This window comes from Rhodobacteraceae bacterium M382, from assembly GCA_025141015.1.
GTDB classification, from domain to species: Bacteria; Pseudomonadota; Alphaproteobacteria; order Rhodobacterales; family Rhodobacteraceae; genus Aliisedimentitalea; species Aliisedimentitalea scapharcae.
Window position 1 is genome coordinate 4,551,785 of record CP081098.1, and the last position, 43,629, is coordinate 4,595,413.

At 60.3% G+C, this 43,629-nt stretch carries 43 protein-coding genes (1 of these 43 running past the window's edge); 25 read left to right on the top strand and 18 right to left on the bottom strand.

Annotation, left to right across the window (positions count from 1 at the left end):
- The 3 genes from purH to K3727_21165 form a co-directional block, all read right to left on the bottom strand.
- On the bottom strand, positions 1–53 hold the beginning of the coding sequence (gene purH, locus K3727_21155) for a bifunctional phosphoribosylaminoimidazolecarboxamide formyltransferase/IMP cyclohydrolase (GenBank protein ID UWQ91208.1). It extends 1,537 nt beyond the left edge of the window; only the first 53 of its 1,590 coding nucleotides appear in the window; it begins with the start codon at positions 51–53; the stop codon falls past the left edge of the window.
- Positions 54–77: 24 nt separating this feature from the next.
- Positions 78–1,820 (bottom strand): heparinase II/III family protein, encoded by a 1,743-nt coding sequence (locus tag K3727_21160; GenBank protein UWQ91209.1) that lies wholly within the window; start codon positions 1,818–1,820, stop codon positions 78–80.
- 90 nt (positions 1,821–1,910) lie between these two features.
- Positions 1,911–3,212: a methyltransferase domain-containing protein gene (locus tag K3727_21165; GenBank protein UWQ91210.1), complete on the bottom strand. Its 1,302-nt coding sequence runs from the start codon at positions 3,210–3,212 to the stop codon at positions 1,911–1,913.
- 74 nt (positions 3,213–3,286) lie between these two features.
- Here K3727_21165 and K3727_21170 point away from each other — a divergent pair, with 74 nt between their 5' ends.
- Complete coding sequence (locus K3727_21170) at positions 3,287–3,478, top strand: DUF1674 domain-containing protein (protein ID UWQ91211.1); 192 nt, start codon at positions 3,287–3,289, stop codon at positions 3,476–3,478.
- Positions 3,479–3,643: 165 nt separating this feature from the next.
- On the opposite strand, the gene dapB is transcribed toward K3727_21170, so the two are convergent.
- Positions 3,644–4,453: a 4-hydroxy-tetrahydrodipicolinate reductase gene (dapB, locus tag K3727_21175; protein UWQ91212.1), complete on the bottom strand. Its 810-nt coding sequence runs from the start codon at positions 4,451–4,453 to the stop codon at positions 3,644–3,646.
- An 87-nt stretch (positions 4,454–4,540) separates the two neighbouring features.
- On the opposite strand from dapB, the gene rbfA reads away from it, so the two are divergent.
- From rbfA to rpsO, 6 genes are all read left to right on the top strand, one after another.
- The gene (gene rbfA, locus K3727_21180) at positions 4,541–4,936 is read left to right on the top strand and encodes a 30S ribosome-binding factor RbfA (protein ID UWQ91213.1); all 396 of its coding nucleotides are present in this window, start codon (positions 4,541–4,543) and stop codon (positions 4,934–4,936) included.
- Positions 4,933–5,667: a phosphodiester glycosidase family protein gene (locus tag K3727_21185; GenBank protein UWQ91214.1), complete on the top strand. Its 735-nt coding sequence runs from the start codon at positions 4,933–4,935 to the stop codon at positions 5,665–5,667. Before rbfA ends, K3727_21185 begins: the two co-directional genes overlap by 4 nt.
- A 121-nt stretch (positions 5,668–5,788) precedes the next feature.
- Positions 5,789–6,703, top strand: a complete 915-nt coding sequence (gene truB / locus K3727_21190; GenBank protein ID UWQ91215.1) for a tRNA pseudouridine(55) synthase TruB — start codon at positions 5,789–5,791, stop codon at positions 6,701–6,703.
- Positions 6,704–6,785: 82 nt separating this feature from the next.
- Positions 6,786–7,319, top strand: a complete 534-nt coding sequence (locus K3727_21195) for a DUF1643 domain-containing protein (GenBank protein ID UWQ91216.1) — start codon at positions 6,786–6,788, stop codon at positions 7,317–7,319.
- A gap of 84 nt (positions 7,320–7,403) precedes the next feature.
- Positions 7,404–8,579, top strand: coding sequence for a calcium-binding protein (locus K3727_21200; GenBank protein ID UWQ91217.1), 1,176 nt, complete (start codon positions 7,404–7,406; stop codon positions 8,577–8,579).
- A 176-nt stretch (positions 8,580–8,755) separates the two neighbouring features.
- Entirely contained in the window at positions 8,756–9,025 is a 270-nt protein-coding gene (gene rpsO / locus K3727_21205) for a 30S ribosomal protein S15 (protein UWQ91218.1), read from the top strand.
- Positions 9,026–9,301: 276 nt separating this feature from the next.
- Here rpsO and K3727_21210 read toward each other — a convergent pair whose 3' ends face one another.
- Positions 9,302–10,414 carry an MBL fold metallo-hydrolase gene (locus K3727_21210; GenBank protein ID UWQ91219.1) on the bottom strand — a complete coding sequence of 371 codons (1,113 nt, stop codon included), beginning with the start codon at positions 10,412–10,414 and terminating at the stop codon, positions 9,302–9,304.
- A 419-nt stretch (positions 10,415–10,833) separates the two neighbouring features.
- Between K3727_21210 and pnp the strand changes: the two genes are divergently transcribed.
- Together pnp and K3727_21220 are read left to right on the top strand one after the other, a co-directional pair.
- Positions 10,834–12,957, top strand: a complete 2,124-nt coding sequence (gene pnp / locus K3727_21215; protein UWQ91220.1) for a polyribonucleotide nucleotidyltransferase — start codon at positions 10,834–10,836, stop codon at positions 12,955–12,957.
- A gap of 143 nt (positions 12,958–13,100) precedes the next feature.
- A complete protein-coding gene (locus K3727_21220) occupies positions 13,101–13,817 on the top strand; it encodes a glycosyltransferase family 25 protein (protein ID UWQ91221.1) in 717 nt (238 codons plus the stop codon).
- 122 nt (positions 13,818–13,939) lie between these two features.
- Here K3727_21220 and K3727_21225 read toward each other — a convergent pair whose 3' ends face one another.
- Positions 13,940–14,590 (bottom strand): peroxiredoxin, encoded by a 651-nt coding sequence (locus tag K3727_21225; protein ID UWQ91222.1) that lies wholly within the window; start codon positions 14,588–14,590, stop codon positions 13,940–13,942.
- 283 nt (positions 14,591–14,873) lie between these two features.
- On the opposite strand from K3727_21225, the gene K3727_21230 reads away from it, so the two are divergent.
- A complete protein-coding gene (locus K3727_21230; protein ID UWQ91223.1) occupies positions 14,874–16,313 on the top strand; it encodes an aldehyde dehydrogenase family protein in 1,440 nt (479 codons plus the stop codon).
- A gap of 212 nt (positions 16,314–16,525) precedes the next feature.
- On the opposite strand, the gene K3727_21235 is transcribed toward K3727_21230, so the two are convergent.
- Complete coding sequence (locus K3727_21235; protein ID UWQ91224.1) at positions 16,526–16,966, bottom strand: hypothetical protein; 441 nt, start codon at positions 16,964–16,966, stop codon at positions 16,526–16,528.
- Between the two features lie 269 nt (positions 16,967–17,235).
- Here K3727_21235 and K3727_21240 point away from each other — a divergent pair, with 269 nt between their 5' ends.
- Both K3727_21240 and K3727_21245 read left to right on the top strand, forming a co-directional pair.
- A complete protein-coding gene (locus K3727_21240) occupies positions 17,236–17,703 on the top strand; it encodes a VOC family protein (protein UWQ91225.1) in 468 nt (155 codons plus the stop codon).
- A 75-nt stretch (positions 17,704–17,778) separates the two neighbouring features.
- Positions 17,779–18,624, top strand: a complete 846-nt coding sequence (locus K3727_21245) for an alpha-1,2-fucosyltransferase (GenBank protein ID UWQ91226.1) — start codon at positions 17,779–17,781, stop codon at positions 18,622–18,624.
- Between the two features lie 52 nt (positions 18,625–18,676).
- Here the strand turns inward: K3727_21245 and rlmN are convergent, their stop codons facing one another.
- The gene (rlmN, locus tag K3727_21250) at positions 18,677–19,861 is read right to left on the bottom strand and encodes a 23S rRNA (adenine(2503)-C(2))-methyltransferase RlmN (protein UWQ91227.1); all 1,185 of its coding nucleotides are present in this window, start codon (positions 19,859–19,861) and stop codon (positions 18,677–18,679) included.
- Positions 19,862–20,167: 306 nt separating this feature from the next.
- Here rlmN and K3727_21255 point away from each other — a divergent pair, with 306 nt between their 5' ends.
- From K3727_21255 to K3727_21265, 3 genes are all read left to right on the top strand, one after another.
- A complete protein-coding gene (locus K3727_21255; protein ID UWQ91228.1) occupies positions 20,168–21,568 on the top strand; it encodes a selenium-binding family protein in 1,401 nt (466 codons plus the stop codon).
- Between the two features lie 2 nt (positions 21,569–21,570).
- A complete protein-coding gene (locus K3727_21260; GenBank protein ID UWQ93482.1) occupies positions 21,571–22,230 on the top strand; it encodes a hypothetical protein in 660 nt (219 codons plus the stop codon).
- Between the two features lie 104 nt (positions 22,231–22,334).
- Positions 22,335–22,727: a nuclear transport factor 2 family protein gene (locus K3727_21265; protein UWQ91229.1), complete on the top strand. Its 393-nt coding sequence runs from the start codon at positions 22,335–22,337 to the stop codon at positions 22,725–22,727.
- Positions 22,728–22,851: 124 nt separating this feature from the next.
- Here K3727_21265 and K3727_21270 read toward each other — a convergent pair whose 3' ends face one another.
- A complete protein-coding gene (locus K3727_21270; protein UWQ91230.1) occupies positions 22,852–23,742 on the bottom strand; it encodes a LysR family transcriptional regulator in 891 nt (296 codons plus the stop codon).
- Positions 23,743–23,848: 106 nt separating this feature from the next.
- Here K3727_21270 and K3727_21275 point away from each other — a divergent pair, with 106 nt between their 5' ends.
- Both K3727_21275 and K3727_21280 read left to right on the top strand, forming a co-directional pair.
- Positions 23,849–25,513 (top strand): GMC family oxidoreductase N-terminal domain-containing protein, encoded by a 1,665-nt coding sequence (locus tag K3727_21275; GenBank protein UWQ91231.1) that lies wholly within the window; start codon positions 23,849–23,851, stop codon positions 25,511–25,513.
- A complete protein-coding gene (locus K3727_21280) occupies positions 25,510–26,718 on the top strand; it encodes a mandelate racemase/muconate lactonizing enzyme family protein (GenBank protein ID UWQ91232.1) in 1,209 nt (402 codons plus the stop codon). Before K3727_21275 ends, K3727_21280 begins: the two co-directional genes overlap by 4 nt.
- Positions 26,719–26,786: 68 nt before the next feature.
- On the opposite strand, the gene K3727_21285 is transcribed toward K3727_21280, so the two are convergent.
- On the bottom strand, positions 26,787–27,317 hold the full coding sequence (locus K3727_21285; GenBank protein ID UWQ91233.1) for an invasion associated locus B family protein: 531 nt from the start codon (positions 27,315–27,317) through the stop codon (positions 26,787–26,789).
- A gap of 201 nt (positions 27,318–27,518) precedes the next feature.
- Here K3727_21285 and K3727_21290 point away from each other — a divergent pair, with 201 nt between their 5' ends.
- Positions 27,519–28,499 (top strand): asparaginase, encoded by a 981-nt coding sequence (locus K3727_21290; protein ID UWQ93483.1) that lies wholly within the window; start codon positions 27,519–27,521, stop codon positions 28,497–28,499.
- An 18-nt stretch (positions 28,500–28,517) separates the two neighbouring features.
- On the opposite strand, the gene K3727_21295 is transcribed toward K3727_21290, so the two are convergent.
- The gene (locus K3727_21295) at positions 28,518–28,892 is read right to left on the bottom strand and encodes a hypothetical protein (GenBank protein UWQ91234.1); all 375 of its coding nucleotides are present in this window, start codon (positions 28,890–28,892) and stop codon (positions 28,518–28,520) included.
- Between the two features lie 106 nt (positions 28,893–28,998).
- On the opposite strand from K3727_21295, the gene K3727_21300 reads away from it, so the two are divergent.
- On the top strand, positions 28,999–29,934 hold the full coding sequence (locus K3727_21300) for a LysR family transcriptional regulator (protein ID UWQ91235.1): 936 nt from the start codon (positions 28,999–29,001) through the stop codon (positions 29,932–29,934).
- Positions 29,935–30,000: 66 nt separating this feature from the next.
- Positions 30,001–30,729, top strand: a complete 729-nt coding sequence (locus K3727_21305; GenBank protein UWQ91236.1) for a serine/threonine protein phosphatase — start codon at positions 30,001–30,003, stop codon at positions 30,727–30,729.
- A 113-nt stretch (positions 30,730–30,842) separates the two neighbouring features.
- Here K3727_21305 and K3727_21310 read toward each other — a convergent pair whose 3' ends face one another.
- The 3 genes from K3727_21310 to K3727_21320 form a co-directional block, all read right to left on the bottom strand.
- A complete protein-coding gene (locus K3727_21310) occupies positions 30,843–31,799 on the bottom strand; it encodes a cysteine synthase family protein (protein ID UWQ91237.1) in 957 nt (318 codons plus the stop codon).
- Positions 31,800–31,877: 78 nt separating this feature from the next.
- Complete coding sequence (gene tdh, locus K3727_21315) at positions 31,878–32,906, bottom strand: L-threonine 3-dehydrogenase (protein UWQ93484.1); 1,029 nt, start codon at positions 32,904–32,906, stop codon at positions 31,878–31,880.
- 26 nt (positions 32,907–32,932) lie between these two features.
- On the bottom strand, positions 32,933–34,120 hold the full coding sequence (locus K3727_21320; GenBank protein ID UWQ91238.1) for a glycine C-acetyltransferase: 1,188 nt from the start codon (positions 34,118–34,120) through the stop codon (positions 32,933–32,935).
- A gap of 223 nt (positions 34,121–34,343) precedes the next feature.
- On the opposite strand from K3727_21320, the gene K3727_21325 reads away from it, so the two are divergent.
- Positions 34,344–35,429, top strand: a complete 1,086-nt coding sequence (locus tag K3727_21325; GenBank protein ID UWQ91239.1) for a Fic family protein — start codon at positions 34,344–34,346, stop codon at positions 35,427–35,429.
- 17 nt (positions 35,430–35,446) lie between these two features.
- Here K3727_21325 and K3727_21330 read toward each other — a convergent pair whose 3' ends face one another.
- Positions 35,447–36,013, bottom strand: coding sequence for an XRE family transcriptional regulator (locus tag K3727_21330; GenBank protein ID UWQ91240.1), 567 nt, complete (start codon positions 36,011–36,013; stop codon positions 35,447–35,449).
- Between the two features lie 197 nt (positions 36,014–36,210).
- Between K3727_21330 and K3727_21335 the strand changes: the two genes are divergently transcribed.
- Complete coding sequence (locus K3727_21335; GenBank protein ID UWQ91241.1) at positions 36,211–37,386, top strand: acetyl-CoA C-acyltransferase family protein; 1,176 nt, start codon at positions 36,211–36,213, stop codon at positions 37,384–37,386.
- A gap of 89 nt (positions 37,387–37,475) precedes the next feature.
- Here K3727_21335 and K3727_21340 read toward each other — a convergent pair whose 3' ends face one another.
- From K3727_21340 to ubiE, 3 genes are read right to left on the bottom strand one after another with little or no spacing between them, the layout of a single operon-like run.
- Positions 37,476–38,462: a 4Fe-4S dicluster domain-containing protein gene (locus K3727_21340; protein UWQ91242.1), complete on the bottom strand. Its 987-nt coding sequence runs from the start codon at positions 38,460–38,462 to the stop codon at positions 37,476–37,478.
- A gap of 25 nt (positions 38,463–38,487) precedes the next feature.
- Positions 38,488–40,017 (bottom strand): 2-polyprenylphenol 6-hydroxylase, encoded by a 1,530-nt coding sequence (gene ubiB, locus K3727_21345; protein UWQ91243.1) that lies wholly within the window; start codon positions 40,015–40,017, stop codon positions 38,488–38,490.
- 3 nt (positions 40,018–40,020) lie between these two features.
- Positions 40,021–40,773 carry a bifunctional demethylmenaquinone methyltransferase/2-methoxy-6-polyprenyl-1,4-benzoquinol methylase UbiE gene (gene ubiE / locus K3727_21350; protein ID UWQ91244.1) on the bottom strand — a complete coding sequence of 251 codons (753 nt, stop codon included), beginning with the start codon at positions 40,771–40,773 and terminating at the stop codon, positions 40,021–40,023.
- Positions 40,774–40,859: 86 nt separating this feature from the next.
- Between ubiE and mutM the strand changes: the two genes are divergently transcribed.
- The 3 genes from mutM (at position 40,860) to rpsT (ending at position 43,045) form a co-directional block, all read left to right on the top strand.
- Complete coding sequence (mutM, locus tag K3727_21355) at positions 40,860–41,711, top strand: bifunctional DNA-formamidopyrimidine glycosylase/DNA-(apurinic or apyrimidinic site) lyase (GenBank protein ID UWQ91245.1); 852 nt, start codon at positions 40,860–40,862, stop codon at positions 41,709–41,711.
- A 63-nt stretch (positions 41,712–41,774) separates the two neighbouring features.
- Entirely contained in the window at positions 41,775–42,551 is a 777-nt protein-coding gene (locus K3727_21360; protein UWQ91246.1) for an enoyl-CoA hydratase, read from the top strand.
- Positions 42,552–42,781: 230 nt separating this feature from the next.
- Positions 42,782–43,045: a 30S ribosomal protein S20 gene (gene rpsT / locus K3727_21365; protein ID UWQ91247.1), complete on the top strand. Its 264-nt coding sequence runs from the start codon at positions 42,782–42,784 to the stop codon at positions 43,043–43,045.
- Positions 43,046–43,629: the final 584 nt, after the last annotated feature.

Sequence of the window (43,629 nt, forward strand, 5' to 3'; positions counted from 1 at the left end):
GTTTTGTCGGAAACGGAAAGAAGCGCGCGGCGCACGGGATGCAGGTCGGTCATATCTTGGCAGTCCTTCGTGAAGGCTTATTCGGTAAAATCGGGTTCGTCCCGGTTCAGGTCACGCACCGCAATTGCAGTCTCCTGCGCTTTGCTTAACGTCCACCGGATGCGGGTCGCATACTCCATTGCGCGCCCGGATAGAACGATCTGTTTTGTCGCGCGCGGCTTTAAACGGCCTTTTTCCAGATAAACAGAGGGTTCCAGCCCCAATTCTGCAATCCCATCGTGGCGAAAGACCCAGATTTCCCCACTTTTGAGCGCCATCGACACCGCAGCACCGCCCAGATCCAGCGCCGCATCCACGTCCGGATGCAGATGCAGACGGATATCAAACCCGATTCCCTGCAACTTCATCGCGTCCATTGTCTGGTCGAATTGACGTTTGGACGCATCATCCATCGCCAGCAACATGTCTTCGCCTGCCACCCCCCGCCCGTCAAAAGACAGCTCCAGCGTGCGCGCGTGGGTCAGCCCGAATTGGCGGGCATAGCCATCGTGCCCGCCCTGGAACCGGAACCCGTCGCTGATCTCGTTCAGCTCGAACGGAACATCCTTGGGCCCTTCGATCAGGGCTTCGTACCCGGTGCCCTTTTGCGGTGCGGCCAGACGGGCGCTGGAATGACCGTCCAGACACAATGTCGAATGCGACGGGGTTGCCCGCCCGGCACGGCGCCATTCCACGCCAAAGGTTTCACCCGAACCGCAATTGACAATCAACGGCCTGCGTCCCGACGTCAGTTCAAACGCCAATGTCGATGCATGGGCATTGTGCGAGGCTGCGGATTTCGGAGGGCGCGACGCATCCACGATGACCGACGTCCGCCTGGCCGAGATCCGCGCATATCCCATCGCCAAACCGTCGGCATGGCGGTCCACCACATGGCTGGCTGCCAGCGCATGATCCAACCGCCCTTCCAGCCCGCGACCACCACCGTGGAACCGCGCCAACCCACCATCTGCATGGCGCAGGGTCCGCAGGGTCGGCGCAATCCGCTCAATCGCCGCCGTATGTGCAGGGGGCACACCGCGCCCGGCCTCGTGCAGCGCTGCCGCCGCCCAGGTGAGTAGGGTGAACACTTCCAGCAATTCTTCGGGGTTGCGCGTCGGGAGACCACCCTGGCCATCAATCTGGACCTCGCATTCATGCGCCAGCGCCCGCACTGCCGGGTCGGCCAGATCCTCGCGTCCTTCCAATGCCAATCCCGCATAGATCAACCCGGTCAGCGCCTCGAACCGGGGCAATCCCGGCGATGCGCCCTTCCAGCGTTTGGACAGAAACCAGGTCTGCTGGGACAAGGACCGGAACAACGCGTTGCTTTGGTCCCCCTGCGCGCCACGCAACAGAAACACGGCGTGGTTGATCCAACGGATCACGCGGCGCCCGGTCAAATCCGGGGTCCACCCCGGCCCCTGCCCGTCGCCATGCGCCTCGATCCAGCCCCAGACCCATTTCTGGGCCTTTTCGCGCGCCGAAAAATCTCCGACCGCAGCCAGATCATCCAGCCAGGCAAACCCATGGCGTTCTGCGTCAAAATCAAAATTCGGGGCCTGAACATCCCACAACCCGGTGTCTTTGGATTCGACCAGAAAACCCGCGAACAGCAAATTGCCCGCCACCATCTGACGGCCCCGGGCGAAACTGCCCACGGTGCGCGGTTCAGGTTGTGACACGAATCCCTTTGCTGCGCGCTGACGCCGGGCCAATCGCGCAAAGAGACTGTTCAGCAGCCGGGTACGTCGGCTGGCCATCTTTCCAGGGTAGGACATGCTCTGTTGCCTCATACGCTCTTTGGCGTTTGCGGCCAGCATAGCGGGTGCCGGATCACGTGTCACCGACTTATCCACCTTGCAGAAGGCTCAGGCGGCTTTCTGCAGGCAGGCGATGTAAAACCCGTCCATTCCGCCCAAATCAGCCCAGAAATCAGGGCGCAAGCGCAATCCGCCTTCTTCGGTTACCCACGCCGGATCCACACCGGGCAGGAGCAACGCCTCGCGGTTCACCGACATGTCCTCGAACATATCCAACGCCTCTTCGACCTGGCATTCGCCTTCGTCGGGCAGCAGCGAACAGGTGCAATAGACCAAACGCCCGCCGGGTTTCACCAGCCCCCAGGCATGGGCCAGCATCTGCGCCTGCAATTCAATCAACGCGCCAAATTCCGATCCGTCCTTGGCATGGGGCAGATCCGGATGGCGGCGCATGGTCCCGGTTGCAGAACAGGGCGCGTCCAGCAAAACGGCGTCATACTGACCCGCCTGTTCCAGCGCATCCCCAACGATCAAGGTCGCGCTCAACCCGGTCCGCTCCAGATTCTCCCGCACCCGTGCCATGCGGCCTTCGGACAAATCACACGCCGTGACATCCGCCCCCGCGGCGGCCACCTGCAACGTCTTGCCCCCCGGTGCGGCACACAGATCAATCACCGCCTCACCGGGCTGCGCGTTCAAAACCCGCGCAGGGATCGCAGCGGCAGCATCCTGAACCCACCAATCACCGGCATCATATCCCGGCAGCCCTGATACCTGACCGGCATTGTCCAATCGTACAGACCCGGTGGCCAGCATCTGGCCACCCAATGCCGCCAGATCCACGCCAGGTTTGCCCGAAATGTCCAATGGTGCGCCGGTGAACTGGGCCAATTCCATCCCCGCCACCGCGGGCGCACCCCAGGCCTGGACCAAAGGCGCGCGCAGCCATTTCGGCAGACGCGGCACCCGCAACCGGTTCCACTCGACCGGGACCTCCTCGGCCATCTTGCGCAAAACCGCATTGACCAACCCTTTGAGCTGACCATGGCGGCGATGTTTGCCGATGATCTCGACCATCGCATTCACCACCCCATGGCTGGCCGCTCCATGGGCCAGCTCCACGGTGCCCAACCGCAAGGCATTGCGCACCATCAATGGTGGATTCTTGCGCAGGTGCTTGTCCAACAACCGATCCGCCCGCTCCATCCCGCGCAGGGTTTCCAAAGCCAACCGTTGCGCGCGCGCCCGATCTTCGGGTGGCAGCTTGTCCAGCATGCCGGCGCTCAGACATTCCGACAGCAACCGCCCCTCACCCAGAATCTGATCAAGCAACTGGATCGCGCTGCGCCGCGCCTGAGTGGCAGCCTGTGCGGCGGCCCGTGTGGCGGCCTGTGGGACAGATTGGGACATTTTGGCTCCTTGGCGCTGGGTTGTGCCGGTACGACGGGGGCGTATATCATGACATCAGGATAAAGGAACCCGCGATGAGCGATCAGCCCACACCAGATACCACAGACCTGCCCCCTGCCGCCCAGCGCGCCCTGGCCGAAGCCGACGCCCGTCGCAAGGCGGCCGCAAAACAGGACGCCCCTCCAAAGGAGCTGGGAGGCCGCGACGGCTCGGACCCGGCCCGGTATGGCGATTGGGAAAAAAAGGGCATTGCCATAGATTTTTAAGACACCCCGCAAGCGACGGGATCAGGGGGCTCTGCCCCCTCGGCCTTTGGCCTCACCCCCGGAGTTTTTCCGCGAGATGAAGTCGCAGAGCCACCGCTCCCTTTCATCTTGCCTGAAAAACTCCCGCCGGAGGCAGCGGCCACTGGCCGCTTTCGGTCTCGGGCATCAGAGCCCCAGCACATCCACCATGTCATAGGCACCCGGTGTTTTGTCCTGCCCCCACAGCGCCGCCTTGAGCGCCCCGCGGGCAAAGATCGCACGGTCCGTTGCCATGTGGCGCAAGATGATGCGCTCTCCGGCAGCTGCGAACAGAACGTCGTGTTCGCCAACAATATCGCCACCGCGAATCGCGGTGAACCCGATGTCGCCGCGGTTGCGGGCCCCTGTGATGCCGTCACGACCCCGATCCGACACATCGTTCAGGGCCACGCCGCGCCCTTCGGCAGCGGCCTCGCCCAGCATCAGCGCCGTCCCGGATGGCGCGTCCACCTTGTGGTGGTGGTGGGCTTCGATCACCTCGATGTCGAAATCTTCGTCCAGCGCGGCGGCGACCTTTTTGGTCAGCTGCACCAACAGGTTCACACCCAGGCTCATGTTGCCCGCCCGCACGATCACCGCGTGGCGCGATGCCGGTTCCAGCGCGGCGATTTCCGCGTCACTCATGCCGGTGGTGCCAATCACATGCACACAGCGCGCCTGAGCCGCCAGCGCCGCAAATTCCAGCGTTGCCTGGGGGGCTGTGAAATCAATCACCGCCTGCGCCTGCGAAAACGCCTCGAGCGCATCATCGGTCGCAATCACGCCAATGGCCGCGCCGCCCATGGCCTCGCCCACGTCGCGGCCGACCCAATCGTGCCCGGGCCGTTCGACAGCCCCGACCAGGGTTGCCTTGTCGCTCTCCATCACCGTTTTGATCAGCATCTGTCCCATGCGGCCCGATGCTCCGGTAATCACGATCCCTGGCTTGTGCGTCATCTTGCGGCTCCTTATTTGTCGCGTTTCCTCTCCTATCCTCTCGCGCGCGGCTTGGCAAAGCCCCGGTTTCGGCATAGATCGTGAGTTATGGCTAAGAACAAATCCCAAACTGGTACCGGTCCATCGCAGCGACAGCTGCGTGTGGGCGAATTGATTCGCAGAATCCTGTCAGAGATTCTGATGCGCGGCGAGGTGCACGACCCCGATCTCAATCGCATGTCGATTACGGTGGGCGAGGTTCAGGTCACCGGAGACCTGGGGATCGCGACCGCTTATGTCCTGCCGTTGGGCGGACAGGGCAAGGACGACGTGCTGAAACTGCTCGCCCGCAACAAGGGCGAATTGCGCCACATGATCGGCAAGCAGCTGGATCTGCGGTTCACACCTGACCTGCGGTTCCGGCTGGATGAAACATTTGACCGGATGGACGACACCCGTCGCATGTTGGAACAGGACGCGGTGCGCCGCGATCTCGAAGATTGACTCTCCGGCTGCTCTGCCTGGTGCTGGGGCTGGCCGCCGGGCCGCTGGCCGCGGCAGAGTGCCGGAACATCACATTTGACGACACCCGATATACGGTTTGTGACATCGACACGGCCCGCGAAGATCTGCGGCTGTTTCTACACGATGACGACGGTCAGATCCTGGGCCAGTTCGGGCGCATCAACGCACAGCTGAGCCCCCAGGGCGCGCGCCTTGGCTTTGCCATGAATGCCGGGATGTACCATTCGGACCGCTCACCCGTCGGTCACTATGTCGAAAACGGCCAGGAGCGCATGCGGGTGATCCCAAATGCCGGGCCCGGCAATTTCGGCCTCCTGCCAAACGGCGTGTTCTGCATTCGCGACACCCGCGCCGATGTGATCGAAACACGGGATTATATGGCCCGGACCCCGGATTGTACCTATGCCACCCAATCCGGCCCGATGCTGGTGATTGATGGCGACCTGCATCCACGGTTCCTGCCGGATTCTACCTCACGCTATCTGCGGAACGGGGTCGGCACCACGGCGGACGGCTCCCGCGCGGTGTTTGCGATTTCGCGCGATACCGTGACCTTCCACGAATTTGGCCGCCTGTTCCGCGATTATCTGAAACTGCCGAACGCCCTGTATTTCGACGGAAATATCTCACGGCTCTATGCACCGGATCTGCGGCGCAATGATGCCGGATTTGCCATGGGTCCCATTGTCGGCGTGGTTGTCGCCGACTGACCACTCGGCCCGCGATCGGGGCGGCGATCGGGCCATCGTCCCTGTCAGGGGTCTTCACTGCAATTGACAGACCGGTCCGGGTGGGGTACCCGGCGCGCCTTGTCTGGAACTGGGGGCTATCATGGGACGCAAACGCAAGGGACGCGATATTTCGGGCTGGCTCGTGGTGGACAAACCCGCCGGGGTCACATCGACCACCGTGGTGAACAAGGTGCGCTGGGCGTTCAACGCGAACAAGGCCGGCCACGCCGGCACCCTGGACCCGGATGCAACCGGCGTTCTGGCTGTCGCTCTGGGCGAAGCGACCAAAACCGTTCCTTATATTACCGACGCGCTCAAGGCCTATACCTTTACCGTGCGGCTGGGACAGTCGACCAACACCGATGACGCCGAAGGCGAAGTGATCGCGCAATCCAATGACCGCCCGTCCGACGCGGCAATCAAAGAGGCCCTGCTGCCCTTCCTGGGCGACGTCATGCAGGTTCCACCGAAATTTTCCGCGGTCAAGATCGACGGTCAGCGCGCCTATAAACTGGCCCGCGATGGCGAAGACATCACACTGGCCGCCCGGCCGCTGTGGGTCGAGGAACTGGTCATGACCGACCGCCCCGACGCCGATCACGTCACCCTGGAAATGACCTGCGGCAAGGGCGGTTATGTCCGCTCTATCGCGCGGGACCTGGGGGCGGCACTGGGCTGTCATGGTCATGTGCGCGAATTGCGCCGCATCTGGTCGGGCCCCTTTGATGCCGCCGACGGGCTGACCTGGGACCGGATCGAAGAATTGGCCCGCACGCCGGACCTGGACAACTACCTGCGTCCGCTCGAAGAAGGCTTGGCTGATCTGCCCGAACTGAAATGCCAACCCGAAGGGGCCACCCGGTTGCGCAACGGCAATCCCGGCATGGTCCTGCCGACAACAGATGTCGAATACGGAGACGAAGCCTGGGCATCGTATCAGGGACGTCCGGTGGCTGTGGGGCGGTATAAATCCGGTGAACTGCACCCCAGCCGCGTCTTCAACCTGCCCGACTGAACCGACAAACAGGGGAGCCGACAATCGGGGCGGGCGGGCAAACCGGGTTGGCCACAGACCGGATTGCCCGTAGAACATCCCGATGATCACCCGCTCCCATACCAAAGGCGACGCCCCGTCGACCGCCGTCTATTCCGATTGCGAACGCTATCGCTACAGCCTGACACGGGTGTGGGATCCGGCCGGGCAGCGGGTGAATTTTGTCATGCTGAACCCGTCCAAAGCCACCGAGGTTCAAAACGATCCGACCATCGAACGCTGCGAACGTCGGGCCCGGGCGCTGGGGTTTGGCGGCTTTTGTGCGACCAATATCTTTGCCTGGCGGGACACCGACCCGCGCAACATGCGCGCCGCGTCCGACCCCATCGGAGCCGACAATGATCAGGCCATCCTGAAGGCTGCCGATTGGGCGGACCAGATCATCGCCGCCTGGGGAACCCATGGGGCGCACCGTCACCGCGGCACAGCCGTGGAACAGATGCTGCGGTCGCGCGGGATCGACCTCCACCATCTGGGACTCAGCAAGGCAGGACACCCGAAACACCCTCTGTATATCGCCTATGTCCAGCGCCCATGCCCATGGGTTGTGGCCGATGGGGCGACAATCGACCGTTAACCGGGTTGCGCGATTGGCTTTGACCAACCCCACCGAAATGGCCGATGATGACTATGGGGCGCAATATGCGTGGAGTGTGGTGTTATGATGTTACTTGCCAGCGTGATTGGCCTGATGGCCATCGGCGGTGTCGTGCTGTCTGAAATGGATTCAGAGGACGAAACCGCTGCGGATGACTCCTTGGCCGACGAAGAAAATCGGTCACCGGATGGCTCCGAAGACGAAGAGGCCACCGCCGGTGACCTTTTGGCCGGCGTCGGACAGCAGGACGGCAACGACGCAGGGTATGTGCAGACCGACGAGTATGTGCAGACCGATGATCAGGGCGCAGCCGGCGACCAAACCTCCTCATCCGACCCTTCATTGGCCTCTCAATCGCAGCCCGCGACACAGGACACCGCGGATGAATCCCCAGATCCCTCTCCGGTCCTCGTTTCGGGCGATGCCGACAACAATATCATGGTCGGCAGCAACGCGGACGATCTGTTGTCCGGCAAATCCGGTGATGACCAGATCAACGGCTATGACGGCGACGACCGGGTGTGGGGCGATCAGGGCGATGATGGGCTGTACGGCGCGGATGGCGACGACAGCCTGTGGGGCGGCGGCGGGGCCGATGTCCTGCACGGCGACGCGGGCAACGACCAATTGACCGGCAACGACGGCGACGACACCCTGTTCGGCCATTATGGCGACGACCAGATGGTGGGCGACGCCGGCAATGATTCGGCCCACGGTGGCCAGGGCAATGACACGGTGCACGGTGGTGCCGGAGACGATGCCCTGCATGGCAACGATGGCAATGACTCCCTGAACGGGGGCCTGGGCGCGGACACATTGTTTGGCGGGCGGGGTGACGATGTCATTTCCGGCGTCGTCGATCATATGGTCGCCGGTCAGAATTCCGACATTGACTATTTGAACGGCGGCGACGGCAATGATGTCATCATTACCGGTGCCGGAGACATCGTGACCGCAGGCAGCGGCGCGGACTCGATTGTTCTGGGGGATTGGATCACCGATGACCAGGCCGCCACGATCGTGGACTATAACGAAGCCGAAGACCAATTGGTCATGGTCTGGGATTCGGACACCGAAGCCGACGTTTCGGTCCAATCCGACCCGGACAACCCGGACCTGCAGCATATCGTGATCAATGGCACCATGGTTGCGTCGGTTCACGGGATGGGCAACCTGACGGCCCAGGACATCATGCTGGTCAACAGTGCGACGGCCGGATCGCTTGGCATGTCGGCCTGACGCCCAAACGGATTGCACCAGAATTCCTTTGCCAACCCCGTGAAAACCGCCTATACGCGCGCATCCGACGTCGGAATCATTCGTTTGAATTTTTCGGTGGCGGATATCTCCATGGGCCTGTGCTGGACGACATCCCGGCCTGCGCCATTCACATCAACCCTGCAAAGGAGACCCCGATGTCGATCACTGTTGAAGAAAAAAACCGCCTGATGAAAGAATTCGCAATCACCGAAGGCGACACTGGTTCGCCTGAAGTTCAGGTTGCTATCCTGACCTCGCGCATCAATACCCTGACCGAGCACTTCAAAACCCACAAGAAGGACAACCACGGTCGTCGTGGCCTTCTGAAAATGGTTGCCCTGCGCCGCAAGCTGCTGGACTACACCAAAGGTAAAGACGTTGCCCGCTATCAGGACCTGATCAAGCGTCTGGGCATCCGCCGCTAAGGCCGGACCCACCAGGTACCTACAAAGAAACGCCCGCGGCTCCGCCCGGGCGTTTTTTTTTTTGGCCTTGCGATATCCGCGTTTCAATTGGATCAGCACCACCTCGCGAACCAGTTGGCAGCCACAGGTTGCATGCCCGGCGATCGCCAACACACCAAAAGCCGCTCAATACCGCTCAATACCGCCCCAGACCCACGGCAAAGTTCGGTTGGGCCAGAATGCGAAAGCAGTCGAAACGGTGGATAGACACATGTTTTAATAGGTGGGTTTCACCCCCTACTCGACATCTTCCCACCAGTTCGAAAACTCTTTGTCCTCTTTCATGTCGACGAATTCCCCAACCTGGGGCGTAACCAGATCGATTTGTTTCTGCGCGGCAATGGCCAAAGCCCGAATGATGGGTTCATCCCAGGGGTGGTAGGCCAGATTGAACGTTGCCCAATGGACGGGCAACATCTTTGCACCCTTGACGTCAACGTGAACCTGTCCCGCTTCTTCCGGTGTCATGTGAATATCGTGCCAGGCGTCGCCCGGACCATATGCGCCAACCTTGATGATGGTTGCATCGAATGGTCCAAACCGGGCACCAATCTCTGAAAACACTTTTGAATAACCGGTGTCTCCGCTGTAGAAAAAGCGGTTGTTGGGGCCGATAACCGACCATGAGGACCAAAGCGTCTTCTTGTAATCAAAGGTCCCCCGGTTGGAATAATGACGCGTCGGGGTCGCAACGATTCGGAGTCCCGCAATCGACCCTTCCTCCCACCAATCCAGCTCGGTGACCTGCGTCTCCGGAACACCCCAGATCAGCAATTGTGCCTTGTTGGCCAAGGGAACAAAAAACTGGGTCCCCTGTTTGGCAAGATGACGGACTGTTGCCGCGTCAAGATGATCATAGTGATTGTGGGAAATAACAACCGCATCAATACCACCCAGTTCAGACAGACCGATTGGCGGCTTATGAAACCGCATGGGACCGGCAAATGACACCGGCGACGCCCGATTTGACAACACCGGATCGGTCAGGATCCGCACCCCGTCGATTTCGACCAGAACACCGGCATGCCCCAACCACGCCATACGCAACCCTGCGCCCGGAGCAGATTGCAGTCGTTCAGCATCAATCGGGATGACTGGAATATTGCCGATCGGATTGGTGCGTTCATGGTCTGCAAAGGCTTCGATAACGCTTGCGACCGTCACATCGGCGCTGGCCTGCGGTTCAAAATTCACAAACCGACCATCACGAAACGGCGCAACCCGCTCACTGCGCGATTGGTTCCCGTGCGAAATCGGTGCGCTTATCCAATACCCGATCAGCGTCCCCCCTGCAGCGACAAGCAAAAGAACCGCCACCAATATCAATCCAGCTATTTTAATGTATCTCAACAAATAATCCTCCGGTTGCGCGTTCGCATGCGTCACGGTTGGATAGACACATTACTATTGGCCCTTATCAAGACTGACTTTGGGGGACCAGACCCTCGTGACAAATCGGAACGCTGGACTACAGGCCACCACAGGCCACAATCGTCACTGCGGTTGACACACTCAAGGTTGCCGCGCGCGTTGCACGCCTGAATGATCCAAAGGTGCCCTGGTTTTTTCCGCTGTCGCGCAGCTCACGACCGCACCTTCAACTCACATCTTTCAATCCGCCGCATTTTCGTATATGGCCGCGACTATCTGAGACGGTGTGCCCGGACCCCGGCACGCGAAAGAAAGATACATGGGGTCGGCGGCAATGGGGCCGCCATTCAAAACGGGAGACCCGGAGGGCCGGGAGTGCTCCCTTCTAGGATACGCATATGTTTGATGTAACGACGAAAAGCATGCAGTGGGGCGAAGAAACGCTGACACTGGAAACGGGCAAGGTTGCCCGTCAGGCAGATGGTTCTGTCATCGCCACCTTGGGCGAAACTTCGGTCATGGCCAACGTGACCTACGCACGCCAGCAGAAACCCGGCCAGGATTTCTTCCCGCTGACCGTGCACTATCAGGAAAAATACTATGCCGCGGGCAAGATCCCCGGCGGTTTCTTCAAACGTGAGGCCCGCCCCACCGAAAAAGAAACCCTGACCGCGCGTTTGATCGACCGTCCGATCCGCCCGCTGTTTGTTCCCGGCTTCAAAAACGAAGTTCTGGTGATGTGCACCGTGCTGTCGCACGATCTGGTCAACGACCCGGATATGGTTGCCATGATCGCCGCCTCGGCTGCGCTGACCCTGTCGGGCGCACCGTTCATGGGCCCGATCGCCGGTTGCCGCGTTGGTTTCGAGGACGGCGATTACGTTCTGAACCCGACCGTTGACGACATGCAGGACCTGCGCCTGAACCCTGAACAGCGTCTGGACCTGGTTGTTGCCGGCACCAAAGACGCCGTGATGATGGTGGAATCCGAAGCTTACGAACTGTCCGAGGCAGAAATGCTGGGTGCGGTGAAATTTGCCCACGAGCAGATCCAGCCGGTGATCGACCTGATCATTGCCCTGGCCGAAGACGCCGCCAAAGAGCCGTTTGACTTCCAGCCTGCCGATTATTCGGAACTGTTCGACGCTGTCAAAGCCGCTGGTGACACCCAGATGCGCGCCGCCTTCGCGATCAGCGACAAACAGGAGCGCACCGCCGCTGTTGCCGCCGCCCGTGACGCGATCAAAGAAGCGCTGAGCGAAGAGCAACTGGCAGACGCCAACCTCGGCTCGGCCCTGAAAAAGCTCGAAGCAGGCATCCTGCGCGGTGACGTTGTCAAGACCGGCAAACGCATCGACGGTCGTTCGACCGACGAAATCCGGTCGATCGTCTGTGAAACCGGCATGCTGCCGCGGACCCACGGGTCGGCTCTGTTCACCCGTGGTGAAACACAGGGTCTGGTTGTGACCACTCTGGGCACCGGCGACGACGAACAGTTCATCGACGCGCTGCACGGCAACTTCAAATCCAACTTCCTGCTGCACTATAACTTCCCGCCCTATTCGGTTGGCGAAGTTGGTCGTGTGGGTGGCCCCGGCCGGCGTGAAATCGGTCACGGCAAACTGGCATGGCGCGCTCTGCAGGCGGTTCTGCCTGCGTCCACCGATTTCCCCTACACCATCCGTCTGGTGTCGGAGATCACCGAATCCAACGGCTCTTCGTCGATGGCATCGGTTTGCGGTGGCTCCCTGTCGATGATGGACGCGGGCGTTCCGCTGAAATCGGCTGTGGCTGGTGTTGCCATGGGTCTGATCCTCGAAGAGGACGGCTCCTACGCGATCCTGTCCGACATTCTGGGTGACGAAGACCACCTGGGCGACATGGACTTCAAAGTGGCTGGTACCGAAAACGGCATCACCTCGCTGCAGATGGACATCAAGATCGCAGGCATCACGCCCGAGATCATGGAAAAAGCCCTGGCACAGGCCAAAGACGGCCGGATGCACATCCTGGGTGAAATGTCCAAGGCGATCACCGGTGCGGCCGACTTCTCGGTCCACGCCCCGCGCATCGAAACCATGCAGGTTCCCACCGACAAGATCCGTGAAGTCATCGGGTCCGGCGGCAAGGTCATCCGCGAAATCGTCGAAGTGTCGGGCGCCAAGGTCGACATCAACGACGACGGCATCATCAAGATCGCATCGCCCAACGGCGACTCGATCAAGAAAGCCTACGACATGATCTATTCGATCGTGGCCGAGCCCGAAGAAGGCGCAGTTTACACCGGTAAGGTCGTCAAAATCGTCGATTTCGGTGCCTTCGTGAACTTCTTTGGCAAACGCGACGGCCTGGTGCATGTGTCCCAGATCGAAAACCGCCGCCTGAACCATCCTTCGGACGTTCTGAAGGAAGGCCAGGAAGTCAAAGTCAAACTGCTCGGCTTTGATGATCGCGGCAAGGTACGCCTGTCGATGAAAATCGTGGACCAGGAAACCGGCGAAGAAATCAGCCCCGAATCCTGAAGATCGACCTGACCAACACGAGGCCCTGCATGGAAACATGCGGGGCCTTTTTTTGTGGGCGACCTCGTTTACCGACCTGCCTGTCCGCCGCCTGTCCGCCGCTGGGCCTTTCTTTGCGCCATGTTGCAGTCTATTCAGGACTCATGCACTCACTGATCATCCATATGCCAGGCGACACCAAACGGGCCTCCAATGTGGCGACACTGCGCGACACGCTGCCAAACGCCCAGATTGTTGACGCCGTCATCGGCAAGGATGTGATGGCCACCGGCGGGTGCGCCCCGATTGCCGGTACCTTGTATCGCCCGTCCTATCCCTTTCCTCTGTCACCCGGCGAAGTCGGATGTTTCCTGTCGCACCGCGCCTGCTGGCAAAAGATCGTGGCCCAGGACTGGGAGTGGGCCTTGATCGTCGAAGACGACCTGTCGGTCGATCCGACCCTCTGGCCGGATGCACTCCACCTCATCGCGGATCACATGACGCCGGACCACTTCATCCGCCTGCCCGCCAAACACCGCGAGGCCGCGGCGGCGACCGTGGCGCAATTCGGCGAGGCCCGCCTGTTTCTGCCCCGCGTTCCCGGCCTGCAAACTGTCGCTCAGGTGGTGGGGCGCGCTGCCGCGGCGCGCCTTCTGGCATCTACGGAAACCATCGACCGCCCCGTCGACACCTTCTTGCAGATGCATTGGATTCACGGCCAGACGATCCATACCATCCTGCCCAATGGCGCTTCGGAACTGACCGACGCACTCGGCGGGTCAACCATTCAAAAGAAATCCGGGTCCCACAGCAAACTCGAACGCGAACTCAAACGCGCCGTCTACCGGGCCCAGGTCTCGGCCCATCGCCAGCACATGTAAAAACCCCCGCAGATCTTGCGGGGGTCCATCTTCATCTGGCCAAAAATATCCTCGGGGGGAGCGTTGCAATCCGATCCGGATTGCAACGCCGGGGGGCAGACAGCCCCCCGCCCCGGCTCACATCATTCCGGCGCTTTGGTCTTGCGCAGATACGGGAAAATCGTCTCGAACTGACCGAATTTGGCGGCCGCATCTTCATTCGACACGGTCGGCGGGATGATCACGTCTTCGCCCGGAACCCAGTTGGCTGGGGTGGCAACGCCCTTGCCCGACATCTGCAATCCATCCAGAGCGCGCAGGATTTCGGCAAAGTTGCGCCCAACCGTCATCGGATAGGTCATGCTCAACTTCAACTGCTTGTCCGGCCCGATGACAAAAACAGACCGCACGGTTGCGCTGTCGGCAGGGGTGCGCCCGTCGGGCATATAGGCTTCGGCCGGCAGCATGTCGAACGCCTTGGACACGGCCAACTCTTCGTCCGCAATGATCGGGAACCCGGCGGCGGCATTGCCGTATTTCTCGATGTCACCTTTCCACTTCTTGTGGTCCTCGACGCCATCGACGGACACGCCGATCACCTTGCAATCCCGCTTGGCCCATTCGTCGCTCAGCTGCGCAACAGCCGAAAACTCGGTGGTGCACACTGGGGTAAAATCCTTGGGGTGCGAAAACAGGATCGCCCAGCTGTCGCCGATCCAGTCATGAAAGCTGATCGTGCCCTGATCCGTCTCGGCTGTGAAATTCGGAACCGTGTCGTTAATGCGCAAACCCATGGGTGTCTCCTGTTTCATCTGTGTTGCCTTCGAAGAACAACCTAGTACCTCTGCCGCAACGTTACAGCCCCAAGTGAGAAATTTCACCACATTCATAAAATCGCTTTCTTTTATGCAAGTTACTGGTTTTCTGATCAGCCAAACGTTGCAGAAACGCTATTGCAAAATAATTTGATCAAATTTCAGAAAATCCCTCTGTTGCCCCTCTGGCGTGTCAGTGACACAGTGGCGCCGAAAAGCCGACCAAAAGGTCGGAATAGAATCGATCCCGGGAGAAGTCATCATGATCGAAAAACGCGATTTCTATATCAACGGCCAATGGGTGGCCCCCTCGCAACCGAACGACTGCCAGGTCATCGACCCCTCGACCGAAGACCCCTGTGCCGTCATTTCGCTGGGCGCGCAGGCGGATACCGATGCTGCCGTTGCAGCAGCCAAGGCGGCTCTGCCCGGCTGGATGGCCACACCTGTGGCCGACCGGATCGCAATGGTTGAAAAGCTGGTCGATATCTACAAAACCCGGGGCGAGGATCTGGCCCAGGCGATGACGGCCGAAATGGGTGCCCCCATCGACATGGCCCGCACCCAACAGGTCGGCACCGGCATCTGGCACCTCAAGAACTTCATCCGCGCCGCCAAATCGTTTGAATTCGAACAGCCCCTGGGCGATCACGCCCCCGAAGACCGCATCATCCACGAGGCCGTCGGCGTTGCCGCGCTGATCACGCCGTGGAACTGGCCGATGAACCAGATCACGCTCAAGGTCGGTGCCGCCGCGATCGCGGGCTGCACCATGGTGCTGAAACCCTCCGAACAAAGCCCGCTCAACGCCATGGTCTTTGCCGAAATGATGGACGAGGCCGGCTTCCCCGCTGGTGTGTTCAACCTGGTCAACGGCGATGGCGTGGGCGTCGGATCACAGCTGTCCACCCACCCGGATGTCGACATGGTCTCGTTCACCGGCTCGACCCGCGCCGGCACGCTGATTTCCAAAGCCGCCGCCGACACGCTGAAAAAGGTGCATCTGGAACTGGGCGGCAAAGGTGCCAATGTGGTCTTTGCGGACGCAGACGAAAAGGCCGTCAAACGCGGTGTTCTGCACATGATGAACAACACGGGCCAAAGCTGCAACGCCCCCAGCCGGATGCTGGTTCAACGCCCGATTTACGACAGGGCCGTTGAAACCGCCGCCGAAGTGGCCGCCAAGGTTACGGTCGGCAATGCCCACGACGAAGGCCGCCATATCGGCCCCGTGGTGAATGAATTGCAGTGGACCAAGATCCAGGACCTGATCCAAAAAGGCATCGACGAAGGTGCCCGCCTGGTCGCCGGCGGCACCGGTCGCCCCGACGGTCTGAACAAGGGCTATTACGTCAAACCGACCATCTTTGCCGATGCCAACAATCAGATGATCGTCGCACGCGAAGAGATCTTTGGCCCGGTGCTGACGATGATCCCCTTTGACACCGAAGAGGAAGCCATCGAAATCGCCAATGACACGCCCTATGGCCTGACAAACTATGTCCAGACCCAGGACCCGGCCCGCGCCAACCGTATGGCCCGCGCCCTGCGCTCTGGCATGGTGGAAATGAACGGAAAATCCCGTGCGGCCGGGTCGCCGTTTGGCGGCATGAAGCAATCCGGCAACGGACGCGAAGGCGGCACCTGGGGTCTCGAAGACTTTCTCGAAGTCAAGGCTGTCGGCGGCTGGGCTGCAGAATAACCCACCGCCTGCGCAAGAGTGACAAGGGCTGAATGGGGGCGCTGCCCCCGCAGCCTTTGGCTGCTCCCCCGGGATATTTTTAGCCAGATGAATGAAGGATCCCCTGTTCATCTGGCCGTAAATATCCCGGAGCGCGAGGCAGAGCCTCGCAAACCTGCCTAACCAACCGGAGGACGAATGGGTGTTCAGCACCCAGGCTCAGCCTTCAGGTTTCAGGTCACCCTCCGGGCAACCACCAACTGTGGGTGCCCGTCCGAGGTTTTCCTGGGCGACCGTCCGTCCCAGCCGATCACACCGGTGACTCGCTGGCGCAATGCGGAAAAGCTGGCAAACCGCACCACATCGACCGGCGCGTCGAAATGCAGCGTCACACGACGATGCGCCCCATCCCCAAGGTTGGACAACGCGCGAATCTCGCCGCTAAAAGCTTGTCCCAGGTAGCGCCCCTGAACCCGCTGCCCGACATGCAGCTCCATCCGGTTTGTGCTCCGGGCCCTCAGCGTATTCCAGTCCCGCGCGCCATATTGGTGCGCCACCAACTCCAACGCCGCGCTATGCGTGATCACGGTGCCCGTGCTTTGCAATCGCGCGCGCAGCCGTTTGGCCTGCGATTTAAGATCCTCCACAGGAGGAGCATTTTGTGAATCTGTCATCCGTCGCCTCGTTTCAGCGGCATGTCTGTGTCAGACGGAGCTTGCATTGCCATCCAGTCGCATGCCTGCATTCAGAGCTACGAAGGGTGTCATATCAAACGGGTTTCACCATCGCCAAAAGGGCGCGCAAGCGGCAGGGACCCGGCCCTGCCCCCGTTTACGGTCATGTCGCCACCACCGTCAACCCCTTCCCCCTTGATCTCAAGGTGGCTTGAGATGCCAGTCTGGCCCCGACTCATCATTGACGCTGCCCAAAGGATTCGTGCCCCATGCCTGCCATCTCGAACATCACCGGCCTGTTTGAAACCCACCTGCCTGTTGCCGATCTTGATCGCTCGATCCAATTCTACCGCGACCGGATCGGGTTACAGCTGGCTCGCGTTGTCCCGGACAGGAATGTCGCCTTCCTTTGGGTCGCTGGCCCGGAACAGGGGATGCTGGGGCTTTGGGGCGGTCAGGCCGGGCCGCTGCGCATGACCCTGCACTTTGCGTTTCGACTCGCTCTGTCAGAGCTTGTTGACCTGCCGGACCGGCTCGGTGCGCGCGGCATTCAGCCCTTGGGGTTTCACGCTGAACCGGTTGTCGAACCTGTGGTGATCGGCTGGATGCCGGCCGCGTCGGTCTATTGCAAAGACCCCGATGGCCATTCGGTGGAGTTTCTCAGCCCCCTCCGCGATCCGGCAGACGATGATTTCGGCATTGGCCCTCTGTCGCACTGGCGCGCGCGGCATCGGTGAAATTCGCCGATGCTCTGGCCTTGGGCGACAGTCCAGCCTACACAGGTCACACCACACCCAGCCAAAGACACCCCGATGATCACCACCCGCCTTCACGGCCGCCTCGGCAACCAGATGTTTCAATATGCTGCCGCCGCCGGTCTGGCTGCGCGCCACGGCGTGCCGGTCGCCCTGGACAGCCGCGAGGCCATTGCCAACGGCGAAGGCGTGCTGACGCGGGTGTTCGACCTGCCTTTGGTGGCCCCCGATCGCCTGCCCCCGCTCAAGACCCACAACCCGCTGCGCTATGCGGTGTGGCGCAAAACCGGCGGGGCACCGCGATTTCGGCGTGAAACCGGCTTGGGGTACAATGCCGCAATCACCGGATATGACGACGGGTGTTACCTGCACGGATACTGGCAAAGCGAAGCCTACTTCGCCCATATCGCCGATCAGATCCGCCGCGATTTCACCTTTCCCCTGCTCGGCGATCCGCAAAACATCGCGATGGCCGACCGGATCACCTCCACCCCATCCGTGTCACTGCACGTGCGGCGTGGTGACTACCTGACACTCAACGCCCATGTGCTGTGTGATCAATCCTATTACGAGGCCGCCCTGACCCGCATCGTTCAGGGCCTGGACACCGACCCGACGGTCTATGTGTTTTCCGACGATCCACAATGGGCCAAGGACAACCTGCCGCTGCCTTTTGACAAAGTGGTGGTGGATTTCAACGGGCCGGACGCCGATTACGAAGACATGCGCCTGATGTCGATGTGCCAACACAACATCATCGGCAACAGCTCGTTTTCCTGGTGGGCGGCCTGGCTGAACCGCAACCCGGACAAACGGGTGGCAGGACCAGCCCGCTGGTTCGGAGACCCCAAATTGTCAAACCCGGACATCCTGCCAAACGACTGGTTCAGAATCGATCCCTGATCTCCCCTCAACCCGGCGTAGGGTGCGTGCTTGCACGCACCTCCCGATCAGATCAATTGCTCAAACCAGCCTCGGCTTCGATCTGCTTGCGCGATTTGCGGGCCCGTTCGGTGGCCGACTTCAGTTGCCCACAGGCCGCCAGGATATCCTCCCCCCGCGGGGTGCGGATCGGCGAGGCATAGCCCGCCTTGTAGATGATATCGGCAAAGGCATGGATGCGGTTGTTGGAGGACCGCTTATAGGGCGATCCGGGCCACTCATTGAACGGGATCAGGTTCACCTTGGCAGGAATGCCCTCAATCAGCTCGACCAATCGCTGGGCATCTTCCTTGCTGTCGTTCACATGATCCAGCATCACGTATTCAAACGTGATGCGCTCGGAATTGGTCAGCCGCGGATAGGCGCGCAACACCTCGAGCAGCGCCGCGATGTTCCAGCGTTTGTTGATCGGAACCAATTTGTCCCGCACCTCGTCTGTGGTCGCGTGAAAGGACACCGCCAGCAAACAGCCGATCTCTTCGGCGGTGCGGGCAATTTCCGGCACCACACCGGATGTCGACAATGTGATCCGGCGGCGGCTCAACTGGATGCCTTCGGGATCCATGACGATCTTCATCGCGTCACGCACATTGTCAAAATTATACAGCGGCTCGCCCATGCCCATCAGCACGATGTTGGACAACAGACGGGTTTCATCCTTTGGCGCACCGGGCACCGGCCATTCGTCCAGATCATCCCGCGCCATCATCACCTGCCCGACAATCTCGGATGCGTTCAGGTTGCGGACCAATTTTTGCGTGCCCGTGTGACAGAACGAACAGGTCAGCGTGCAACCCACCTGCGACGAAATACACAACGTCCCGCGCCCCTCTTCGGGAATGTAAACCACTTCGACCTCATGGCCGCCAGCGATCCGCACCAGATACTTGCGGGTGCCATCGGTTGACACCTGTTTTGAGACGACTTCGGGGATCTCGATGACGAATTTTTCCGCCAAATCGGCGCGATACGCCTTGGCCAGATTGGTCATCTCGCCAAAATCACGCTTGCCCCACTGGTAAATCCACTGCCAGATCTGGCCGACCCGCATCTTGGCCTGTTTTTCCGGTGTTCCATTGGCAATCAACGTCTCGCGCATCGCATCGCGGGTCAGACCAACCAGGTTGATCTTGCCTCCCTCCGGCATCTTGCGCGGCAGGGTCAGAACGTCCTGGGTAATTGGGGCATCGGCGGTCATGGCAAAGGGTCCGGTTTTGTCGGGTGGATGCGCCTCTATATAGGATTCTGAACCAAGAGCAAAAGGATTCAGACTCTTTTCCGACCGCGCGCCCACCCCGACACGGTCCGATCTGCTGGGCCTGCTGCCCGGGTCGACGCGGACAAAGGTCAAAGGCGCGCCTCATCACATTCATGAATCGTTTTTCGCGAATTTGTTGACGGGCCGTCCAATTTTGTCGTTACTGGAACAAAAGGTATTTCCAAGAGGCAGGTATTCTCCGAGCTCCGTTCGTATCACCAATTTTTTCCAGGGAGGAAAATTGAAATGAACTTGCGACCCGACCCGACATTTCACGCCACACCCAAGCTGGCCATGGCCGCTCCGGTGGAAAAGCTTGCCTTCACACTGATGCTCAGTCCGGATGGATCCCAACCTGATGGCCTGGCAGTTGTGGACGTGGACCCGACATCAGGGACCTATGGCCAGGTTGTTCATTCGCTGATGATGCCGAATACCGGCGACGAATTTCACCATTTCGGCTGGAATGCCTGCTCTTCCGCGCTCAGCCCGCTGACCGGCCATGCCTTTCTGGAACGCCGCTATCTGATCATTCCCGGCATCCGCTCCAGCCGCATCTACATCATCGACGTCAAGGAACCCCTGAACGCCAAAATTCACAAGATCATCGAACCCGAAGAAGTCTGGGCAAAAACCGGCTATTCGCGTCCGCATACCATCCACTGCGGTCCCGAAGGCATCTACGTGTCCACCCTGGGCGGCGGCGGCGAAGATGGCACCGACGGACCTCCGGGCATTTTCATCATGGATTGCGAGACCTTCGAAATCCTTGGTCGCTATGAAATGGACCGGGGCATTCAGGACAAACATTATGATTTCTGGTGGAACCTGCCGCGCGACTACATGGTCAGCTCGGAATGGGGCCTGCCGCCGCAGTTCGAAAACGGAATCGTCGCCGAAGATCTGCTGAGCAACAAATACGGCCACAGCATCCATTTCTGGGATCTGCGCGCGCGCAAGAATATCCAGACGATTGATCTGGGTGAAAACCATCAGATGGCGCTGGAAATTCGCCCGGCACACGACCCGGCCAAGCAATACGGGTTCTGCGGCGTTGTCGTGGATACAACCAACCTTCAGGGCGCAATCTTTACGTGGTGGCGCAATGATGACGGCACATTCGAGGCCAAGAAAACCATCACCATCGACCCCCAACCCGCCGCAGCCGACGACCTGCCGGACCTGCTCAAGGGGTTCGAGGCCGTGCCACCGCTGGTGACCGACATTGACCTCAGTCTGGATGACCGGTTTCTCTATGTTGCCTGCTGGGGGACCGGCGAAATGCATCAATACGATGTGTCCGACCCGATGAACCCGACGTTGGCAGGCAAGGTCGAAATCGGCGGCATCGTCAAAAAGACGCCGCACCCGAACGGACAGACATTCGGCTATGGCCCGCAGATGGTCGAAATCAGCCGCGATGGCAAACGGGTGTATTGGACGAACTCGCTCTATTCCACCTGGGACGATCAATTCTATCCCGGCGAAAGAGGTGCTGCGATGGTGATGGCGAATGCCGGTGATTCTGGCGGTCTGACGCTGGACGAAAACTTCTGGGTCGCCTTCCCGGACGGGTATCGCAGCCATCAGATCCGCCTGGAAGGCGGTGATTGTTCGACCGACAGCTTCTGCTATCCCAACACCTGAACGTGGGGGCGGAACACTCCTTGGCGGCCCTTTGGTGGGCCGTCATCGCCTCGGGGATCTATCATGGCGTGAATCCGGGAATGGGGTGGCCGCTATCCGTCTCCGCAGCCCTGATGGAGGGGCGGCGGAGCGCCCTGATCCGCGCGCTGGCGATGTTAGCGCTGGGTCATTTTCTGGCCATGTCGGCGATTCTGTTGCCGTTCTCGGCGATGGTCGGGCTGGTACAATGGCAACGCGAAATCCGCATCGCGGCAGGGATCCTGGTCATGGGATTTGGTGTGTACCTGCTGATCAACCGCCGCCACCCGCGGATTCTGGCCCGGATCAAACCCACCCGATTGGCGCTGTGGTCCTTTCTTGCGGCCACCGCCCATGGGGCCGGCATGATGCTGGTTCCCATCTATCTGGGGCTGTGCCGGATTGACGAACTGGACAGCGGACACAGGGCCGCCTCTGAACTGATGTCCAGCAACATTGATACGGCGCTGTCGGTGGCCGTTGTCCACACCGTCGCAATGACCCTGTCCGGGGGCCTGCTGGCCATTGGGGCCTACACGTGGCTGGGTCTCAAATTTCTCTCCCGAACATGGGTAAACATGGACACTGTCTGGGCGCTCAGCCTGCTGCTGGTGGGTGCCATCGGGCTGTGGACCGCATGGTAACCCGCCCGCGCCCCCCGGCCCCACACCCCCCGGCCCCGAACCCCCGTCTTGTCCGAACCCTGCGCATCCCCTAGGCTGAAGGACTTAACCGGGAGGAATTCAAAGTGTCATTCAGTCAAAGTGATTTAAACGACCTTGCCGCGCGTTACACAGACGCGTGGAATTCAAAACAGCCTGAAAACGTGGCCAACTGCCATGCGGCCAGCAGCAGAATCGTTATCAACCGTGGCGACCCGTCTGTCGGGCATGACGCGTTGACCGAAATGGCCGCAGGGTTTCACACCGACGTTCCCGACCTGGTTTTGAAAAACGATGGCATTCGCGCCGCCGGCAGCCATGTGATCTTCATGTGGACCTTCACCGGACATCACGCCGAAACGGGGAACCCGCTTGATGTGAGCGGCTGGGAAGAATGGGAGCTTGATGGCGATATGAAAATCACCTCGTCCCTGGGGTGGTTCGACGGCGAAGACTACGACCGCCAGGTCGCCGGTTGATCACTGCCGATCGCGTCGTCACATTTGGTGTCGGCGCGATCAGCACACCGGCCCGCGACGCTACCATGCCGGGGCTAACAACACGGCCAACAACACGACCAGCGACACGACCGGCAACGGGGGCCTAAACCCCGACCCGATACAGCCCCATCACCCAGTTTCGGAATATCGCGACCTCGTCGCGTTGCACGGCGCGGTCTTCCACCACCAGATAATGCGACCGGCGTTTGGGCAGCTTGTATTCAAACGGGGCAACCAACAGCCCCTGATCCAGATATTGCCGGGCAAAACTGTCCAGCACCATGGTCACGCCTTCGCCCGTCATCACGATCTGCAACGCGTTGATCGACGAATCCGTGCGCATCCAATCGGTGGCCGCCGTGAACTCCAGCCCATGCAGTTCTGCCAGCTTGCCCCAATCGGTTTCCGACCCGACAATCTGGACCACTTTGGACTGGGCCATCCGGTCAATCGACAGATCCGCTCCGAACGATTTGGCAAATTCGGGATGGCACACCGGCACCGCCGATTCATGCCCCAGATGTGTGGTGTGGGCGTCCTTCCAATCGCCCAACCCGTATCGGATGTCGATGTCCAGATTGTCCTCGTCAAACCGATCCGCCCAGATCGACGTGGTCAGATGCACCAGAATATCCGGATGTGCAGACTGAAACTGCGCCAACCGGGGCGCAATCACCAGCGCAGCACAGGAAATCGACGCCCGCACCCGCACCACCCGTTTGCGTTTTTCCAGAAACAGCCCGGTGGTGGCGGCGATCATTTCATTGAACGATTTGCGGATGGTCTGGGCATAGGCCTGCCCGATGCTGGTCAATTGCACCCCACGGGGCAGGCGCACGAACAGCTGGGTGTTCAGATGTTTCTCCAACAGGCGGATCTGTTGACTGACCGCCGCCGGGGTCAGCTTCAGCTCGTCGGCCGCCGCGGAAAAACTGTTGTGTCGGGCCGCGGTTTCAAAGGCACGCAACCAGGTGACATGGGGCAGATCGGACATTTTGCACACCTGCAATGAAAATGATGCCTTAGGGGTAAAATGGATAGTTTGATTTGTCGATGCCCTTTGCCCAGTCTGCGCCAACCACGGCTCGGGAACATCGCCAATGTCCACCTCTCCCTCTTATGATTTCATCATTGTCGGCGCCGGATCAGCGGGCTGTGTTCTGGCCGACAAACTCACCCGATGTGGCCGTCACAAGGTGCTGCTGATCGAAGCAGGCGGCACAGATCGCCGGTTCTGGATCAAGGTGCCGCTGGGCTATGGGTTCACCTTTTCCGACCCTGCGGTGAACTGGCGCTATGACGCCGAACCCGATCCTGGTCTGGACGGGCGTCCCGCCTATTGGCCCCGGGGCCGGGTGCTGGGCGGGTCCAGCTCGATCAACGCCATGGCCTATGTGCGCGGGTTGCCGCATGATTTCGACGATTGGGACACCGCCGGGGCCACCGGCTGGGGCTGGGACACCGTCCGCCAGACGTTTGACGCTCTCGAAAGCAATGACGAATACGATGCACACGGGCGTTGGCATCGTCGCGGCGATGGCCCGGTGCGGGTTACGGACATGCGCGACCACATGCACCCGTTCACCCGCCATTTCCTGTCCGCCGCCCAGGACATGGGATGGCCCGCCATGGACGATATGAACGCCGCCCCCGCGACCCCGTCCAACACCCCCCCGGGCGAAGGGTTGGCCCATGTGCGCAGCACCGTCAAAAACGGGATGCGCTGGTCTTCGGCCGATGCGTTCCTGCGCCCGGCCAGATCACGCCCCAACCTGACGATCGTCAGCAACGCCCATGTGGAAAACATCGTCATTGAAAACGGCGCTGCCACAGGCGTGCGCTATCGTCGGGGCCAACAGAAACACCACGCCCGCGCCCAGCGCGAAGTCCTCCTCAGCGCCGGGGCGGTCAACTCACCACAGCTGTTGCAGCTTTCGGGCATCGGGCCCGCCGCCGTGTTGCAACGCCATGGAATTGCGGTGCACAACGACCTGTCCCAGGTCGGTCAGGGGTTGCAGGATCATCTGGCGGTGTCGCATTTCTTTTGGGCCAACGAACCCACGCTGAACGCCAAACTGGGCCATTGGCTGGGCCAGATGCGGGCCGGGCTGACATACATCCTGACCCGACGCGGTCCGCTGGCGGTTCCGGTCAACCAATGCAGCGGCTTTGCCCGCACGGCCGGTGCCGATCAGCCCGATGTACAGGTCTATTGCAACCCGGCCTCCTATTCGACACAGGCCAGCGGCAAACCTCAGATCGACCGCGACAACGGGTTCCTGTTGTGCGTGCAACCCTGCCGCCCGACCAGCCGGGGCGACATCACCATCCGCTCGGCCAACCCCAACGACGCCCCGCTGATCCACCCCAATTCGCTGTCGACCCCCGAAGACCGCGCCACCGTCCTCCGTGCCAGCCACCTGTTGCAATCGCTGGCCCAAACCCCGGCGATCACCCGCGTCACCCGCGAACGCCGCGAACCGGATATCATGACGATGGACGACGACGCGCTGTTGGAAAACTTCCGCATCCGCGCGGGCACGGTGTTTCACCCCACCTGCACCTGCCGCATGGGCACGGATGCCACCAATTCGGTGTTGGATGCGCGCCTGCGGGTGCATGGCACACGCGGGCTGCGGGTGGTTGATGCCTCGGCCTTTCCCAATATCACCTCGGGCAACACCAATGCCCCCACCATGATGCTGGCCGCCCGTGCCGCTGACCTCATCCTTATGGATCAAACCGACAACAGGACCTCCCCATGAAACTCGACAAGATCGAAACCTTTGTCTTTGGCAACCCGCCGCCGCGCCACGGCGGGCGCTATTTCATCTTTGTCCGGCTCACCACCGCCTGTGGCATCACCGGGGTGGGCGAGATTTACAACGCCACCTTTGGCCCGGATCTGTGCTGTGCCATGGCGCGCGACATGTTCGGCCGCCAATTCCACAACGAAAACCCACATCACATCGAAAAACTCTGGCGCCGATCCTATGGCGCGGGCTATACGCTGCGCCCCGATGTGACGGTGATGGGGGTGCTCAGCGGGTTGGAAATGGCCTGTTGGGACATCATCGGCAAGGCCGCCGGTCAACCGGTGTACGAATTGATGGGCGGCAAGGTCCACGACCGTCTGCGCAGCTATACCTATTTGTATCCCGAAGACGGCGACGTTTACCCCGACCCAGACACGCCCAACGTCTACAACGATCCTGACATCGCCGCCCAGGTCGCCCTGAAACGGGTCGAACAGGGGTTCACCGCGGTCAAATTCGACCCCGCCGGCCCCTATACGATCTATGACGGCCACCAACCCCGGCTCGAAGATCTGGAACGCTCCGAAGCTTTTGTCAAAACCATTCGCGCTGCCGTCGGCACCCGCGCCGATCTGCTGTTCGGCACCCATGGGCAATTCACCGTCTCGGGCGCCAAACGCATGGCACGCCGTCTGGAACCCTATGAACCGCTGTGGTTCGAAGAGCCCACAACTCCGGAAAACCCCGCCGATATGGCCGAAGTCGCCCGCTTTACCTCGGTGCCGATTTCCACCGGCGAACGGCTCTGCACCAAACATGAATTCGCCCGGGTTCTCGAGGCCGGAGCCGCTTCGATCCTGCAACTGGATCTGGGCCGGGTCGGGGGCCTGCTCGAGGCCAAGAAGATCGCCGCCATGGCCGAAACCCGACAGGCCCAACTGGCCCCGCATCTCTATTGCGGGCCCGTCGTGGCCGCTGCCAATATCCAGATTTCAACCTGTTCCCCGAACTTCCTGATTCTGGAAAGCATCGGCACCTTTGACGGCCCCTACATGTCCTGCCTGAAATCCACGATCACCTGGGAAGACGGCTATGTCATCCCGTCGACCGAACCGGGTCTGGGGGTCGAACTGAACGACGACGTCATCGCCGCCAATCCCTATACCGGGACGGATCTGCATCTGGACATGGTGCGCGACCCGATTGCTCCGTAACACCGACCCAAACGCAAACAACCGCCCCTTGGGGCGGTTGGCACAACGCGGGGTCTCGATCGGGTGGATCAGCCGCCGCAGCGTTTGGACGCGTCGTCCACTGCCGCGGTAAAGCCCAACAGCGAAAATGTATCCTGGGTCTGTGTGCCCCGGGCGGACCGCGCGGTCAGCGTTGCCTGGGCTCCGCGTTTCATCGACGCGATGATTTTGGAATCATCCGCCTTGGTCGCAGGCCAGGCCCATTCCCCTTCGGTGAACAGTTCATATTCGTCGTCACCGATCGCCATGTTGACGGTCGATCCCGGCGCAAACGGATATCCGCCGGTAAAGGTCACCTGACCTTTGACCCCGGCACCGGGCCGGTAGAACACGAACAGCAACACGTCGCTGCGCCGTACGGCAACCACACGGCCACCACGGGTGTTCACGGTTTCCTTGGGGGCCGAAACGCTCCAGCATTCGGTGGGGTTGTCCTCAACGAACACACTCCAGTCCGTCTTGGCGGCGACCCGGTTGGTGCTTTGATCCTGTGCGGATGCGATAGTGGCCATCCCGGCCAAACACAGGCCCGCGGCTATGCGGGCGAGTAGCGATGCCATTTGTCCAGACTCCAGACTGTCCTTAACCTCAATCTTCAGAAGCGCGCGCAGCGTTGCCTTCGCCGTCTCTCTTGTCGCACTCCGTCGCTTGCCGACACAACCACACTAACTTAGTTTGCGCCATGTGCGAAAGAGCGATTGGCAGGATTTCGCCAAGAAGTGAGGCAAAACATGACCCAAAATGTCCCGCAACCGGTTCCAATGGCCGAAATCTGGCGTGGCCCCTTTCTGGAAAGCGTGCATTCCGGCCACGCGGTGATCTGTGATGACACCGGCCAAATCGTGCGATCCTGGGGAAATCCGGACGCGCTGATCTATCCGCGCTCCTCGGCCAAGATGATTCAGGCCCTGCCATTGGTGACCTCGGGGGCGGCGGACAAATACGGTTTGACCAGCGAACAGCTGGCGCTGGCTTGTGCCTCGCACAATGGCGCGGCCATTCACACCACCCGCGTCAGCGCCTGGCTGGATCAGCTGGGGCTGGGGGATGACGACTTTCGCTGTGGTCCCCAGGACCCCGATGATCCAGACGCCCATCGCCACCTGATCAAAACCGATCAAAGCCCCTGCCAGATGCACAACAACTGCTCGGGCAAACACGCCGGGTTCCTCACGCTGACCCAACACATGGGGGCCGGTCCTGAATATATTGCCATGGATCACCCGGTCCAACAGGCCGCCCTGACCGCCTTCGAGGAAACAACCGGCATGGACAGCCCCGGTTTTGGCTTTGACGGCTGTTCAGCCCCCAATTTTGCCACAACTGTCACCGGGCTGGCCCGTTCAATGGCGTGGTTTGCCTCGGCCGCCGATCGCTCTGACCGCGCCTCGGCCGCCGCGCAATCCCTTGCCGCGGCCATGATGAAACACCCCGACCTTGTCGCGGGCGAAGGCCGCGCCTGCACCAATCTGATGCGCGCCATGGACGGGCGCGTGGCGATCAAGACCGGTGCCGAAGCCGTGTTCATCGCCATCATCCCCGAAAAACGCATGGGCGTCGCGGTCAAGATCATCGACGGGGCCACCCGCGCCAGCGAATGCGCCATTGTCACGATTCTGGTCGGCCTGGGGGTGCTGGATCCCAATCACCCGGCGGCGCAGCAATACATGTCCCCACCGATCCTGAACCGGCGCGGTGTGACCTGTGGCGCGATCCGTCCCGGCGCGGCGCTCACGGCCTGACGCCGACGCGCTCCCGCTTCAGGCTGGTTGTTTTGCCGACCGCAGGACAATCAGCCCGAACACCAACATCGACGCCACGATGATCAGCGACCCACCCTTGGCCAGGGCTTCGGTCTGCCCCCGTATGGCCATGGCGATGCCGGGAATGCTGACCACCAGCGATGCCAGCACCAGCGCAAAATGCAGCTTGGCCAACCCGCTGTCCGCAGCGCGCGGCATCAGGTGGTAATAAAACGCATAGATCGCACAGCTGACCCATCCCAGCAGGTTCAAATGCCCATGCGCCGGGGACAACGTGTGGTCCTGGCTGGCCGCCATCTGAATGCCCCACGCCATGCCCATCAATGCGGTGATCACCGCCAGCGCCATGAATACCAATGCAATACCTTTCATCCGTCCCTCCCATTCCGCCAGAGCTTTGATGCTCTTCTGGGTCAGTAGTTTGGGGATAGAAATGAAATATGGAAAATAGATAGATCTGATAGTATCAATTTACAGTATGAATTTCAGATCCTTCGATCTCAATCTCTTGCGGGTGTTCGACGCCCTGCTGGAAACCAATTCCACCACATTGGCCGGACAGAAAATCGGCCTGTCGCAACCCGCCGTTTCGGCGGCTCTGGCACGTCTCAGACATGCGCTGCAGGATCCGCTGTTCATCCGTCAGGGCCGCCAATTGGTACCGACCGATCTGGCCACTTCGCTGCGCGATCCCCTGCGTGATGTTCTGGCACAGACCGAAATGCTGTTGGCCCCCCGCGACACCTATGACCCGGCCCGCTCGGCCGAAGACTTCAAGATCTCGGGCAGCGATTTTTTTGCCGAAATGCTGCTGCCGCAATTGGCGCGCCACCTGTCCGAACACGCCCCCGGAATGCGGATCCAGATGGTCGATGTGGTTCCGGACCGTTTCACCGATGCCATAGACCACCACAATGTCGACATCGCCCTGGTCCCGGATACGCAATTTCCCGACTGGATCGAAACACGCCCGCTGTTCCGGTCCGAGTTTCGGGTGATTGCGCGCCGCGGCCACCCACAACTGTCCGCCACATCAGAGTCCCATATGTCGCTGGACCAATTTTGTGACCTGACCCACATCCTGTTCTCACCCGAAGGGGATTTTGCCGGATTGGGTGATGATGCGCTGACCGCCATCGGGCGCAGCCGTCAGGTGGTCATGACAATGCCGACCTTCGCGGGAATCTGCACCTCTGTGGCCCAAAGCGACCTGATCGCCATGATCCCACAGCAACTGGCCGACCGGCTGGCCCCCCAGATCGGGCTGCACGTGTTTCACCCGCCAATGCCTATGCCTGCGGCGCACATCGTGATGATCTGGAACAAACGCTCGACAAACACGCCCGGTCACCGCTGGCTACGGGACCAGATCGCCCATCTTCTGACCCCGCTCGACGCCCGTGACGCCCGATAGCGCCCATACCCCTTTTCATGACCGCACCGCTGGGGCATCAAGGGCGCAGATCAGACCGGAGCCCCCATGACACGCCCAATCTATGCAATCGGAGACATCCACGGACAGCGCGACATGCTGGACACCGCCCTGGCCCGGATCGAAACGGATGGCGGCCCGGACGCCCGGGTCGTGTTTCTGGGCGATTACACGGATCGCGGACCGGACAGCCGCGGTGTGATTGACCGCCTGATCCAGGGCCAACAGGAGGGGCGCGACTGGACCATGCTGTTGGGCAACCACGACCGCATGTTTTCCATGTTCGTCGAAGAGTATCCGCGCAATGATTCCCAATTGCTGGTGGGCTATCACTGGTTGCATGATCGGCTGGGTGGTGTTGAAACCCTGGCCTCTTATGGGGTGCCGGTCCGGGACGGCGACAGGATCTTTCAGATCCACGCCCAGGCCCGCGCCGCCGTGCCCCGCGCCCATGTCGATTTCCTGAACAGCCTGAAACCCTATCACCAGGACGGCGAGCTGCTGTTTGTCCATGCCGGCATTCGCCCGGGCATCGCGCTGGCAGATCAAACCGAAGATGACCTGATCTGGATCCGTCACGATTTTCTAAACGACCAGACGGTGCACCCCTGGCTGGTCGTACACGGGCACACCCCCGCCAAACAGGCCGAGCACCGGGGCAACCGCGTCAACCTGGATCAGGGGGCTGGCTATGGCCACCCGCTGGCCTGCGCGGTCTTCGAAGGGCGCAGCTGTGCCCTGTTGACGGACCACGGCCGCGTCCCGCTCCTGCCCTGAACGCCCGCCTCTAGGACACCGTGGCGCTCCCGCCCCTTTGTCGTGTGCTGACGCACCCTCAAAGCGTTGGGCCGGGCAGTGCTGCGCACTGCGGGCATACGGCCAACTCAGGTCTAACCCCACAGATCCGTGGACAGATACTTCAACCCGCTGTCACAGATGACGACCCCGACAACGCCGCCCCTTTGCGGCCCCGCCAACAGATCCAGCGCGGCCGCCACATTGGCCCCGGCGGAAAACCCGGCAAAGATCCCTTCTTCCCGCGCCAGGGCCCGCGTGGCCTGTCGCGCCTGTTCGCCGGACACCTGCAGGAATCCATCTGCCTGCACGCCCTGCAACAGCGACAGATCAGGCATTGCATACCCCCCACCCTGAATCGGATGTCCCGGTGCCTGCGCCGCCGCCCCGGACAATACCGCAGCCCCCTGCGGCTCGACCAGATACCCCCGGATCCCCGGATCCCGCGCGCGCAGCGCTCGGATCGTCCCGGCAAAGGTTCCCCCTGACCCGGCAAAATCCGCAAATGCGGTCAGGCTTTCGTCGGAATCGGCCCACAACTCGGGCCCGGTGGTGGCAAAATGTGCCGCCGCATTCCCGGAGCGTTCGAATTGATCCGCGCGGAACGCATCCCTGTCAGCGGCAACCTGGCGCGCGACACGATCCACTTCGGCCAGATCCGCGCCCGAAACCTCGCCCGGGACCGACCCGGCCACCTGATCCACCAGAACAACCTCGGCCCCCAACGCCGCCATCATCCGCGCGCGTTCCACAGAATTGCCCCGGCTCATCACCGCGACAAAGGGATAGCCCCTGATCCCACAGACAATGGCCAGACCGGTGCCCATATTGCCACTGGTCAGCTCGACCACCGTCTGGCCCGGACGCAACGCTCCGCTGGCCTCGGCCTCCTCAATGATACCCTTGGCCGCGCGATCCTTTTTGGAAAACCCCGGATTCAGATAATCCAGCTTGGCCAGAATGCGCCCCTCCAGCCCCCGCGCCCGGACCATCCTGTCCAGCCAGACCGACGGTGTGCCCCCGATCACGTCCAATATCGACCTTGCCGCCATGTGCCTGTTCCTGCTTCTTTCTGGTCCCAAATACCTCGGGGTGAATGCCCCAACGGGGCAGAGGGGCAGCGCCCCTTCTTACCGCCAGTTCAGCACAACCTTGCCCGATCGCCCGGACTTCATCGCCGCAAACCCCTGCTCAAACGCATCCACACCAAACTGATGCGTGATCACTTTGCTGACGTCCAAACCGTTCTGCAACATGGCAATCATCTTGTACCAGGTTTCGAACATTTCGCGCCCATAGACGCCTTTGAGCGTGATGGCCTTGAACACGATCCGGCTCCAATCCACCGGTGATTTCCCTGGCGGAATCCCCAACAAGGCGATCTTGCCGCCCATCACCAATGCCTCGACCATCTGGTCCAACGCGGCCTGACTGCCCGACATCTCCAACCCGACGTCAAAACCCTCTTTCATGCCCAACTCGGCAATGACATCATTCAGGTCCTCGCGGGTCACATCAATCGCGCGCACCGTGGGCACCACATGCTGGGCCAATTGCAACCTGTCGGCATTGATGTCGGTGATCGCCACATGTCGCGCGCCCGCGTGCCGGGCAACGGCGGCGGCCATGATCCCGATCGGGCCTGCCCCGGTGATCAGCACGTCTTCGCCCAGCAGATCAAAGGACAACGCCGTGTGCACCGCATTGCCCAGCGGGTCCAGAATGGCACCGATCTCGTCCGGGATGTCATCGGGCAACGGCACCACGTTGAACGCCGGCAGCTTCAGATACTCGGCAAAGGCCCCCTGTTCGTTCACCCCGATTCCCCGGGTGCCCGGATCCAGATGGAATTTGCCCGACCGCGCCTGACGGCTGTCATGCCCCACCAGATGCCCTTCGCCGGAACAGCGCTGACCGATCTGCAACCCGTCGACATCGCGCCCGATCTCGACGATTTCACCGGCAAACTCATGCCCGGTGATCATCGGCACCGGCACCGTGGCCGACGCCCAATCGTCCCAGTTCCAGATATGGATGTCGGTGCCGCAAATCCCGGTCTTGTTGATGCGGATCAACACCTCGTCAGGCCCGATCTCGGGCACCGGCGCGCGCACCATCCACAACCCTTCCTGCGGGTGGGATTTCTCCAGCGCTTTCATGGTGTTCGGCCGTGCAACTGACTGGCTCATGTGATCACCCCCAATGCCTTGCCCACCTTGCCAAACGCCGCCAGCGCCCGGTCCAGTTCCGCGCGGGTCAGCGCCGCGTTCATCTGGGTGCGGATGCGCGCCTGCCCTTTGGGCACCACCGGAAAGAAAAAGCCCGACACATACACCCCTTCGTCAAACAGCTGCGATGCCATCTCCTGGGCCAACTTGGCATCCCCCAACATCACCGGAATAATGGGGTGTTCACCGGGCAACAGATCAAATCCCAGGCGCTCCAGCCCCGCCCGCCAATAGCGCGCATTTTCAAACAGCTGGGCGCGCTGATCGGCGCCGTCCTTGACCAACCGCAGGGCTTCGATCCCGGCGGCCACAATGCTGGGCGGCAGCGAATTAGAGAACAAATAGGGCCGCGCCCGCTGCCGCAGCAGGTCGATCACTGGCTGCGGCCCGGCGATATAACCGCCGATTGCCCCCCCCAATGCCTTGCCCAAGGTTCCCGTCACGATGTCCACATCCACACCAAAATGATCCGGCGTCCCCGCTCCATTCGGCCCCATGAACCCGGTGGCGTGACAATCATCCACCATCAACACAGCGTCGTATTTGTCGGCCAAGGCCCGGATTTCCGGCAGCTTGGCCAGATAGCCGTCCATCGAAAACACACCATCCGTGGCGATCATGATATGGCGCGCGCCATCTTCGCGGGCCTGTTTCAGCCAGGCCTCCAGATCGTTCATGTCGCTGTTCAGATACCGGTACCGTTTCGCCTTGCACAGCCGCACCCCGTCAATGATCGACGCATGGTTCAAACTGTCCGAAATCACCGCGTCCTCGGGACCCAACAGCGGTTCAAACAACCCGCCATTGGCATCAAAACAGGCGGCAAACAGGATCGCATCATCCTTGCCCAGAAAATCGGCCAGCTTTTGCTCCAGCTCGCGGTGAATGTCCTGCGTGCCACAGATGAACCGCACTGATGCCATGCCGAACCCCTTGGGCTCCATCACCGATTTCGCGGCTTCGATCAGCGCGGGATGATCCGCCAACCCCAGGTAATTGTTGGCACACAGATTGATGACCCGACTGTCACCAACCATGATCTCCCCCCCCTGGGGCGAGGTGATCATGCGTTCACGTTTATACAGACCGTCCTGTTCGATCTGGGTCAACGTGGCAGAGATATCGTTCAAAAAGGCTGCGGACATGATGTGACTCCCGTGTTCGAGTCACCATCTACCATAACGGACGAAATTCCGAAATAGAGGATTTCCCCCATCACGGAAAATTTTCCGCAAAGGTGGATAATGCCATTGCCATCGATTGCAGCTGATCGAAGCTCGGCCCTTTATGCTAAGAATATGCCTCATTGTTTTACATGACGTCTCGAATATGCAAAAAAAAACCGAATTCTTTTACATGTGAGAGTCAATGCTGAAAGAAACTTATCAGATCCCACAACTACCACCGGACTTCGATTTCGAAACGCTTGCAATCATGAAAGCGTTGACTCGGGCAACACGCAGCCTTGCTGAGGTAAAGGGAAGAGCCCCTGTCATCCCCAATCAAGGTGTTTTGATCGACACCTTGTCCCTTCAAGAAGCGAAAGACAGTTCCGAGATTGAGAACATTGTCACGACGAACGATGAACTTTTTCGAGGTGGCTATGAAAGGGACGCCCAGCTTTCAGGTCCGTCCAAAGAAGTCGCTGCGTACCGGGATGCTTTGCGTTTGGGATACAAGCAGTTATGTCAAACGGGGCTACTGACAAACCGCTTACTTATTGAAATGTTTCAGGTGTTGAAGGACCGAAACGATGGTTTTCGCAAACTGCCCGGAACCGGACTTCAGAACAGTGCGGGTGACATCGTTTACGTGCCGACCCAACACCCCCAAGACATTGAACAGCAAATGACCGACTTGGAGGCATTCATCAACACCGATGATGATATGGATCCGCTGATCCGGATGGCTATCATTCACCATCAATTCGAAAGCATTCACCCCTTTCCAGACGGAAACGGGCGTGTCGGTCGCGTGCTTAACGTTCTTTATCTGAGTAAGACTGGGCTACTAAATATTCCCATCCTCTACATGAGCCGCGGGATCAACCGACGCAAGGCAGACTATTATCGGCTGCTGCAAGCAGTCCGCGATGAAGGTGCTTGGGAAGAATGGGTTGTCTACATTCTCGATGTCGTAACAGAGACTTCAGAGCTTACGCTGACACTGATCGAGGGTATCCGTATACAGATGGCATTCTTCAAGACTGTTATCAAAGATCGTTACCCAAGGGTATATTCACAAGATCTGATAAACAACCTGTTCCGGCACCCGTATACCCGGATCGAATTTGTGATGAACGAATTGAACGTGTCACGCCCTACCGCGACCTCGTATCTGGAAAAGCTGGCAAAAGATGATCAACTGCCAATTGAGAAAATTGTTGAAGGCAGGAACAGCTACTATGTCAATGTTGCACTTGTTCAACTGTTGTCTGGCGATAACGATGCCTGATCAGACCACACAATCACTCAAGCGTTCTTCACAATCAAAAACACCCGTGCTGCACCTTCGGGCGCGGTGATCGCGTGGGCCACATCTGCCGCGTACCGCGCGGTGTCTCCGGCCTGCAATTGGTGTTCGGCCGCGCCGGAACGGACATGGATTTTGCCCTCCAGCACCGTCAGCTGCTCCATGGCCCCCCGCGTATGGGGTTGGCTGTTCAGCGCGCCGCCCTGATCGAACCTTATGTCATAGACCTCGTGCCCACCGGCCTCTTCGGGGGGGGACAGAATGCGGATGCGGCACCCCTGACCCATGTTTTCGATCTTGGGCACGTCCACGGCCCGCAAAACCTCGATCCGGTCCTGGCTGTCGCCGACATCCAGCAACCCGGCAAAATCCACCTGCAAGGCGCGGGTCAGGTTCCACAGGGTCGCGATGGTCGGGCTGCTTTCGCCGCGTTCGATCTGGCTGACCATGGATCGGGACACGCCCGACAGGTTCGCCACCGCCTCGAGCGACAGCCCCTGCGCGCGGCGCGCCTCTTTCAGGCGGGCAGGCAGGCGGGTCAGGATGTCGTCAGAATGTTCCGTCATAGTGGATTCCCTGCGCCTTTGGCGGCAATTTGTCAATTCTCCCGCACGGCCCATGATGCTGCGTTGCGGCGGTGCACGGGTGGTGCACGCAGGGTGCACGGATCGTGTCCCCCTGTTTTCAGTGACGGCACGTTGTACAAGACAGAAGATGCTGCATCTGCATAATACGCCCAAATGCTCATGAGGAGAGAGACACCATGACCGATATCGTCATCCTGGACGGCGCCCGCACCGCCATCGGCACCTTTGGCGGCAGCCTGGCCAATACCGCCCCCATCGACCTGGCCACCACGGTCTCGAAAACGGCCATGGAACGCGCGGGCGTGGACCCGGCCCAGATCGGTCATGTGGTGTTCGGCCATGTCATCAACACCGAACCCCGCGACATGTATCTCAGCCGCGTGGCCGCCATGCAGGCGGGCATTCCCAACGGCACCCCGGCGATGAACGTCAACCGGTTGTGCGGATCCGGTGCCCAGGCAATTGTGTCGGGGATTCAGTCGCTTATGCTGGGTGACGCCGACTTTGCCCTGACTGGTGGGGCCGAAAACATGTCGCGCAGCCCGTTCATCACCCCCCAAACCCGCTGGGGTGCCAAGATGGGCGATGTCAAATCGCTGGACATGATGCTGGGGGCACTGAACTGCCCGTTTGGCACCGGACACATGGGGGTGACGGCCGAAAATGTCGCTGACGAACATGACATCACCCGCCAGCAGATGGATGATTTCGCCATGGCCAGCCAGACCCGCGCCGCGGCCGCCATCGAGGCCGGGTATTTCCAAAGCCAGATCGCCCCGGTCGAGGTCAAGGTCAAACGCGACATGGTCCCGTTTGAGGTCGACGAACACCCCAAGGCAACCACCGGCGAAGCGCTCGCCGGATTGCGCGCCGTATTCAAAAAGGACGGACGCGTAACTGCTGGAAATGCAAGCGGAATTAACGATGGTGCGGCGGCGATCGTGCTGGCAAATGCGGATGCTGCCGAACGGGCCGGCCTGAAGCCACGGGCCCGCATTCTGGGCTATGCCCACGCCGGTGTGCGCCCCGAAGTCATGGGTATCGGCCCGGTCCCGGCGGTCCAGAACCTGCTGGCCAAAACCGGCCTGTCGGCCAGCGATTTTGACGTTGTTGAATCCAACGAGGCCTTTGCCGCGCAGGCGCTGGCCGTGAACAAGGAACTGGGTCTGGACCCGGCCAGGGTCAACCCCAACGGCGGCGCCATCGCCCTGGGTCACCCGGTCGGTGCAACCGGTGCCATCATCACCATCAAGGCGCTCTACGAACTGGAGCGGATCGGTGGATCCAAGGCGTTGATTACCATGTGCATTGGGGGCGGCCAGGGGATTGCATTGGCCATCGAACGCCTGTGAATTCAGGGGGTTGGGGGCGCTGCCCCCTCTGGGCCGTTGGCCCATTCACCCCCGAGGTATTTTAGACCAGAAAGAAGCAGGAGCGCGGGTCATGAATCCGCGTTTCTATGCGCGCGTCGCGCCAGTTTGGCGGCCAGGTTCGGGCCAACCCCCGGGAGCGACCAGGGACAGACAGCGATGCAAATTGCGCAGCCGTGGTGCTGGTTGAAGAAGGGCAGGCATTTGTCAAAATCGACATACCATTTATCAGCACCGCGCACGGTTTGCTTGTCTGCCGAGAGCGCCTGGGGCGGGCAGGCATCCTCGCAGATCCGGCAATTCTGACAGAAACCATCGATCCCGTGGTTTTGCGCTGGGGTGACCGGAAGCGGCGCATCGGTCAACACCGCCGAAAGGCGGAACGCCGCGCCCAGATCCGGATTGATGATCGAGCCATGTTTGCCCAATTCGCCAAAGCCGCAGGCCAACGCCGGGGGAATCATGGTCAGTGCGCCGGTCATGGGACCAGTGAGCGGGTCCGCCTGCCAGCCTTGGGTCCGCAACCATCCAGCGATTGACTTGGCTCCCAGTGCAGCGCGGCGGTATTGCTCCATCACATCCAGGCCCGCCACAGCATCTGGGGCGGTTTTTAGCGCGTCATAATCGTGGTGCACACCCAGCATGATCACCCGAGGCAAGGTGATGTCATGCCCATCAACGATCCAGTCCGGATCGATTGCGGCAACCCCGATCAATTCGCACACCCCATCCGCAACAAAGGTCGCCAGACCCGTGGACCAGTCCTGTTGCGAGCGTGCAACCGTCTGGTCCGCAACAGCCGGGAGCGGCGCATCCAGAACCGCCTGCCGGCCGACTCTGGCCTCGGCAAACCGGGGATCCCGCGCCGATTGGGCATAGAAATACAGCTGAAGATCACCGTGCGGGATATCGCCAGGGTCCGGTGCCCAATAGACCATGCGCGCCGGACGCGGAGCCGTTTCACCCAGCCCGTTGACCGCATTGCCGCTGAGGTCGGGCCAAAGCGCCATTTGTTCCGGGTCGGGAACAAATGGGCGATATGGGTTCTTGCGTACCATGGTTGAACCCTAGCACGCTGTGACGTCAAATCACCTGAGAAATGATCGCCGCGATTGCGGCCCCAACCCCGACGCCAATCAGGGCCGGTTTCCATCGGCTTGTGAACCCTGTGTCAGACGCGTCTTTGGGGTTGGATTGGGCAATCAGCGCCTGTTCGACCAACGCGGGCAAGCGGGGGCCAAAGCGGGCCAGAACCTTGGCCACCGTGAACAGGTCCGATGCAATGGCACGCGGGCCGATCGACCCTTTTATGTAGTCTTCGACAACGGGATGGGCGACTTCCCAGATATTGATCCGCGGATCGAGCGAACGTGCCACCCCTTCGACCACAACCATGGTGCGTTGCAACAGGATCAATTCAGTCCGGGTTTCCATGCCAAAGCGTTCGGTGACCTCGAACAGGTAATTCAGCAGCCGTCCCATGGAAATATGGTCTGCATCCATGCCAAAGATCGGCTCGCCCACAGCGCGCAGAGCACGGGCGAATTCGTCAACATCGCGGTTGGCAGGGACATAGCCGGCTTCGAAATGCACCTCGGCAACACGTTTGTAATCGCGCCGGATGAACCCAAACAGGATTTCGGCATAGACCCGGCGCGTGTATTCGTCGATGTGACCCATGATACCAAAATCATAGGCGATGATATCACCATTCGGGGCGACCTTGAGATTGCCCTGATGCATGTCCGCGTGGAAATACCCATCGCGCAACGCGTGGTTCAGAAACAGCGACAGCACCCGTTCGCCCAGCGCGCGTCGGTCATGGCCCGCCGCATCCAGCGCATCATTGTCCCCCAAAGGCGCACCATCAGCCCAGCCCAGCGTCATGACGCGGCGGGCAGACAGGTTCCACAGAATCGGCGGCAATTGGAATCCGGCGTCATTGACCGTATTGGCGGCGAATTCCGACGCTGCCGCGCTCTCCAATCGCAAGTCGAGCTCACCCTGTACCACGCCATCGAAATGTTCGATGACATCCATGGGCCGCAACCGCCGCGCGCCGGGGGCAAAGAGATCAACAATCCGGGCTGCAAAATAGAACGCATCAACGTCCTTTTTGAACGCCTTTTCGATACCGGGGCGCAGAACCTTGACGGCGACGTCCTGTCCTGTGTCCGCCAGGCGGGCCCGATGCACCTGGGCAATTGACGCCGCCGCAATCGGTTCGCTGAATTCGGAAAACAGCTGGTCAACCGGGACACCCAGTTCCTTTTCGACTTCGGCCATGGCTTCGGCCTTGGAAAAGGGGGGCAATTTGTCCTGAAGCACCCGCAGCTGCTGGGCCAAATCGTCGCCCACAACGTCGGGGCGGGTCGAAAGCACCTGACCGAATTTGATATAGGCCGGGCCCAGCGCGGTCAGTGCCCGCGTGGCGGGGGGCATGTCGGGATCACCCTTGTAGCCCAGCCATTTGAACGGCCAGCCCAGCGCATGCGCCACGAACCGCAGCGGTGCGGGGGCCTCGAACGCATCCAGCACCACATTCATGGCACCGGTGCGCTCCAGCGTGGCACCCGTTCGGATCAGGCGAATGATGTTATGGGGTCCGCGCATGGGTCAGATCTTCCAACCAGAGTGCAGGGCGGCAATGCCCATTGACAGGTTGCGATACTTGGCATTTTCGAAACCGGCAGTGCGCACCATACCCAGAAAAGTGTCCTGATCGGGGAAGTTGCGGATGGATTCCACCAGATATTGGTAACTGTCGTAATCATCGGCAATCAATTTGCCCATGCGGGGGATCACATTGAAGCTGTAGAGATCATAGGCCTTTTGCATGGCCGGGTTGGGCAACTGGCTGAACTCCAGCACCATCAGGCGGCCACCGGGTTTCAGCACACGGAACGCTTCGTTCAGCGCGTCCTGCGGGCGTGTGACGTTCCTGATCCCGAACGAGATGGTGTAGACGTCAAAGGTATTGTCCTTGAACGGCAGCGCCATGGCGTCGCCGGTTACCCAATCCAGGCTGTCGGCCATGCGGGCAGCTTCGGCACGTTTGCGCCCTTCGACCAGCATGGGTTCGGTCAGGTCCAGAACCGTAGAATGTCCATGACCGGCCCGTTCCAGAAACCGGAACGAGATATCCCCCGTGCCGCCAGCCACGTCCAGCAGACGTTGCCCCGGGCGCGGTGCCAGCCAATCCATCATCGCGTCCTTCCAGACACGGTGGATGCCGACACTCATCACATCATTCATGATGTCGTATTTCGACGCGACCGAATTGAACACGCCCTGAACGCGCCCGGCCTTTTCGTCCTCGCGGACGGTTTCGAACCCGAAATGGGTGGTATTGTCGGATCTGTCGGTCATACGGGTTGCCGTTTCCTGGATTTTCGCCCTTGTTATAGGCTGCTGGAGGCCGGGTACAATGCGGCCCATTGGATAGGAGCCATGTAATGCCTGAATTGCCCGAGGTCGAGACCGTCCGGCGCGGTTTACAACCGGCCATGGAAGGCGCGGTCATAGCCCAGGCACGGGTCAACCGCCCCGATCTGCGCTGGCCCTTTCCTGACCGCATGGCAGATCGTTTGACCGGTGCCCGTGTCAATCAGCTGCGGAGGCGGTCGAAATACATTCTTGCCGACCTGGATTCAGGCGAAACGTTGCTGGTGCATTTGGGCATGTCGGGGCGGATGACTGTATCAGGCGATCCGTTGGGGCAGTTCGTCCACGACCATCCTCAGGCGCAAAAACATGACCATGTGGTGTTTGACATGGATAATGGCGCGCGCATCACCTTTAACGACCCCCGCCGGTTCGGGGCCATGGACCTGCTGGACACCGCCACGGCCGATCAACACAAACTGTTGGCGGTGCTGGGACCCGAACCGCTGGGCAATGATTTTCACGAACAACATCTGATCGATTCCTTTCGAAACAAGAACAGTCCGGTGAAATCGGCGTTACTGGATCAAAGAATCGTCTCGGGGCTTGGTAACATTTACGTTTGCGAAGCCCTGTTTCGGTGCGGAATTTCGCCACGTCGCAAAGCTGGGCAGATTTCAGCCACCCGCGTCGCCAGCCTGGTTCCGGTCATCCGAACGGTCCTGCAAGACGCCATTGCAGCAGGCGGTTCTTCGCTCAAGGATTTCCGTCAAGCTGATGGAGAACTTGGATATTTTCAACATTCCTTTGATGTTTACGGACGGGAAGGCGCCCCCTGCAAACGGAATGGCTGTGATGGGACAATAGATAGAATCACTCAATCCGGACGCTCATCTTTCTACTGCGCGCAATGCCAAAGATAGCTTGATCGAGATGTGTCGCGTGATAAGGAATCGTCCCTGAACGGAACAACGAAAGCAGTGAATATGGCCTTTGAGACGATCAACGTCGACATTCAGGACCACGTATCCCTCATCAAGCTGAACCGCCCCGACGCGTTGAATGCCCTGAACACCCAGTTGTTGGGCGAATTGTGCGCCGCGCTGGAAGAAGCCGATGCCAACGACAAAGTGCGTTGTATTGTGCTGACCGGATCCGAAAAAGCCTTTGCTGCTGGTGCGGACATCAAAGAAATGTCGGCAATGAGCTTTGTCGATGTGTCCAAGATCAACCTGTTCGCCGACGTCAATGATCGTATCGCCGCCATCCGCAAGCCCATTATCGCCGCTGTCAGCGGATATGCGTTGGGCGGCGGGTGCGAAGTGGCCATGATGTGCGATTTCATCATCGCATCGGACACGGCCAAATTCGGTCAGCCCGAAATCAACCTGGGTGTTATCGCCGGGATGGGTGGCAGCCAACGCCTGACCCGTTTTGTGGGCAAGTCCAAAGCTATGGACATGAACCTGACCGGTCGGTTCATGAATGCCGAAGAGGCAGAACGCTCTGGTCTGGTGTCGCGCGTCGTGCCCGCCAAAAAGCTGATCGAAGAGGCCCTGGGGGCCGCACAGAAGATCGCCGAAAAATCCATGCTGACCGCGATGACCGCCAAGGAGGCGGTGAACCGCAGCTACGAACTGACGCTGAGCGAAGGCATGTTGTTCGAACGCCGGGTTTTCCATTCGATGTTTGCAACCGAAGATCAAAAGGAAGGCATGGCGGCCTTTCTGGAAAAACGTCAGGCCCAGTTCCGCGACAAGTAAGACGCAGGACATCTCCGATCCCGAGGGGCAGGCCGATGGGTCTGCCCTTTTGCGTTCGGGGTCGGAAACGGCAAAACGGTTCCCGGCTTGCCAATTGCGCCCAAGTTGGCTAAAGACCCGGCCATACATGCGCGTGCGGCCCGCTCTGGCTAGAATCACACCGGTGACCTGATCCGGGTTGGCTTGGCATTGCGCTTAGAAATCGAACCCGAATACAAAGGTCAAATACCATGGCAAATTCGCCCCAGGCAAAAAAACGCGCCCGTCAGAACGAAAAGCGTTTCGCTGTCAACAAAGCCCGTCGTTCGCGCATCCGCACCTTCCTGCGTAAAGTCGAAGAAGCAATCGAATCCGGCAACAAAGAAGAAGCAACTGCCGCTCTGCGCGCTGCTCAGCCCGAATTGATGCGCGGCGTGACCAAAGGCGTTTTCCACAAGAACACCGCCTCGCGCAAGGTTTCGCGCCTGTCCGCCCGCGTCAAAGCGCTGGGCTAATTCTGGGTCTCCCCCGGGAATCGGTGACCGTTCGGCATCTGTTCGGACAAGATCTGAATTAACAAATCTGGAAGGCGTTGCAGGATTGCAGCGCCTTTTTTGTTCTCTTGGTCCCAACCCGGCTTCTGCTGCAAGCGCGAGAGATTCTTTATCCCCAAAGCCTGAGTCAACAGCATAGTTTCGTTGCTGGGAGGGGGACGAAATTGCTACCAAGGTTTCAGCGATTCACTCGCTTGGGGGGACAGGCTGGATCCGGAACATCCGATGGGCATCGGAAGCTTTGGAGACGACTGTCGGGATACTGTTTAGAATGGCGGCATCCTGATGCGCTATGATCCGGTCACTCACCGGTGTTTGGCCCTGTCTATAAAATGAGTGTGTAACGGTTTTGTTTCAGAGGATCGTCCGTGCTGGATAGCGGATGATTTTGGGGGACATATTTGTCGTTATGTCTGCACAGACAACGGTGTCGGTTTTCCGGCAGCGACCGGTATTTTGGTGTGTGAATCCTAATGGTCCTGAGACCAACGAAAAAAATGACATAATGGCCGAAATGGCCAGCTTTGGGATGCGTGAGGCGCTGG

Coding starts and splice junctions, on each gene's coding strand:
- ubiB (UWQ91243.1), bottom strand. CDS start 40,017: ATGCGCGGACCCCATAACATCATTCGCCTGATCCGAACGGGTGCCACG.
- K3727_21290 (UWQ93483.1), top strand. CDS start 27,519: ATGGCCGAAATCTGGCGTGGCCCCTTTCTGGAAAGCGTGCATTCCGGC.
- K3727_21285 (UWQ91233.1), bottom strand. CDS start 27,317: ATGGCATCGCTACTCGCCCGCATAGCCGCGGGCCTGTGTTTGGCCGGG.
- tdh (UWQ93484.1), bottom strand. CDS start 32,906: ATGAAAGCGCTGGAGAAATCCCACCCGCAGGAAGGGTTGTGGATGGTG.
- K3727_21220 (UWQ91221.1), top strand. CDS start 13,101: ATGCACTCACTGATCATCCATATGCCAGGCGACACCAAACGGGCCTCC.
- ubiE (UWQ91244.1), bottom strand. CDS start 40,773: ATGACCGACAGATCCGACAATACCACCCATTTCGGGTTCGAAACCGTC.
- K3727_21170 (UWQ91211.1), top strand. CDS start 3,287: ATGAGCGATCAGCCCACACCAGATACCACAGACCTGCCCCCTGCCGCC.
- K3727_21275 (UWQ91231.1), top strand. CDS start 23,849: ATGTCCACCTCTCCCTCTTATGATTTCATCATTGTCGGCGCCGGATCA.
- K3727_21320 (UWQ91238.1), bottom strand. CDS start 34,120: ATGTCCGCAGCCTTTTTGAACGATATCTCTGCCACGTTGACCCAGATC.
- K3727_21255 (UWQ91228.1), top strand. CDS start 20,168: ATGAACTTGCGACCCGACCCGACATTTCACGCCACACCCAAGCTGGCC.
- K3727_21225 (UWQ91222.1), bottom strand. CDS start 14,590: ATGGGTTTGCGCATTAACGACACGGTTCCGAATTTCACAGCCGAGACG.
- truB (UWQ91215.1), top strand. CDS start 5,789: ATGGGACGCAAACGCAAGGGACGCGATATTTCGGGCTGGCTCGTGGTG.
- K3727_21340 (UWQ91242.1), bottom strand. CDS start 38,462: ATGGTACGCAAGAACCCATATCGCCCATTTGTTCCCGACCCGGAACAA.
- rbfA (UWQ91213.1), top strand. CDS start 4,541: ATGGCTAAGAACAAATCCCAAACTGGTACCGGTCCATCGCAGCGACAG.
- K3727_21310 (UWQ91237.1), bottom strand. CDS start 31,799: ATGGCGGCAAGGTCGATATTGGACGTGATCGGGGGCACACCGTCGGTC.
- K3727_21335 (UWQ91241.1), top strand. CDS start 36,211: ATGACCGATATCGTCATCCTGGACGGCGCCCGCACCGCCATCGGCACC.
- K3727_21160 (UWQ91209.1), bottom strand. CDS start 1,820: ATGTCCTACCCTGGAAAGATGGCCAGCCGACGTACCCGGCTGCTGAAC.
- K3727_21270 (UWQ91230.1), bottom strand. CDS start 23,742: ATGTCCGATCTGCCCCATGTCACCTGGTTGCGTGCCTTTGAAACCGCG.
- K3727_21200 (UWQ91217.1), top strand. CDS start 7,404: ATGATGTTACTTGCCAGCGTGATTGGCCTGATGGCCATCGGCGGTGTC.
- mutM (UWQ91245.1), top strand. CDS start 40,860: ATGCCTGAATTGCCCGAGGTCGAGACCGTCCGGCGCGGTTTACAACCG.
- K3727_21295 (UWQ91234.1), bottom strand. CDS start 28,892: ATGAAAGGTATTGCATTGGTATTCATGGCGCTGGCGGTGATCACCGCA.
- pnp (UWQ91220.1), top strand. CDS start 10,834: ATGTTTGATGTAACGACGAAAAGCATGCAGTGGGGCGAAGAAACGCTG.
- K3727_21325 (UWQ91239.1), top strand. CDS start 34,344: ATGCTGAAAGAAACTTATCAGATCCCACAACTACCACCGGACTTCGAT.
- K3727_21165 (UWQ91210.1), bottom strand. CDS start 3,212: ATGTCCCAATCTGTCCCACAGGCCGCCACACGGGCCGCCGCACAGGCT.
- K3727_21305 (UWQ91236.1), top strand. CDS start 30,001: ATGACACGCCCAATCTATGCAATCGGAGACATCCACGGACAGCGCGAC.
- K3727_21330 (UWQ91240.1), bottom strand. CDS start 36,013: ATGACGGAACATTCTGACGACATCCTGACCCGCCTGCCTGCCCGCCTG.
- rpsO (UWQ91218.1), top strand. CDS start 8,756: ATGTCGATCACTGTTGAAGAAAAAAACCGCCTGATGAAAGAATTCGCA.
- K3727_21360 (UWQ91246.1), top strand. CDS start 41,775: ATGGCCTTTGAGACGATCAACGTCGACATTCAGGACCACGTATCCCTC.
- K3727_21240 (UWQ91225.1), top strand. CDS start 17,236: ATGCCTGCCATCTCGAACATCACCGGCCTGTTTGAAACCCACCTGCCT.
- K3727_21230 (UWQ91223.1), top strand. CDS start 14,874: ATGATCGAAAAACGCGATTTCTATATCAACGGCCAATGGGTGGCCCCC.
- K3727_21235 (UWQ91224.1), bottom strand. CDS start 16,966: ATGACAGATTCACAAAATGCTCCTCCTGTGGAGGATCTTAAATCGCAG.
- dapB (UWQ91212.1), bottom strand. CDS start 4,453: ATGACGCACAAGCCAGGGATCGTGATTACCGGAGCATCGGGCCGCATG.
- K3727_21245 (UWQ91226.1), top strand. CDS start 17,779: ATGATCACCACCCGCCTTCACGGCCGCCTCGGCAACCAGATGTTTCAA.
- rpsT (UWQ91247.1), top strand. CDS start 42,782: ATGGCAAATTCGCCCCAGGCAAAAAAACGCGCCCGTCAGAACGAAAAG.
- K3727_21280 (UWQ91232.1), top strand. CDS start 25,510: ATGAAACTCGACAAGATCGAAACCTTTGTCTTTGGCAACCCGCCGCCG.
- rlmN (UWQ91227.1), bottom strand. CDS start 19,861: ATGACCGCCGATGCCCCAATTACCCAGGACGTTCTGACCCTGCCGCGC.
- K3727_21195 (UWQ91216.1), top strand. CDS start 6,786: ATGATCACCCGCTCCCATACCAAAGGCGACGCCCCGTCGACCGCCGTC.
- K3727_21300 (UWQ91235.1), top strand. CDS start 28,999: ATGAATTTCAGATCCTTCGATCTCAATCTCTTGCGGGTGTTCGACGCC.